Genomic DNA, 57671 nt, shown 5'->3' on the forward strand with positions numbered 1-57671 from the left:
GCTCAACGGTTTATTGAAGATGTCGAAGTGGGTCTTGTACATGTCAATTCGGAAACGGCAGGAACCGAACCGCAAATGCCATTTGGCGGATGTAAAAGTTCAAGTGCAGGCAGCCGTGAACAAGGAAAGAGTGCTGTTGAATTCTATACAGAGATCAAGACAGTCTATATGGATCGGATATAACTGGAAATTGAAAAAAGTAAGTATCCAAGCGGTTTTTTGAACTTTAAAAAATTAGCTAAAATCTGGAGGGATTTTCGATATGACTACGAAAAAAGAAAATGTACAGTTTAGCCAAACATTACCTTATTCACGGTATGTTGATCCAGAAGTATTTAATGAAGAAAGAAAAAAGATTTTTAGGAAAAATTGGATATTGGTGGGGCATGCCAGTCAAGTTGAAAAAGTAGGAGACTTCTTGACTTTAGATGTCGCCGGAGAGCCAATTATCGTTACTCACGGTACTGATGGAGAACTGCGTGCTTTCTATAATATTTGTCCTCATCGTGGAATGAAAGTGGAAAACTCTGATAAAGGAAATAAAAAAGTTTTACAATGTGGATACCATGGATGGACATTCAAATTAGATGGAAATGTAAATAGAGCTCCTAATTTTAAAACGAATCAATTGGGAGTACACAGCTGTATGAAATCCATTCGTTTAGAAGTACAGAATGCTATGATTTTTGTCAATCTAGACAAAAATGCACCTTCCTTGGCAGAAGCATATCAGGAATTTCTAGAGGAAATGAAAGAGTATCACTTCTTTCATTCTCTAAAACTAGTTAGGGAAACCCGGCGTGTAGTTAAGGCTAATTGGAAAGCTGTTGTTGACAACTACCTTGAATGTGACCATTGTTCCATTGCTCATCCAGGCTTTGCAAAATCTTTTGATCTAGCGAACTTTTGCACAACGACACACGACAAATTCACCTATCAATATATGACAGCAAGTAAGAATTCTGAAGGTGACCAAGCGCGCTTTTATTGGATTTGGCCAAATATGATGATTAACGTTTATCCAGGAGACGGAAATGTGAATACCATTCAAGTAATTCCTGTTGATGCAGAGACGTCTCTAGGTATTTATCGTGATTATTCCCTTAATGAAAAAACAACAATGGAAAAAGAAGAATATTTTAATTTCGTTGATCAAGTACGGCAGGAAGATTTTGAACTTGTGGAAAAGTTGCAAAAAGGATTAAGTTCCCAGGCGTTTACAAATGGTATCTTTTCTCCAACTGAACATGCTGCAGTCTATTTTCATGAACTTATTGATAAGAACCTCCATGACTAATTATTGTGCTGCCCAATTGAAATAAACGGCATTAAAGAAACGTTAATACAGAGAATTTGCAAGATATTTTATTCACCCTTTTTTGGCAAGGATCTATCGTAAAGTGGTCTTGCCCGACTAAGTAGAAGTTTAAAAAGCGAAGCAACCAACCAGTGTGAATCGGAAGTCTACCCGAGCATACTGGTTGAGTTGTTTTTTTAATGCGCTAATCGTTTGTTGACTCATTTCAACGACCGATAAAGTTATAAAAATTCACGAACTTTTTTTTGTATTTACTCATTGTGTGAGGATTTGTTCTTCCTTTGTTGTTCCTCGGCAAGAAACTCAATAAAAACATTCATGGCAGATAGCGGATGCTCATTTACCCTTTTAAAGTAATTACTTTTTCTGGCATCTGTTAAATAGTTGCTTTTTTTGATTCTCTCCAACATATATTTTTGACTCATTTTTACTATTTCTTTTTGGTTGTGCTTGTTTTCTTTTAATAGGGCAAATCCTACAGCTCCCACCAATGCATAGATTCCAAGTGCGGTTTTCGAGATGGGTAAGGATTCGCTCTTAAATAAAAGGAAAAAAAGGTTAATGATGGAAAAGCCTATCATCACCGTCGAAAAAAATCCGTATTTCAAATTTTTCTTCAACAATGGGGATAATGATGATTGAAGTTGTTCGATTTCGGCTTGCATGAAACCCGGTATTTTATTTATTTTAATATTCATTGTTTCCTCCTTATTACCTCCAAAAAGTATATGCGATTAAAAATCTCAATCTAATGAAACAGGAAAAGGAACCTAATAGTATAATCTTATCTTTTGGAAATGCATTTGTCATTTAATATATATCTTGTAATCCTTTAAGGGAAAAGTAAAAGAGAAGGTGAAGCAATAGGGGCCATGACTAATAGGGGTGCTGCAGTTATTTTCATGAGCTAAACTTATACTTAGCTTTTTCTCATTATTTGAATCCAGTTGAATGTTGGAGCACTTATCTAAGGACAGCCGGCATCATCCATTCCATTGTCCGGGCTCTATTTGGAACTGGCAGTATGTTAAGGGACAAACAAAGATCCTTTGCCATAATATCTTAACAAAGGTATAAATAATGAACGAAATATGGTAAAATAGTCCTCAAATGGAAGCGTTGTATTTCGTTTTTTTATTATAATATTTATGGATGGCCATCTCGCGCCTTTTTTTGTCATAAATACGTGACTATTGTGGTATTTAGTTCATTTAAATCGAGTTTTGGTACAATTCAATATATAATTAGAAAGCGAGATAATAGTTTCAAAGATTAAGGAGGGACATAGAATGATGGAATGGGCTCTAGTCATTTTGTTTGGTGCAGCAGTTTTACTGTTCATTTTATCGTTTATTAAAAAGGATTCTGTAAAAGTGGACAGTCAATTGGAGCAGATTGCTAGCACTTTTGGAGATGAAATGAATGTATTACAGGAAAAAATCAGGAACATCGAGATAGATGCTGAAATTACGGTGCAAGAGGCAGGCATTCTTGCAATGTCTTCCGAAAAGCGGAGCTTGTTGCGTGAAGTACTCGACCTACATAAGCGAGGCTATTCATTCGAAAGCATCGCACTGAAAACAAAACAGACAGAAAATGAGATAGAACACTTGCTTACTCCTTACATTAAAACGAAGAATGAAAGGAGTAAAGTGGCCAATGACATCTAAATCAATGCGCAGCTTTGCCGGAGGCCTTATTGTTGCAGCAGGTGTGTGCGGTGCCGTGTACTTCTTTGTTCCAGGTGATGCGACCGGTACATCAGAGAAACTATCGGAAGATGATATGAAGGAGTCCCTGGCTTCTGAAGGGTATGTCATACATTCCGAAAAAGAATGGGAAGATCAGATTGCTGAAGCAGAGGCAATTAAAGATAAAGCGGAAGCGGAAAAAGAAACTGTAAAAGAACCAACAGAAAAAATCATATACCGTACAGTTCTGACAGTGTCTAAAGGCTCGACAAGCATCGATGTTGGTAAAACCCTTCAAAAAGCAAAAGTCATTAAGAATGCCTATGAGTTTTCTGATGAGGTTGAAAAGAAAGGCAAGGCCAACGGATTACGTCCTGGAACATACGTGGTGGATAGTGAGATGACGACGGAAAAGATCATATCCATCATATTTAAATGACAAAAAAAAGGCCATCCATGTGATGGTCTTTTTTTATATGCAGTCAACTTTTTAACGTTAACGATAAGATAAAAGATCTGATTAAACCAAGTTGATTTTCAAGTTTTCTTTACCTTAACCTTTGTCCGAACTCCGGCACAGACTGCAATGATAAGACCTCCAACAGTATCCGCGATCAAATCTATCATTGTATCTTTATTTCCCCCGCCTTGTAATGTCATTCCGAATAATTGATCAGAACCAAATTCGTAGATCTCCCATATAACACCACCAAGTGCTGAGAAAGAGAGGGTAAACAAAAAGACAAACCAAGGAGATATCTCTTTACCTGCATTTCTGTATATTAAACGTTCATATAAAGCAATACCTGTAAAAGCAAGAAGGGATCCGCTTAGTAAATGTAAGAATGTGTCCCACCACCCCAGACCATACCAGCCTAAAATAGATCCTAAATATTGTGAACCGAACAAGAAGACTAAATAGGAAATGATAATTGGCAGATTGAATTGAAGCTTGGTAAATAGGGCCAATAGAAGGGGAATTGCTCCACATGCCACTCCTCCTATCGAAACCAGGGATTTGAATGTTTCATCGGTTGTATAGTAAAAGATAGATAAAGCTGCCATGAAAAGGACATACACTAAACTTAATAAAATAACTAACTTACGATTCATATGATTACCTCAACAAATCATTATAATTTTGATTTTTTTATACTGGAATAACTGGAGATAAGCAGACCGCCGATAAGACCGCAAATTATATCGTACATGGTATCTTTATTACCGCCTCGCTGCATGGTATGAGTAAAAGTTAGATCCCCTACATACTCATAGACTTCCCAAAGGACAGTGGCAAGGACTGCAAGTGAGAGTACAAAAAGAAAGGTGACCCACCTTGATATATCTTTTCTCGACTTTTGAGGGATGAATTGTTTATAAAGAGCAATTCCAACAAGACCCACGAAAATACCCTTGTAGAAGTGAAGGGTAGAGTCCCACCATTTTAAATCTACATAAAAATTTGCGATTGACCCTAAAAATGTCGTACATAAAACAAAAACATAATAACCGATTATGATTGGAATGTTAAAAGGATTATTTTTTACAAATAGTAATGAAATGGGCAACGCACTTACCAATATTCCCCCTAAAGCTACCATCCATCGGGAAGAATCATCTTTTATGAGGTAAAAGATGAGTAAAACAGTCATGAATACTATAAAAACCAGACTAAGTATAATGATTATTTTATGTTTCAATATATCACCTCATTCGTAATTTCATTACGATCATATCCAATTTATCCTTAATGCAACCTTCAATATCTGATAAAGATCATTATACGCAGCTAACTTTCATTGTTTATTTGGCTGGAGAGATGCTTTCTGATAATAGTCTCGATTTCAATCTCGGGGTAATTAGTTATTAAAAGAGATCAGGATATAAATTTCCCACTCTGATGAAGAGCCATACAAAAATTAATACAACTCCTGTGCCAAGTAATGCAGCAAGAAACGCATCCTGCTTTGCAAAACCAGCTAAAGGAGAAGGAGTATGTAAAATAACCGTTCCAACCGAATACAAAAGGATTAAAATCATCAATTGATGTGATGAAATTTTGAAACTACCAGGTATTCTGATTCACCTTTTTGTTTGTTCCTTCCTTTTTAATACTCCTTAGTTTTGGCTTTTCATGTTCAAGTTATTCAAATAACCAATTAATTTGAAACAATTAATGATCATTACAATAATTTTATTTGAATGGATATAATTGCATCCAAGGTGAAAACATATTTTTAACATCTTTTGATTAGAGGGGGCTAGCATTGAGATCTCGAGTTCCTATCCCATTGAGGAAGTTAACTATCCTAACCTATCCTTCTTATAAACTGGGGATGAGGATTCGCATTGGTAATTTTTTTGAAAGGGTCGAGGTCATTGCGGCCTTCATTTGGATTTTTACAGAATATTTTAAGTTGACCATATGTTTTTATGGACTCGCCTTAGGACTAGCTCAATTGCTAGGTCTGCAAAATTACAAGATTCTTCTTTTCCCATTAGCTTTTCTAATTCTCACTTTTACAATCTTTTCGCATCCCGATATAGTGCATTATCAAAACTTTATGTCTATAGCCTGGACACCTTTTTCCTTAACCATTTGTTTTTTTATGCCGTTATTATTATTAATGGTTGGAAAAATAAGAAAAAAATTAGAGTAGCCCTAATGTAAAGAAAGGTAGTTTTGACGGTTTCCAGTAGCTTAAGGTGTATCATTGGATGTCCCAGTGGATGCTGATGTTAGATATACCCGAAGCTCAAACAGTAAACGAATCGAAACAGGTCAACAAATTTAACTTGCCATGTAAATTTTTGATAAGAAAAGGCACTACGATGAATTAACTGTGATGTTATAGTAGTACAAATTATCAATTCGACTATTACAAGCCAATATCAGCAACAATTCGTGATACACATGTCGCGGATTTTTTTACGTTGGAAAATTGGGCTTCTTTCATAAAAAGAGGATGTAATCACGATCTGAACAAGGGAGCGTAGCACCCATCTAATAGTTACTTGTCCATTTCAATATTCTTCCTGCTTCATAGAATAAAACCAGTACCTAAGAATAGGGGGAGGGAAATTGAGTAAAAGCAGAAGGATAAAAAATGTCTGACATTCTCTTTTTTTGCTGCTTTTCATCGCTTAGGATTGAATGAAAATTCGGCTGGAAGGGCATTGCGAATTTTTTCAATGGCGAACCATTTCAACTATTATGTCCTGAATCATAAAAAAAGCCATATTACGACATCAAATTCCAACATATTTCTACTTTTCCAAATTGTATAATGAGACAGAAGAATACTTTAAGGGAGTGATCGTTGTAATATGAAAAACAGAAAAATTGTTTCAACACTAGGAGTTTTCGTTTTATCGGCGAGTATTGCGGCACCGACATTGGCAGCAAAAGAAACATCCCCAGGAACACCTAGTCAACAAACTTATTCCGTTTCAGGTTTTACAGACCATGCTGAACTAGGGAAAAAGCTAGAACAAATTGCAAGTGATAGCCAAGGTAAAGTGAAAGTGGATGTAGCTGGATATTCCAATAGGAATAGAGAAATCTATAAAGCATCCGTAGGGACAGGTGAAAAAGTAGTTTTAATTCAAAGTGAGATCCATGGAAATGAGAAGACTGGTACGGAAGCCATCTTGAATATCTTGAAGTTTTTGGGGACCAATTCTCCTGAAGCGGAGAAAATTCGCAAAGAAATTACCCTTGTCGCTTTGCCTAAAATAAATCCGGATGCTGCTGAATTAAACCGTCGGGGTAATGATATGACCTGGGCTGAGGTCGTGGAACAATTTCCACAACTGGCTGGAGCCAAACCATCTTGGAACTATTATACATATAAAGATGAATCATTTGATTACGAGTCCAAACCTGGATTCGATGTCAATCGCGACTTTAATCCTGATTTGAATTATAACCCTCAAGCTAAAGACTTCCCTGGAAAATCATCCACCCCCGGTTGGTTCATAACACCTGAATCACAAGCATCACGTGATGTTTACAAGTCTCTAATTAAGCAATATGGGAAGGTGGAGATTTTTGTGGACTTGCACCACCAAGCTCCCTATTATGAAATCGATGGGACCGATGATTTAGTCACATACTCGATTTCCGGTCAATTTGTTCCGGATCCAAGAACACCTTCAGGACAAGCGTATGCCAAATATGCAAAAAACTATAATTATGATTTTTCCAGACAATTAAATGTAGCGGTATACAATGCTATGAAACAACAAGGTAATTCTCCATTTGGAAATATATCCTTATATCCGCAAAACCAAAACCTTCCTGGAACGGCACTAGGAGCCTTTGCTTTAAACGGAAGTGGGACAGTACTTTTTGAAGTAAGGGGCCAAACACAATCCTTTGGCCAAAAGAAAAAAGGCATGCTTACTAAAGCAGTGGAAAGCGGGTTATATGGGATAATTGACGGTGTTACTGATGGATCTGTATATAAAATAAATCCGGAACAATACGAGTCAATTCCCCTGACGGAGGGCAGGCAATAAAAAAATAAAATTGAGTGGGAAAGATATTCATATTAACTTCCAGTATAGGATTGAAGTAACCAGACGGATACCCGCCTGGTTTTTCTTCATGATCGATTTTGATGAATTTTTCACTTAACCCTTTCAGGAACAACACAGGCAGAACATTTTTTTGAGAGAATCGCCTTTGTAAATGAAGTCCTTTCAACGGTTATTGTTTAATAAATGAAATTAGTTGGAAACATAGTTATTTTTGACTATTAACACAAAGTGCTAAAAATGTCAGAATATTAATAAGGTTATATTAATTGTTAAATTAATAAGGAGGGGTTTTATGAGTTTTAAGAAGAGAGTTCTAACAGTTTCATTATCTAGTTTAATGACTTTAAGCGCAGTAACAGCTGTTGCGCTACCAGTCGGAGCGGTTGGAAATGGCCCAAGTGCTGGAAATGGTCAAGTTACAACTTCAAATCTACATACATATGAAAGCTTGGTAAGTTATCTTGAAACCCAGGATGCTAAACAAGAAAGGTTGGCACTGGAAGTAATCGGGGAAACGGTAAAAGGGAGAGATATTTACCTAGCTAAGTATATTTCAAATCCTAAAAACCCAACTATCCTATTTTTAACTCAACAGCATGGAAATGAACAACTGACTACTGAGGGTGCACTCGAATTCATTAAACATCTAGGCACGAATAAGACTAAAGGTTTATTGGACAATGTTAATATTCTGATTATCCCTATGTTAAACGCAGATGGGGCAATGGGAGATGTTAATTTCCCTCTTGATGACTATTTAGCAAAAGGTGATCGACATCTAACCAGGGCAAATGCAAACGGGATTGACTTGAACCGTGAGCATGATAAAAAAACTGATCAAATGCAAGTCGAGGTAAAAGCTTTACACGAAAATGTATTTGCGAAATATGATATAGATTACATGATAGATTTACATCATCAAGGGACGTTAAGCGAAACGGATGGTGAACTTGTTTCAGGTTCCATTCTTTATCCTACAAACGCTAACGTAAAGCCAGAAGTGTTAGAAGCTTCAAAAAAACTGGGTGCTGTTGTATATAACTCAATTGAACCTGCTGGTTGGGGCCATATTGGTAAATATGATGGCGGTTCAGGAGAAAATATAGGTCGTAACGGTGCAGCTGTTCGTTATGATATTGCCACTCTGTTATTTGAGATGCGAGGTATGTCTGACCACAATGTCGAGTCAGTGGCACTTGGACAAAAAAGTAATGGTTATCTAATAAAGCAAACGGTAACCACTTTGGATGCAGCTGTCAGAGCTCTTGCCGATGATTCTATTGAAACTATTGATGCAGGCTTTTGGGACACCCTGCCAACACAATACAATCGTCCTGGGGCAGAATCAGACGAATAAACTAACGGCATGTCAGACTGTAGACAAACTTGAAGAAAAGCGAGTTTGCCTGCAGTTTTTTTATTTGAAATACGTTCCAGTTGTTTTCAGAAATCCGTTTCCTTTCCGCCAAGCCTCCTCGCCGCAAGCATCTTTGGTGTCACGGCAGCCACCTATTAGGCAGGAGTGTCGCAAATTTCTTCAATCTAGTAAGGTTTCATCCCATTTAAAACAGTAAAAAATCATGGAGTATAACCAAGTCATGCATTAAAACCATATCATTCCCTCGGTAAAATCTCTGAAAGGGATTGAGAGCATTCGAACCTCATTGTAGTTGATATGACATTAGTTACAGTGAATATAGCAGGATTATATAAAAAGATGACATTGAAAAAAAGCATCCGCTTTCACCCAAGCAGATGCTTTTTGAATTTCAGGAATTTTTTATTTTGTACTTAGCTCGGTAAATGGGTAACGGTAACAGTTCGACCTGGATGGCCATTCTTTAAAAGTTGGAGTTTTCATCCTATAGACTATTTTGGGTTAAATTCTCCTTTTTTTGTTCTTCTTTTAATTGTAAGGCTACTAAACTGGCAAAGTCATGAATGATGGTGGCTGCCAATAGTGATGTGATTTGTGTTGGATCATATGGTGGGAGGACTTCCACCAGGTCGAATCCAATAAAATTGAATCCTTGCAGAGAACGTATCATCTGTAGGGTTTCAAAGCTATTTAGACCGCCAACCTCCAAAGTGCCAGTACCAGGAGCACAGGATGGATCGACAAAATCAATATCAAAGCTCAAGAAACATGGTGTATCCCCAATGGTTTTCTTGACTTCCTTCACGACATCTTCGATTCCTCTTTCCTTCAGCTGGGGCGTAGTTATCACATTGTAGCCTAGATCGGTACTGGAATCTATATCTCCTGGATGATTGAGCGTACCTCTGATCCCAATCTGGAAAACTTTATCCGTTTGGAGCAAACCTTCCTCATATGCACGGATAAACGGGGAACCATGCCAATATTTCTCATCATAATAAGTATCCCAGGTATCTGTATGTGAATCAAAATGGAGAAGTGCAACTGGCCCGTGTATTTTTGCGGCAGCTCTTAGATTAGCCAATGTTACTGAATGATCTCCTCCGATGCCTATTGGAATGATCCCATTTTTCATTAAGTCTGCCATAGCCTTTTCAATTAACTCATAGCTTCGGTGTATATTATGGGGGATCACTGAAACATCCCCAATATCAATAGCATTACATTCGTCAAAAGGGAACACCTTTTGAATGGGATGATAAGGAAACAAGGTCATGGATGCCTGGCGGACTGCCTGTGGTGCAAACCGGGCTCCTACCCTGAAGGAAGCAGCTGTATCAAAAGGCAAACCTACCACTGCCAATCTGGCATTTTCTCTTGAAGAAGGTAAGCGCATAAATGATCCTGTCGTACAGAACTCTGGTTTAACATCAGGGGATAAAGGATATTTCATTTTTGTATTCCTCCATTTTCTTATAACTTTAATAGTTTTTAAACTCATATATGTATTTATGCAATTACCATGCCAAGTCACAGGCAGTGATTTCTTCCGGTTGCTAACCAGGTATCATGTGCTTGGAATATGCAAGGGCGAATAATTTATGGGAATTTGAATCGCCAATTTAAAAATGCTGAACAACTTAATTCCTATGAATCAATCCAATGCAGTCAAGAATACGGGAAATTTAGTGCATTTCTCGCGTATTTCATTTATCGAAGTAAACCGTTATCATTTGGCACAAAACTTGCATTAAGGTATACAGTTGAAATTTTTTTAAGAGGGAGGTATTGAAGTTTTTCTATTTAAGAATATTGATCCTACTATTTGAAAGCGGTTGCAAGGAGGAATGATAGGTGGAAAATGAGGTTACATTGAAAAGAACGCTGAAATTATGGCAAATTGTTATGATGGGGTTAGCTTATATGACACCCATGGTCGTATTTGATACATTTGGCATTGTTTCTGGGATCACGGACGGCCATGTGCCGACTGCTTATATCGTTGCATTGGTGGGGATGCTTTTTACAGCCGCAAGCTATGGAAAACTGGTAAAGGTTTTTCCTGCTGCAGGTTCTGCCTACACTTATACGCAAAAGGCCATTAACCGGCATTTAGGATTCCTGGTAGGATGGTCTTCGTTGTTAGACTATCTATTTTTACCTATGGTAAATGCATTGTTGACCAAAATTTATCTCACAGCATTATTTCCAGGAGTCCCAACATGGGTATGGGTAGTATCTTTCGTAGCAATCGTCACCATTCTCAATCTCCGGAGCGTCAATGTACTTGCTAACTTTAATGCTCTATTTGTTTTAATTCAGATTGCCATCATGGCAGTGTTCATCATTCTTGTTGTCAAAGGTTTGCACAATGGGGAAGGTACGGGTGAAGTGTTTACAATAAAGCCTTTCGTAGATGGGGGAATGGACTATTCGGCAATAATAACCGGAGCCACGATTCTTTGTTTTTCCTTTTTGGGTTTTGATGCGGTGACGACACTATCCGAGGAAACGCCAGATCCGAAAAAAACGATTCCAAAAGCGATATTTTTAACTGCACTTTGGGGTGGAATCATCTTCATTACCTCTTCTTTCTTCATTCAGCTCTTTTTTCCGGATATATCCCGTTTTAAGGAACCGGATGCTGCGTTACCGGAAATCGCCCTTTATGTAGGCGGAAAGCTATTTCAATCCATTTTTCTGTGTACGACTCTCGTCAATACGCTAGCATCGGGACTGGCATCGCATGCCAGTGTATCCCGTCTTTTGTATGTTATGGGCCGTGATAAAGTGTTTCCGGAAAAATGGTTTGGATTCATTCACCCTAAGTGGAAAACGCCAGCCATTAATGTACTCATAGTTGGGGTCATTTCATTGTCCGCGTTATTCTTTGATTTAGTGACAGCCACATCACTGATCAACTTTGGTGCATTAATGGCCTTTACCTTTGTAAATCTGTCAGTGATCAGCCATTTTATCATTCGTGAAAAGAAGCATCGAACTATGAAGGGATGTATCCAATACTTAATTATGCCGTTAATCGGAGCTATAGCTATTGGCATTCTCTGGATCAATCTAGAGACAAATTCACTAATAATGGGAACCGGCTGGTTTATTATTGGGTTTTGTTATCTATTATATATCACAAAGGCATTCCGAAAGGCTCCTCCCCAATATCAAGTTGAAGAAATTCAGCTATAAGACTTTGCAAGGAAAAACGCATTCTAAAAAGGATGCGTTTTTTTATCATCATTTTTTATATATGCAATCCTGAAATGCTTATGAATTATTACATATGTCTGGAAGAGTGTAACTGATATAGCAAAAGTGTTCAAAGTTGAAACCAATATTAATAGGGTGATAGAAAAGAATAATGTGCACGACTAATTATTTTTGATTACATGACTATATAAAATTAGCATGCAAGTATGATGAGTTTGTTTAGGATGGTTTACGTCTCTTAACGAAATGTAGTAAAACACATCCTTAAACAGGCTATCTTCTTAGACGTAGAATTTCTTCACGTGCTTTTTGATAATTATCTATGGTTTGTTTATCGATTCGATGAAAAACACTTAAATAAAGAGCATCAACCATGTTAAGTTGCATGATTCTAGATGCTATACTACCGATTCGGTGATCATGTTCGATGTCAGGAAAACAAAGTTGTATACTTGCTATTTTCAATAAAGGAGACTTTGTATAAGCGGTTATTGCTAATACTGGTACGTTTATCTTTTTTGCATATGAAGCCATCTCCAATACATCTTTTGTTTTGCCAGATGTGGAAAAAAGAACTAATGCATCTTCTGATGTGAAATTGGAAATATAGGAAATTACTGTATGAAAGTCAGTGTTCATTCCTGTAGTAACGCCAAGTTTAGCGAATTTATTACTGGCATCCAACGCAGCAGTAGAGGAGCCCCCGACACCAAAAAATGCAATTTTCTTTGCTTGGCTTAAGCATTCTACTGCTTTTTCAAACTCTTTCTTGTTCAGAGTTTGTCCTAAAGAGTCTAAAGCCAATTTATTGCTCATAGTTACTTTTTGGAAAAGTTGATAGGGAGTATCATTTTCACGTAGTAAAGAAAGATCATTAAAGAAGTTTCAATATATATTTTGAGTATTTTTCTTTTAGGTTTAACAGTCGGTTCCTTGGACTGACTGCCGTTGATTAGACTTATACCATCATCTGGCATCTGCTACAGATCAACGCTTTCTTTTTCAGGATAAACAAAAAAAGAGCACTCAATGAATGTTTTTACATTTATCGGGTGCTCTTTTTTGTATTTAATCATCATTTTTACGTATGCAATCCTGAATTGCCTATGAATTAATACATATGTGTCTGGATGATTGCTGGTGCCGATGATGATTGCAAATGGCGGTATATGACTAACGACACTATGTTTTCAAAGCTGGCATGAAAGTTGCTTAATACTTTATAAGAATAAAAGAGAGGTGCTAAAATGACAGGGAAAATTAAGGTGATTGAAAAACGGCAATTGGATAACCCACTGCAAGAATTCCAGGATATCTTAAAAGAAGCCATTCATGTTTTGGGCTATCCAGATCTGGTTTTTGACTTTTTAAAAACGCCAATGCGTTTTTTGGAAGTCTGTATTCCTATTCAAATGGATAATGGGGAGACAAGGATGTTTCAAGGGTATCGGGCTCAACATAATGATGCAGCCGGTCCAACGAAAGGGGGAATTCGTTTTCACCCGGATGTCACTCCAGAAGAAGTTAAGGCTTTGGCGGGTTGGATGAGTTTGAAATGCGGAATAACCGATCTTCCATATGGAGGGGCAAAGGGCGGCATTGTATGTGATCCAAGACAGATGAGTTCGTCTGAGCTAGAACGATTAAGCAGAGGATATGTAAGGGCAGTCAGCCAAATAGTGGGACCTACAAAGGATATTCCGGCACCAGATATGTATACGAATTCTCAAATCATGGCCTGGATGCTAGATGAATACGATCACATAAGGGAATTCGATTCACCCGGCTTTATTACAGGAAAGCCACTGAGATTAGGGGGATCGAAAGGCAGGGAAAAGGCTACTTCTAAAGGAGTATTATATACACTTCAAATGATAAGTGATTTAAAGGGGATTCCAATTGAAGGCATGCGGGTAATCATCCAGGGATTCGGGAATGTCGGCAGTCATTTAGCCATGTATTTACATGAAATGGGGGCAAAGATTGTCGGAATAGCGGATGAACTTGGAGGATTATATGATCCGAATGGCTTAGACATTCCTTACCTTTTGGAGAACAGGGACTCTTTTGGTGTCGTATCGAATTTATACAAAGATTCATTATCCAATCAAGAATTATTGGAAAAAGAGTGTGATGTGCTGATTCCTGCAGCTATTAGCGGAGTGGTAAATAAAGATAATGCAAAACGATTAAAATGTGAAATCCTGATCGAAGCAGCAAATGGGCCGACAACAAAAGAAGCGATCAAGATTCTCGATGAAAAAGGTATAGTGGTAGTCCCGGATATTTTGGCGAATTCAGGAGGGGTGATAGTCTCGTATTTTGAATGGTGCCAGAATAACCAAGGTTATTACTGGACGGAAGAGCTTGTGGATGAACGATTGAAGGAAAAAATAACAGCCAGCTTTTTGAATGTCTACCATACTTCCCAAAAATATTCCGTGAACATGAAAGTAGCTGCTTATATTGAAGGGATTCACAAAATAGCAGAAGCATCCCGGCTTCGAGGTTGGGTCAGGTTCTGAACGAATTAGGGCTTACAAGAAAGGGGGCAATCCGTTGAATTTTGATATTCTTTCGGAAAATAAAGAAAACCAGGCTATTCATCATTATTGCTTATTGTCACAAGATTATAGATATGATGTGACCATTGTTTATTCGGCCCAGTTTTTCGGTAAAGCAATGGTGACTTCCATTCAAAGCGGAAGAATGATTCTGCTGTGTGCCAATGATATTAATTTAGATCAGTACTGGGCTCCGACCCTTGGCATTGAACAAGAAGATATACCTGAGTTTCAAAACTTTCTCGATTTAGTCTTACAATCACCATTTCATTTTGAAGAATACTGAAGGAAGGAATGATGTAAATGTACGTTGATGTGATTCTTAGTCCATGTGATGGCAGGGTTGAAAAAATTTCAATATCCAAAAATTCCAGATTTTACGAATGGGAACAGTTATTTCAGATTAAGAAGGAAGATGGACGCGTGGAAATCATTGATATTGGTGTCAGCGGGGAGATAGAGTCATTGGAGGTATTGGAGGGGGAACCAGTGGTGGCCGGGGAGGTCCTCGCCTATTTTAAAGAAGATTTATTCGTGACAGGCAGCGATTAATATAAAACGAAAAGAAGATGAAATGATTCATCTTCTTTTCGTTTTATCCGATAATCCGCCCTGCTCCTTTATTCATTGACCCCTATACCCCAATTTTGACGAAACCCGATTGCCGGTTTCCATCACATTCTTAATGAGGAAATCAAGTCTTTCTTCTGTCAGGTTAAAGCTGACAAAACCAATGCTCACTGCCCCGTGCACTTCCCCAAAATGGTTAAGTATCGGAACGGCTACAGAACATGTTCCTTCTGTCCTTTCGCTGTGACTGATTCCATGTCCCTTCATTTTAGTCTCTTGCAATATATCCCAAAATGCTGCTCTTTCTTTAATGGGCAAAAGAACATCTACGATTTTTTTCGTTTGATTATATGGCATATAGGCGAGCATCACTTTATTGGCAGCTCCAATATGCATAGGGACGCGTGAACCAAGCTGATCATAAACCCGGATTTGGCTTTTTTCACTGTCGATTCGTTCAATAACGAGTGACTCCATACCTATTGGCTGGCTAAGATAGACGCTTTCCTCCACTTTGTTCATCAGCCTTTCCAGTTCAGGCCTAATTTGACTGATGTAATCCATTTTGTCATACATACGCAAACCATATTCGAGCCAAATATTCCCTAAACCATATTGTTTAGATTGTCCGTCCTGTTGAATTAATCCATGCTTGGACATTGCTTTTAACAAACGATGCATGGAACTGACAGGAAGATCACATTCTTGAGAAAGTTCCGTAATCGACAGCCAGTTTTCCGATGAATTGGAAACTAGCACCTTTATGACGTTCATGGCACGGTCAATAGATTGCATAACAAACCACCTATCTTTCATCACAAGTTGAATAACATGAGAATTTATTTGAATATTTAAAACATATTGACATTATAGCAAAAATAATTTTATAATTAAAGAAAAATTCCTATTAGCGGAAATGTTTTCCATTATGCGGAAAAAGGAGGGAGAGCCAGTGACATATTGTTCGTCTATGTACAAACCATTGGAACGTGTCATTGTAAAACATCCGAGCGATGCTTTTATCAGTCAAGAGCATTTAAGCCAAGCATGGCGGAACTTTAACTTTGCGTCAGAGCCAGATTTCAAAGAAGCCCTAAAAGAGTATGGTGACTTTATTTCCATTTTGGAGAAATATGTTCCAAACATCGATTATTTGCCAGCATCTTCGGTAGTAGGGATTGACTCCTTATATGCCCATGACCCGGTAAAATTCACAAGCGAAGGAGCCATTATTTTAAAGTCCGGGAAAGAATTGAGGCAGCCTGAGGCTAATGTATACAAGGATTTTTGTAAGGAAAAAAACATCCCGATCATTGGGTATTTAACGGGTGATGCGGTCGCGGATGGCGGTGATATCGTTTGGCTTGATGATAAGACCCTTGTTGTCGGACATGGTTATCGTACAAACGCTGAAGCCATTCGGCAATTAAAAGAAATGACCGCTCATCTAGTGGATGAATTCATCGTAGTTCAGCTTCCGCATGATCAAGGCGAGGCAGAGTGTCTCCATCTTATGTCTTTCATCAGTATGGTCGACCATGATTTAGCGGTAGTTCATTCTCGCCTAATGCCAGTATTTTTCAGAAAATTACTTATTGAACGGGGCATTCAGCTTATCGAAGTGCCGGATGATGAGTACTTGAACTTAGGCTGCAATGTGCTCGCCATTGCTCCGCGGGTTTGCGTAATGTCTTATGGTAACGCTTACACAAAGCGAAAACTTCTTGATGCAGGGGCAACTGTTTATGAATACAAAGGAACTGAAATCAGTTACAAAGGCACTGGCGGTCCAACCTGTTTAACTTGCCCTGTGGTGCGTACAATATAAATGATGGGGGATTTAATTTTGTATAAACATGTAATTGTAAAAACACCAGGAAAAAGCTATGTAAATGGATTAACAACATCCGACCTTGGCACGCCAAATTATGAAAAAGTATTGCAACAGCATGCTTCTTACGTGGAAGCTTTGAAAAAATGTGGGGTGTCAGTTACACACTTGCCGGCGAGTGAGGAGTTTCCAGATTCAACATTCGTTGAAGATACGGCCGTTCTGACTCAGGAATTTGCAGTCATTACTAATCCAGGTGATGTTTCCAGAAACAGTGAAATAAAAGAAATTGAGTCGGTTCTGAAGGGTTTTTATGCTAATTTTCACTATATAAACGCTCCAGGCACATTAGATGGGGGAGATGTCCTTCAAGTCGATGATCAATTTTTTATCGGTATTTCGAATCGTACAAACGAGGAAGGTGCACGCCAGTTAAAGGAAGTTTTAAAATCAGAAGGGTATAAAGGGACGATTGTTCCATTAAAGGAGTTCTTCCATCTGAAAACAGGAATAGCCTACCTAGGAAATGACTTGATAGTTGCAGCAGGTGAATTCCTCGACCATCCCAATTTTGCCCAATACAAGAAAATCACGGTTTCAGCAGAAGACGAATACTCAGCAAACTGCATCCTCGTAAATGACTATGTGATTATTCCGAAGGGATATGAAGAGACGACCCGTCGATTGAATGAGGTTGGTTTTAAAACGATTGAGCTGGACATGTCGGAGTTTCAAAAGCAGGATGGTGGATTGAGCTGTTTGTCACTGCGGTTTTAAACATCGGAGAATTTCGATAAAAGTGTTTCTTCCCACTAATTCTCTAATATTAGATGAAAATCGGAAAGGGGATTTCAATGAGTCAATTACTATGGGGTACTCCGGAAACGCTTCGTGCTTTGTTATGTGAACTTGTTAGCTGGGAAAGCCGTACACTTACAATGGGGGAAAGCACGTTTCCTTATAAGTTACAAGAGAAATTAAGAGAGCTTGATTATTTTAAAAGGAATCCGACGTACTTATCGCTTCACGAAGCTGATTTAGGGAGAAATTTTGTCAATGCCTTTTATAAACATCCTGAAGCAAAGGAGACAGTTGTATTAATTAGCCATTTTGATACAGTTCATACTGAAGAATACGGTGATCTTGAGTCTCTCGCTTTTCAACCAGAGGAGCTCACGAAAAAACTTCATGATCGGAAAGATGATCTCCCGGAAGAAGCGCGCATTGATCTTGAATCGGGAAAGTACTTGTTTGGCAGGGGAACGATGGATATGAAAATGGGGCTTGCCCTTCACATGGCTATCATCGAAAAGGCAAGCATTGAACAATGGCCGATCAATCTCCTGCTGTTAACGGTTCCTGATGAGGAAGTGAATTCTGCGGGAATGAGGGCTGCAGTTAAAGAACTTGTGACCTTACGTGATAAATATGACATTTCCTATAAAATGTTTTTAAATAGTGAACCATCCTTTTCACAGAAACCGGGCGATGATAGTCATTATATTTATTCTGGAACGTTGGGAAAAATCATGCCAGCTGCTCTTTTTTATGGGAAGGAAACTCACGTGGGTGAACCATTAAAGGGAATAACTGCCAACTATATAGCCTCGTTTCTTACGCAGCTCATGGAGTGGAACACTCTTTTTCAGGAAAGTGATCTTGGCGAGGAAACACCTTTACCCGTATCGCTTCAGCAAAAAGATTTGAAACTGCAATATTCAACACAGACACCTTATCTTGCAGCCGCGCTTTATAATGTTTTCATCATGAAAAGAAGCGCTGCAGAAATTATGGATTTATTCGAGCAGGTTGCAAAGGAAGCAGCGATGAAATGCAATGAATCATATAAAGCTCTTTGCAATCGTGAACAAATTGAAGGTGTAGGAGAAGTAAAAGTATTGCGCTACGAAAAGTTACTTTCTTATGCCGAGGTGAAATTTGGCGGCAATTTTGTTGAACAAATTAAAAGTGAAGTAAAAGGGAACATGGATTTGGATGAGCGGGAAAAATCACTGCGAATCGCTGAAAAACTGATGATACAATGTCAGGAGCTTGCACCCGCCATTGTATTGCTGTTTGCACCGCCATATTACCCAGCCGTCAATACGTCAGATGATCCGCTTATCATAAATTCTGTGAAATTAATTAAGGAAACTGCCAGTTTACTTGATGAAGAAGTCAGCCAAATTCATTATTTCAATGGTATTTGCGATTTAAGCTATGTTCATTATCGTGAGGGGTCTGATGGCTGGACGGCTTTTGAAAAGAATACGCCAGTCTGGGGCGATACTTACAGCATTCCTTTTGCTGATATGCAAAGACTTCAGGCACCAGTGCTCAATGTGGGTCCGTTCGGCAAGGATGCACACCAGCGTACTGAGCGCCTTCACATTGATAGTGCCTTCGTCCATACGCCCGTTATGCTGGAGAAGTTAATAAAGAGTATGTTTAAGTGCTTGGTTGAGAAGTGATGAGGGATCCTATCCCTTCGACAGGAAAACTGGATTAAAAGTATTAAACTTTAACTGGGGGTATTTATATGAATGACCTGCCTATTGGTCAAATCACTTCCGAGCCGCTTAATCAGAAAAATAAGCCACTTAACCAGCTAACGGAGTTACCGGAAAAAGGGATAAATCCTTTTGTATTGATGTTTATCGTAATTGTAATAGTGACAGTATTGACCTATATCCTACCTGCAGGCCAATATGAAAGAATCGAAAAAGATGGCCGAAGTGTAGTCGATCCCACTTCTTTTGAATTTGTCGAATCAACACCAGTGGGGTTATTGGAAATGTTCAGCAGCATTCATGCGGGGATGATTGAAGGGGCGTCAATAATCTTGTTCGTCTTTTTGTTTGGCGGGGCTCTCGGAATCATGCAGGCAACAGGAGCCCTTGATTCATTCATTAAATTTGTGGCTGTCCGATTCGGAACAAAAGAGAAATTGCTTATTCCGTTGATGGTATTAATCTTCGCATCATTAGGGACACTGATCGGCTCTGCTGAAGATGCGTTAGTCTATATCGCAATCATTGTTCCGATGACGATTGCATTAGGTTTTGATGCACTTACAGGTTTTGCGATCGTTATCCTTGGTACATTGGCGACTGGATTCATTTCGGGGATTACAAATCCTTTTAATGTAGGGGTTGCCCAAAGCATTGCAGAACTGCCCATGTATTCGGGAATGGGATTGCGCATCGCTCTTCTTGCAGTGTTTTATGTCATTACAGTATTGTACATCTATTTCCATGCAATGAAGGTGAAAAGAAACCCCGAACTGGGGGAGTATGGGAAATTCAGGCGTGAAGATCATGCATATATTGATAAAAACTTTAGGATAAGTAAGAGACATAGCGCTGCTTTAATTATTTTATTGGTGAATTTCATCCTATTAGTCTATGGAGTCATTAAATTAGGATGGTATATAAGTGAAATTGGAGGCTTGTTTTTATTAAGCGGGATCATCATGGGCATAATTGGAGGCTTGACCCCATCCAAGATGGCCAATGGTTTTATTTCAGGAGCAGGCGATATGGTTTCTGGCGCATTGATAATTGGAGTTGCGCAAACAATCTTGGTCATCATTACAAGTGGCGGATTGCTGGATACTATTTTATATTATGCTGCAGGATTGGTTGAGCAGCTTCCTCCCGCCATAAATGCAATCGGAATGTTCATTGTCCAATTATTTCTTAACTTCATTGTTCCATCTGGAAGTGGACAAGCGGCATTGACGATGCCGATTATGGCTCCATTAGCGGATTTAATGGGTGTGACAAGACAAACGGCAGTGTTAGCTTTCCAATTAGGGGATGGGATCTCGAATATGATATTTCCGACTTCTGGAGTGCTGTTGGCTGGACTGGCAGTGGCAGGCATATCATTTACGAAATGGGTAAAATGGGTGTTTCCATTTCTTTTGATTCAGGTTGCGGTAGCGATTATCTTTTTGATCATTGCTCAAAGCATACAGTATGGCCCTTTTTAAAGATTTGAAAAGTCTGAATATTTGCACTAAATGATCAAGGAGGCATTCATGATGAAGACAATACAGGAGACAGTTGTGGCTGAAGTGATTTCATGGAGACGTCATTTTCACGAAAATCCGGAGCTTTCATATCAGGAGCACCAGACTTCTGAATTCATCTATAGGAAATTAAAAACCTTTACAGGACTAGAGGTGACGAGACCTACCGAAACGAGCGTATTGGCGGTTCTCAAAGGTGCTAAAAAATCTGCACGAAAATCTAATACCATCACTTTTCGTGCAGATATTGATGCACTCCCGATAGAAGAAGAAGCAGAAGTTGAATATAAATCAAAAAATCCTGGGGTTATGCATGCATGCGGACATGATGCACATGCTGCAATGTTATTAGGTGCTGCTAAAGTCCTCTCTGGGAAAAAAGAAGCGATTAATGGAGAAATCAGGTTTATTTTCCAACACGCTGAGGAGGTTCTGCCAGGGGGAGCTCAGGAATTGGTGAAAAAAGGGGTCATGGAAGGAGTGGATTATGCATTTGCATTGCATGTTACTCCTTATGAAAATACTGGAACAATATGTTTAAGGGAAGGGGTATTCTGTGCAGCAGCTGATGATTTTGAAATTAAAATAATTGGTCAGGGCGGGCATGCGTCGACTCCGGAATTAACGGTGGACCCGTTAATCATTGGTGCCGAAATTACGACGAATATTCAACATATCGTTTCCAGAAAAATTTCAGCTCTAAGGACACCGGTCATTTCAGTCACTCAGTTCCATTCCGGAAGTGCGCTCAATGTCATACCTGAATATGCAGAAATCGGCGGTACCATTCGTTCCTTGGACTCTGATAGCCGCGTGAAAGCAAGGGAGCATCTAGAGCACATCGTTAAGGGGATTTCAGAAGCGCATGGGGCAAAATGTGAAATTACTTGGTATTTAGGATATCCCGCCGTAGTGAATGATAAAGCTGCCGTTGATATTTCGAGAACGGTCATGGAAGGGATTTTTGAAGAAGATCATATCATCCATGTTGATGATCCAATGTTCGGGACCGAAGATTTTTCAGCTTTTTCTGAAATCGTTCCCTCTTCCATGCAGTTCATAGGCGTCCATAATAATGAGTTTGGAAAAGCTTATCCTTTGCACCATCCTAAATTTAAAATCGATGAGAAAGCTTTAGAGTATGGAGTGCGATATTTTGTAGGGATAGCGGATAAATTATGCAGTCAATAATTGAAGGAAGAGTTTAGTATTCTGCTTTGGAATAGTTAAGCGATTGCTAAAGATAAGGGATAAAAGTCAAATTAAATTTCAAGTACGGGAGGTTTATTAACCTCCCAAATTTTAAGAAGATAAGCTACCTATTTAGGAGGAATATATATGTTTAAACATGCGATTGTACGAAAGATTGGAAAAAGTTTTGTAAATGGATTAACAACATCGGATTTAGGAAACCCGGATTATGAAAAAGCGCTTGTACAACACGAGGCTTATGTAGAAGCATTAAAACGCTGCGGTGTGAAAGTGACCGTTCTGGATTCTGATGAAACATACCCTGATTCTACGTTTGTAGAAGATACCGCTGTGTTGACGCCAAAATGTGCCCTTGTAACGAATCCTGGTGCAGAAAGCCGAAATGGTGAGGTTATTGAAATGAAAGAAGTTTTAAAGGGATTTTATGACACAATCGAGTATATTCAATCCCCAGGCATGTTAGATGGCGGAGATGTAATGCAGGTTGAAGATCACTTCTATGTTGGCCTTTCATCGAGAACTAATGAAGCAGGAGCTCTGCAGTTCAAGGATATCATGGGTAAGTATGGTTATGATACGACCATCATTCCCCTTAAGAAATTCTTTCATTTAAAAACGGGTGTCAATTACCTGGGGGACAATAATTTATTAGTGGCCGGAGAATTCATCAATCACGAGGTTTTTTCAAGCTTTAATCAAATAACTGTAAAACAAGAAGAAGAATATTCGGGTAACTGCGTCCGAATGAACGACCATGTTATTGTCCCGAAAGGATTTGAGGGAACAAAGAAAAAAATAGAAGATTTAGGATACACGGTGATTGAAGTGGAAATGTCGGAATTTCAAAAACAAGATGGCGGCCTTAGTTGTCTCTCTTTGAGATTCTAAGATAGTTTGGGAGAAGAAATAGGTTAATAGATAAGATAAGGACGTGATTATATGGGGTATGGACTGGAGAATAATGATCAGCTGCAACGCTCAATGAAAAGACGTCATTTATTTATGCTTTCGCTTGGCGGCGTTATTGGTACAGGCCTATTTTTAAATGCAGGCTATACAATTAACCAAGCAGGGGCAGGAGGCGCCCTGTTGGGATATTTAGCCGGTGGTCTTATTTTGTATATGGTAATGGTCTGTCTGGGTGAGCTAGCCGTTCATATGCCGGTTACAGGTTCTTTCCAAAAATATGCTGCTGAATATATTGGGCCTTCGGCTGGTTTTTCGCTCGGATGGATGTATTTCGTCGGTTCAGCCGCAACTGCAGGAGTTGAATTTACAGCAGCAGGAATATTGATGAAACAATGGTTCCCCGATATTCCTACCTGGATTTGGTGTGCAGTGTTCATAGTGCTTTTATTTACCTTGAATGCATTGACGACAAGAGGTTTTGCAGAGGCGGAATATTGGTTCGCCGGTATAAAAATCGTTGCAGTTATTTTATTTATCTTGATTGGAATCGCGGGCATCTTTGGTTTTGTCTCTTTATCTGATCGTCCAACCCCATTCTTTGAAAACCTGGCTCCTTCCGGTCTTTTTCCAGCAGGGGGCATTACAATTATCTTTGTGACTATGATGAATGTAATATTTTCTTATCAAGGTTCAGAACTGATAGGAATAGCAGCAGGGGAAAGTGAAAAACCTGAAGAGAACATTCCAAAAGCCATTCGAAATGTCCTTTTTAGAATCATTGTTTTTTACATTGCGTCCATTATTATCCTTTCTGCCATATTCCCTTCTTCAGAATTAGGCTTATTGGAAAGTCCTTTTGTAACTTTAATGAAGATAGCGGGGGTTCCTTATGCAGCAGGCATCATGAATTTCATAATTTTGACAGCCATCCTTTCTGTGGGGAATTCATGTCTTTATGCATCTACACGCTTGCTTTGGTCGATGGCCCATGATGGGATGGCACCTAAGCTGTTTGGTATTTTGTCAAATAGGAAAGTGCCGTTGAATGCCCTTCTTTTTACCATATCCTTTTCTCTTCTATCATTATTGACAAGCTTCATTGCTGCGGATACTGTGTTCGTGATACTTATGTCAATAGCAGGTATTTCCGTCACAATTTCATGGATGGGAATTGCTTTATCGCAATATATGTTTCGCAGGAAATTTATAAAAGCGGGAGGGAAAACGGAAGAGTTACAATATAAAGTACCTTTTTATCCATTTGTCCCATTGTTTTGTTTAGGCTTTTGCTTGCTGATTCTTGTATTCCTTGCTTTTGACCCTACCCAACGAGTAGGACTGTTTTATGGAATAGGATTTTTGGTAGCCTGTATTTTATTCTATAAATTTAAACTGGCTAAGAAAGTTGAGTCAAACACTAACTTTGAAAATGAAAAAATATTGTAATGGAGTTCTATATTGAAGTTCGTATTAAAAGGTCAGCCAGTCTTATACTGGTTGACCTTTTTTTAATCTTGAAGTTGCGGTCATTAGGATGATTATTTGCTTGAATGGAAGGAAAAGACTGACAATGTGACGAAATAGAAGGAATGATTTATTACAAAAATAGGAAGGAGGAATTAACATGTCTGAAAACAAAATAACTGACAACATCACAACCAACGTAGAGGGTCGGGATCTCATCATGGAGCGTATATTTGCCGCGCCGCGGGACCTTGTTTTTAACGCGTTTTCAAAACCTGAGCAGTTGGCCAGCTGGTGGGGACCGAAGGGATGGCAAACGAAAAATCGAGAGTTTAATTTTAAGCCTGACGGCGTTTGGCATTATTGCATGCGGTGCACAGATGAAAACCAAGGTGAATTTTATGGCCAAGAATCTTGGGGTAAAGCCGTCTATCAAGAAATTATTGTACCGGAGAAGATTGTCTTAACGGATATGTTTTCAGATGAAGAAGGCAACGCAGCCGAAAGTATGCCAGAAACACTGGTAACGATGACGTTTGTTGAACACGAGGGTAGGACAAAGCTCATCATGCATTCTCGATTCAATTCAGTCGAGGGTCTTCAGCAAGTAATGGAAATGGGGATAGTCGAGGGTTGTGCTTCACAATTTTCCCGCCTAGACGACCTTCTAAAAAAGCGCCAGCAGATAAGATAATAAGTCAGGAGCTGTATAAAACCTCCTGCTTATGAACTAACGAGTGCGATTCTTCTTGAGAAGGATCGCTTTTTCTTATCAAGCTAAGGGCAGGATGGCATGTGAAAAATTAACTATCTTAAAGAGAGAGTCAAGATAAAAAATAAATGTAATACAATTAAAGAATACCTAAAAAGGAAAGGGTGAAAGAATGAAAATCAATCATTTGAATTTAACTGTTAATGATGTTACAGCTTCACGTGAGTTTTTAGAAACATATTTTGGATTGACATGTGAAGGAAGTCGAGGAGATGGGTTCGCCGCAATGAAAGATGATGATGGTTCCATATTGACTCTAATGAAAGGAAGCAATGTACAATACCCCAAGACTTTTCATGTTGGATTCATACAAGAAAATGAAGAACAAGTTAACAGTATCAATCAACGATTGAAAGATGATGGATTCAAAGTAAAACCTCCACAACACTTACACAGGTATACATTCTACGTAGAAGCGCCTGGAGGATTTAACGTTGAAGTACTGTGTTAACGAGTTACCTGGAGATAGATAATAAACTAAAAGTAGCTTGCTTCGTTAAGGGAGGTTGCCGTTTCTGTAGCAGCTTACTTACGGAATAAACGGGGCGGCAATAGTTTAACAAGGAATGTTAATAAAAACAAACCGGAGGGGGATATATTTATCTCTCTCCGGTTTGTTTATTAGTAGGATGTTTAATTTCTTACCTAGGAAGTTGTTTCTATTACCTATTAACTGAAAATAGAGCAGATGAAGGCGGTACTTCTTTTACTGGACTTATAGGTAAGGATATAGAATACATGTTATCAACTGAGTTCGAGAATGAGATGGTTTTTGAAGTTTTTGGTAATGAGGAATTTTGTAATTTTGTTAATACAGAATAAAGAAATATGAATGTAACGATTATTATTCAACTATCAGGTGCTTTACTTCAATCAGATAGTTGCTTCGGTTGCTCTTTTTCTAATGGAACAACTAGGGATGTTAGTGGAATTATATGTTATGATGGAAAAAAATAGATTTTCCTGGGGGGATTAAAATGGTTACATGCTATCTGAAATATGTTCTTGACCCTTATAAAATAAATGAGTTCGAAGAATACGGTAAGATGTGGATTCGATTAGTTAATAAATTAGGCGGTGCACATCAGGGGTATTTCATCCCGCATGAGGGTGCTAATAATATTGCTTATGCATTATTCACTTTCCCAAGTTTAGCAGCATATGAAGAGTACCGAGTAAAAATGGCATTGGATGCCGAATGTCAAGAAGCATATAAATTTGCAGAAGAGACTAAATGTATTTTAAGTTATGAGAGAAGCTTTATGCGTCCTATATTCGAATGAACATACATTAAATTTGAAAAATATTCTATCCAAACCTTGTTAAGCTAACAGGTGCTATACTTCAATACCCGGGGTTGCTGCTGCAACCTTTTTGTATGAAAACACAATAGTAAAAAAGCCATGCTAAAATAAACCCTCCAAATTCTCATTTTTTTTGATGGGCGTAAATGTGCTATGTCGTTATTTAACTGGTTATGCAGGTTGTTGTTCAGATGGAGCGATTGTATAGCCTTTCTTTTTTAGGTATTCGATCATTTTTAATTCTTTGTTATTTTGTTTTTCTTCAAGGTAATTTGAGCCTAGTTCATGATAAGGTTCTCCTGTTTTTAAGATGTTGTAAGTAATCGTTAATAGTAAATGGGCAGAAGCGATTCGTCCCTTCATTTTTCCTTGCCGTTTGGTAATCCTTTTTCGATGTGAAGCAATTCGATTATTTTGCCTTGATGTCGCTAATACACATTCTACGGCCATCGTTTTTAAAGCTTTATTTCCTTGTGTGGTTTTACTCGTTTTTTTTTACCTGCACTTTCGTAATTTCCAGGACTCACACCAGCCCAAGAGGCAAGATGTTTAGCTGACTTAAATACGGACATATCAACACCCATCTCCGCAATAAAAGTAGCTGCCGCAGCTTTGTTCACACCAGGTATACCATCCAATAATTCTACTTCCTTACGATAAGGGGACAGGAGTTGATCAATTTGTTTTTCTAATTCTTCTATGGTTTCTTCTAAATAACCCATATGCTCCCAATGGTAACGCAACATATCACGATGATGACGGCGAATACGACCATTAATTGCATTGGCAATGTCAGTAATACTTGCTTTTGTTCGCCAATCCACCATTTTTCGAAGACCATCGGTCTCTATTCTTTCACCATTTAGAATCGCTTCAAGGATACGGCGTCCCGATACACCAAAAATGTCTGATAGAACGGATGTTAGCTTGATATTAGCATCTTGAAGAATTTTGTGAATGCGATTCTGCTCTGAGGTGCGATGATGAATCAATTTTTTTCGATAACGAGTAAGATCTCGTAAATCACGAATATCCTCTGGTGGGACAAAATTGCTTTCAATAAGTCCGCATCTTAGAAGCTTGGCAAGCCATTCGGCATCTTTCACATCAGTTTTACGCCCTGGAACATTTTTGACATGCCTGGCATTGGCAAGAACAAGGTGAAAAGATCCTTCGAGTATATTCCATATTGGTTTCCAGTAGACTCCGGTACTTTCCATCACAACATCGGATACCTGAAGGGTAGCTAGCCAATCACTTAAAGCCAACAGTCCCGTTGTTGTAGTTGAAAAAGTTTCAATAGAGGTTTTTGGCTTTTTTTCTAATGGACCCAATAATACGCAGGCTACTACTGTTTCTTGGTGTACATCTAGGCCAGCACACCGTTCAATCATTGCTTCCATAGGAGAATCACCTCAATAAAAGATTAACAATACATATGACAGGAGATTTGTTGCAAAAATTTTTGTATACGTACTAGCAGTACACTAAATGGTTCTTCAATACTGTCACAACCAGTTTCTTATACAGGGTATCTTCCTTAAGATCCACCAAAAAAGGTTCAGCCTGGTTGTATTGTTATCACCATTATTGTCAACGGTTTAATGGGTTAGACTTTATTTTGGGGTAATTAGCAGGGTTTCGTGATAGATGGTGGCGGCGAGGATCGCCGCCATAGAAGTTTCTTATGCAACAAACGGCTCTTTACTTCAATAAGGAAGGTTGCTAGGCAGCCTTTTTTATGGAACGAACGTGGCAGTATAGGTGAATATATAAACTCCAACTATGAAAAGGTAATGATATATTCCATCTAGCTCCCTAAATCCTTCTATTAGTATCATAGCTTCGCATGTAATACGTGATCATTGTTCCGACCAACCTGATCATGTTTATACAAGTAGTGGGTGAACCGTTTACCTGCCTGGGTCCAATCCCCACGGGCAGGTACGTTCTAACCCGGCAATCGTTATCATATTTCGAGATGGAAATTGGTCAACCAGAAAAAAACTGGTTGACCTTATAATACGAAAGGGTGCAGGTTAGTTCCATTAGAAATATGGAATGAATTAGATGGAAATGTGTCAATAATAGGAGGAACGATAAATTAATAAAAAACCTCGATTCAAATTAACGTCATGAGTGAGCCACCAATAGCACCGGTTATCACTATTAACCAAGGCGGCAATTTCCAGTACACAAGCATACTGAATAAGATGGCAGCAAAAGCAAAATCTATAGGATCTAAGATGGAGGAAGTCCAAATGGGATTATAAAATGCCGCAATCAAGATGCCTACAACTGCTGCATTTACTCCCATTAATGCCCCTTTTACTTTAGAATTACGGCGTAATGTGTCCCAAAATGGCAATGTCCCTAAAATAAGAAGAAATGCAGGTAAGAAAATAGCGATCGTTGCTAATAAGCCACCTTGCCATCCATTCCTCACGGCACCTATGTACGCTGCAAACGTAAATAATGGTCCTGGTACAGCTTGTGTTGCACCATATCCAGCAAGAAATGCCTCTTCATCTACCCAGCCAGTAGGGACAAATTCACGTTCAAGCAATGGCATGACTACGTGTCCTCCACCAAACACTAAAGAACCAGACCGATAAAAGCTATCAAACAGAGCAATCCAATCTGATGAAGTAACTTCCCGTAAAATTGGAAGTAGAAACAGTAATCCGAAAAATAAAGCTAAACTAACTAATCCGACACCACGCGAAATCGGAAAATGAACGTTAGATTCATAACTTTCGTCGTGTTGTTTATAAATTAGAAAACCAATCAATGCAGCCAGTATAATAATACCAACCTGCACATATGCAGTCTGCCAAATCAAAGTCCCAACCAAGGCTATTAATGCAATTGTCTTTCTCTTTATATCTGGAGTTAAATTTTTGGACATCCCCAAAATGGCCTGTGCAACTATGGCTACGGCTACTATTTTTAATCCATGGATCCAGCCTTTATTTGAAACATCCATTCCTTGGAGAAATAATGCTAATATTACTAACGCTATCACCGAAGGCAGTGTAAAACCAAGGAAGGCTAAAATTCCACCGATGAAACCTCCCCGCATAACTCCGATTCCAATTCCAACCTGACTGCTAGCTGGGCCAGGTAAGAATTGACACAAAGCAACTAAATCAGCATAACTTTTTTCATCCATCCATTTTCTTCGTCTAACATACTCATTATGAAAGTAACCTAAATGTGCTATTGGCCCACCAAACGATGTTAAACCAAGCCTTGTCGAAACTAATAGTATTTCAAATAGTGACTTAAAACTTCTGTTTGCTTTATTTTGATCCACTAAAGTATTCCTCCTATAAAATTACTTTAAAAGGTTCATAAGCTTTCTTTCTAGCTACCATAAAACTGTATTTCCTTTTTCAGATGTCGATTATTACTTTCTTATTTTCCAATCGGCTTTTCGTTGCTCTTTTATTAAAGGTCCATCAGATTCCATTGTGTGAAAAAAGTTATATAAAGTACCTGAACTGATGATAAATCCGTGTTCTTTAGTACTTCGAGCATCCTAAGACCGAAGATAGGGGATTTAATATGTATATCTGTATTAATCCAAGAAAAAGTTTGTAAATCTCCTTTTATTACCATGATTTAACCTTCGGACTATCCAATACCAATACCGATTATCTATCTAGAAGTATATATTTAGAATTCCTTTAGTTCTTAATTCCAACAATTAATTTACATACTCTTAATAATTTGCTCATCTAAAAAATCTTGTTGAACTAAAAGTTGCTTTTTTTATGCAACAAACGAGTAAGGTTAGTCCGACAAAGAAAACTATCGGGGCAGGTTAGTGGAAGTACAGATCTAATATCACCTATATAAGCGTGGTCATATGGAAAAACCAGTTGGATCCGGATAATGGCGGGCGTTGATGCCATTTTAATTCCTTCATAACGTTCATAATGTAAATGGAAAGAAAATAACGAAAAAGCTGAATGCAAAAGCCCGCTCAAGACGGCCCCTGTAATCAGCTTTTTTATATTCACTATAGCATCCAGCCGGTTTGAAATAATTCCGGCATGACTGCATCCTGAATTTCAAACATGTATATTGAGTTGCTTACGTAGACGCTGCATTTCAGAATTGAAATAGGCTTTACTGTAGTCGCATCCGACAATGGCAACGATATTGCCGTCATCATCAATTATTGGCGCAAAGCTCGTTTTCCACTCACCGTACCTGTCTTCGTAAATGGGAGTAACACCCGCTTTACCATTAAACGCTTGGTAAGCGACATTTACCATTTCCGGGGGACCGATATATTCTTCCCCCGGTTCAATTACAAAGCCTTTGTCTGCAACGAGGTGAATCAGACGTCCATCCTCCGTCATGATAAATATGAAGACCCATTCAATTACGCCTTCTTTTTCTTGAATCAGGGTAAGCTTTTGTTTCAATTTTTGGGAATGGGAAGTTTGCAGGTTCATCTTTTTTTGTAGACTGATAACCTCATCAGCTGGAATGATAGCTGCAGTTACAACGGCAACGGAACGAAGCCGTTGATTTATTTGTTCTTCTAAAATGGCCCGTTTATTCACTGGTGAAAAGCTTGCCTCTTCAATTTTATTACGTAATTTTTTATATTTCCTGCTCATGGTCGGCTGGCTGACCTCCAATACCTTTGCCGCTAGTTTTAATGATTTGTATTGTTCCATTGCCATGTTGATCAGTTGTTCCTCTACAAGGTCGACTGCTTCTTGCAACGGCATTAGAAAATCGATGACAGGTATTGAAGTGGGTTTGGGCCCTTTAAAAGGAAGGACCTCTTTAACCAAAACAACATCGACTTCCGGTATTCCGCTTGTAATCACAAGCCTTTCAACTGTATTTTCAAGTTCACGCACGTTACCGGGCCATTGATAGATACATAGCAAGTCGATTGCATCCGGGGTGAAGGCTACCTTTCGTTTGTATAGCGTATTGTACTTTTGTAAAAAAAATTGAACCAGATGGGGGATTTCATCTACACGATTCCTAAGCGGCGGAAGATGGATGGGTACGACATGAAGACGATAATATAAGTCTTCTCGAAATTCACCTTTTTTCACCATTTTTTCGAGCGATTTATTTGTTGCGGCAATCACTTGAATATCAACAGGGTGTGAGGTCGTACTGCCAATTGGGGTGACAACGCGTTCCTGAAGGACACGAAGCAGTTTTTCCTGTACGTTAGGCGGTAACTCGCCCACTTCATCCAAGAATAAGATACCCTTATGTGCAAGTGTGAATTTCCCCTTGGCCCCGTCTTTCCTTGCGCTGGTAAAAGCCCCTTCTACGTAGCCAAACAGTTCGCTTTCAATCAAGTTTTCCGGGATGGCGCCGCAATTGACTGGTATAAACGGTCCGTCGCTCCTGTTACCCATATTATGTATGGCCCTGGCAGCTATTTCCTTTCCGACACCGGATTCCCCTAATAAAAGGACTGTTGCGCTGACATCACAGACCATTTGCATTTTATGAAGAACGTCTAGCATGGGTTTACTGCGGATCACAAATGGAAAAGATGGCTTCTTCGATTCCAATAATGGCCCCGATTGCCCCACTGATGTATCTGGGTAAGAGTCTTTAATTTCTTTGTAGGCCCAGACCCATGCCCCTGATTCAATCGGGTATGCCGTCACCAGCACCTCTGGACCCTGCCATGAGGACTGCATGAAACTTTTTTTTTCATTTTTGCCCATTACCTCTTCTGCCAAGCTCGTAGAAAATAAATCTTGTTCAACATCTTTGATAGAACCACCGACATTAGCAGATTTGATTGTATGGAATAAGGAGTTTCCTGTTCCGGTCGACTTCAGTATGGTGCCATTTTTATCTGTCACAATAAGCTGATCGTAAATAGACAAGAGTGCAGAGGTGAAGTGATCCATTTATGTCTACCTGCCTTTCATTTAACTTCCTAGATTCAATATTACAGAAATTTCACAATTGTTCAATAGTTTCAGAAATGAATATTCTTCCTATTGAAAACCTTGTAAGCATAGTGTTTCTGATTGGCACGGTTATTGCAATAAAGTAAAGAGAAGGGACTAAAAAGCACGATTGCAAAGGAGGGAGAAGCTATTTTGAATAAAGAGAATCAGTTTCAACAGAATATCAATTCAGAGGATCCCTTTATTAAGAGTCTATATTCAGATTTGAATGAGCGGATCATTGCGTATGAACAGGAAGATGCCGTGAAAATCGACAAAATGAAATGGAAGGCGACAGGCTCTATTTTTTTCATGATTTTAATCATTGTCTACCTGGTCTATTCACTTGTTTAAAGTAGTTTTGTTAAGATCCCCCAGAACAATAACAGCCTTATTTCCAAGCAATGCAATCATTATTTTATAGTTGGGAGAGAAGCGTGTGAGTAAAGAGAATTCCTCCATTTCAAAGGATGTGGCCTTTGGCTTTTTACCGGCAAGTAAAAGTGACCGGATTTTTAACCTTCGGGATTTAATTTTAGTTCAGGTTGTTATTGGCCTCTCATCTTTTGGGCTGTTAACTGGTGGATACACAGGTACAATGCTTGATGCGAAGCAGTCACTTGCAGCGATTTTATTCGGTAACGCCTTCCCTATGCTGTTGATTGTTCCCATTACCCTGTATTTTGCGCGTTATGGCATAGACACTTTTGTAGGGTTTCGAAGTTCACTAGGGTATATAGGATCCAATATCTTTTTCTTTGTTTTCCTTATTTTGACTCTCGGCTACATTTCCATTGCGCTTTTCATGTCTGGCCAGGCGTTAGCAGAGGCTGCTAATTGGATGGGGATGCCGGCCCTTTTCTCAAGTCAAGCAACGGGAGCGCCGTTTTTCTCAATTTTACTCTTTTTCTGTGCATTTCTTGTAACGGTGAAGGGACCGGTAGCGATTCAAAAATATACCGCAGTTGCCGTTCCGGTTTTTATGGTTCTCATGTTTGGCCTTCTCGCAATAGTCTTGTTTGGACAGGGATTCACGAAAGTTGCCAATATACTTCCTTCTGAGCCGTTTGAAACGACTTCCCGTTCATTCGCGACTGCCCTGGAATTAAACATCGGTCTCGGCTTCTCATGGCTTCCATATCTTGGCCAATACAGCCGTTTATCTAAAACGGAAGGAGGAGCATTTAAAGCAGGATTCTACAGCTATGGAATCATCGTCAGTATCGCTGCTTTAGTTGGGGCCCTTGCTGCATTAGTCGCAGGTTCACTTAATCCTTCTGACTGGATGTTTTCAATCGCAGGAAGTTGGGGCGGTTTCATTGGCTTGATTTTACTTTCGGTAGGGAATGTCGGTGCAGCCATTTTCCTTATGTACTCACAAGCTGTCAGCTTTAAAACTGTATTCCCGAAAAAGTCATGGATGATAGCGATGGGTACAACCGTACCAACTATATTCTTACTTTTAAGCTCAACGTTCTACGATGCATTTGGTTCATTCATTGCTGTCATTTCTTTTATTATGGCTGTTCTTGGCGGCATTGTCGTTGCAGATTACTTTTTTGTAAAGCGCCAACGCATTTCAATAAGGGATTTGTATGATACGCAAGGCTCTTATACCTATTGGAAAGGCATTAACCCGTCTGCAGTTCTCACAGTGGTTATTGGAACGATCGTATACTGGGCACTCTATAATCCATTGACTTTTGAAGCAAGTGACTTTTTCCTTTATTCGGCTGCCGGAATTCCCACATACTTTGTTGCTTTAGTCACCTACTATGCATCTTCTAAATACCTTTTCCGTTTTGAAGTTGACATGGAGCGTCCTTCCGTTGAATTAAAGGAAGCTAAATAGAAAAAAACGCACTTTAAAAAATCTAGGGAACGAGAGGAGATTGTTCAATGTTTACACAAAGCTTAGATTTCAAAACAACTGATTTAGATACATTCCCATTTCCATTCACTTCAGGTAACTATCGTTATTCAAACGACTTGAAACGACTCTCAAACATTAACTGTATCGAAGTCACACCAGAATACAAACTCCAAGTAGAAACGAAGCGTCGTCTCCTTCAAGAACAGCCGCATATAAGGTTTCAATCTTTTTCACACACATTAGAAATGCAATGGGAGGTACTGGAAATGCTTGTCGACATGGCAACCGATCGCTATCCGGAGCATTTCGAGGTCATTAAAGATGGAGACAACTGGACTTTCAAAAACCACATCTTCGGGGAATCCGATTCATTCGTATATGGCGATGCCAGCACGCTTCCAAATGAGCCGCTTGATTATATAGGCCGCCATTTCCACAATGATTTTGTGTTAATGGTTCATCGCGATAGTAATTTCTATTTGGAAGTGGGGCAAGTTTCATACGCCGCGCTCTTCTCAGCTAACTGGAATAAAGGCATGTCCTTTGATGAAATCCATGCACCAGTTCCATTTGTATCGCGGAAAGGCGACGAACTGGCAGATCGCGTTCGTAAGTTTTTATTATCCATTGAGCCAGGAAAGCCATGGACACGCATCAACTGGAACCTGATGGCGGACCGTTGGGATGTCAACTATGAAACGATGGATGTATGGGGACCGCAGCGTTCTGGGATAACACCAGAAAATGCAGGTAAACTTGTTCGTTTGCGTGTTGAAGAACAAAAGTTTTATCGCATGCCACGAAGCAACGCCATTCTATTCGTATTGAATACGCAGTTCCTGCCACTAGAGGATTTGGCATTGCGCCAGGAGTGGTTTGATCTGACATATAGCGTACTGCAGGATATTCCGGAACCTATGGCTGAATACAAAGGGATTGCCCCGTTTCTTCCACAATCGGTTGAATATTTGAGGCGCATTGATGATGAAAAACAAAAAGCGAAGATAAACAAAAAGTAGGGGGATAGGGCCTTGTACAATAGTCCAGTATTGTTTGATAAATCCATTACGATCGTAAATCAATTTACTCCTCGGAATGAACGAAGGAAGTTTGTCATCATTTCTGATCAAGCCGGATATGAAAAGGCGAAAAGTTTCACTTCTGAAATTGCAGGTACAGTACCTTTTGAAGGTCTTTCCATTAACGGAATGGAAGATAAAGAGGAGATTAAGAGAGTCATTTTGTCACAAAAGATGGGCACCCAATTTTATATTGCGGCTGCATGGAAAAATGCCGTTATGGTCTTCTCGCTGGGGGTAGAAGCTGGTCTATCTGAGGATGAGATCCAGACGGTGATTATCGGGCCTAAACGAAGGTACGTATATTGCATGAAATGTTTCGAAGTGTCGGAAGTCGCAGAAGAAGCAGAGATTGCAGAATGTGACCAGTGCAGAGCCAGTCTTGAAATAGGTCCTTTTTATTCAATCGTACGGGAAGGTTATATAGGTTACCCATTCATCCCAATCGGAAAAGAAGAAGAAGTAGGGAGCTGATCATCATGCGGGTAGTAGGAAATATTCAAATGAAAGTAAACAAGATCATTCAAGAAACTCCATTCGTGAAACAGTTCGAGTTGATACCAGTTGATAGAAAACCGTTGCCTGCATTTACAGGCGGTTCGCATTTGACCACTTTCATGCCAGCCGGAGATACGATATTCGAGAGAGAATACTCCATCATCAGCAATCCAAGAGACCGCAAAAAATATGCAATTTCCATTCGTCGTGACGAGGCGTCTCGCGGAGGTTCCGCTTTCTGGCATGATCATGTAAAGAAAGATTCCAGGTTGGAAGTCAGTTTCCCTAAAAACAACTTTCCTCTAAGCTTTCGAGCTAAGCATCATGCTTTTTATGCAGCTGGAATCGACATCACCCCATTTTTGGCAATGATGGAAGACATGGCTGCCGAAGGGCAAACCTTCGAACTCCATTATGCAGCACGCACACCGGAGTTATGTGCTTTTTATGATCTGTTGAAAGCCAAATATCCTGATCAATGTACATTTTATTTTTCGCAGGCAGAAGACAAATGCAGAATGTTGCCTGAGACGATGATGGATCATCGCATTGGCACACATGTATATTTTTGCGGACCACTAGAGATGGTACAAGAGTATCGAAAAGCTGCAAGTTCATATGGGTATCCGGAACATGCGATCCACTTCGAATTATTTGCGACAAAAAATGATGGACCGCAAGATCCTTTCATTGTCGACCTTACAGACAGCGATCGGTCCATCAACGTTAATGAGGGTGAAACATTGCTTGAAGCCCTTTTAAGGGAAGGAATAGATGCACCTTATTCTTGTAAAGTGGGCGGTTGCGGAAGTTGTGAAGTAGATGTCGCAGAAGGGGAAGTAGACCACCGGGATAACTTCCTTAGCGAAGAAAACCGTCAAACACGCAACTCAATACTGACATGCTGCTCACGTGCGAAGGACGACAGACTTGTTTTAAAACTTTAATCATTCTGTACAGGTAAAAAAAATAATGAAAACCGGAGGCATAAAACATGACAATTTTAGAAACGGCAGTTTTAGAGCTAAAAAATTACATCGACGGTAAGTGGCAGTCCTCATCTTCAAATGAAGTAATCCCGGTAATTAATCCTGCAACACAGGAAGTCATTGCAAGGGCACCGCGTGCCACCAAAGAAGATACAGAAATGGCAATCTCAGTTGCGAAAGCAGCTTTTGAAAGTGGAGTATGGTCAGGCTTAACAGCGCAGGAGCGTGCTTCCTACCTATATAAAATCGCAGATAAAATTGAAGAACGTGCGGAAGAGTTAACGATTCTTGAAACAATGGACAACGGGAAACTTAAAGCAGAGGCAGGTTTCGATATTGCCGATGCAGCCGCGTGTTTCCGTTACTATGCGGGCTTAATCCTTCATCCTGAAGGGGAAACTTACCAAGTTCCCGCTCCTGTTCAAGCGATGGTTGTTCGCGAGCCAGTAGGAGTAGCCGGTTTGATTGTACCTTGGAATTTCCCTCTTCTAATGAGTGTTTGGAAAATCGCACCGGCCCTTGCGGCAGGTAACACCATTGTGTATAAACCGGCTGAATTGACTCCTGTCACAGCTATGAAATTATTTGAAATCCTAGAGGAAGTGGGCATCCCTAAAGGTGTGGCCAATATGGTGATGGGCCGCGGGACTGTTGTCGGTCAAACAATTGCAGAAAGCAAGGATGTAGACATTGTTTCGTTTACAGGAAGTACAGATGTTGGCCGCACAATCATGAAAGCGGCCGCGGGCAACTTAAAGAAAATTTCCCTAGAGCTTGGCGGTAAATCACCTAACATCGTTTTTGCAGATGCAGATTTAGAGACGGCCGTCGATTACGGATTGTTTGGCATCTTCTTCGGTGCCGGCCAAGTTTGTTCATCAGGTAGCCGCATTCTTGTTGAAGAAAGTATTTATGATGAATATGTAAAACGCTATGTGGAACGCGCAAATAAAATCAAAGTAGGACCTGGCCTTGCGGAAGACAGCCACATGGGGGCAATTGTTAGCGAAGCACAAATGAATAGCATTTTGAACTATATTGAAATCGGCAAACAGGAAGGTGCGACACTTGCAGCAGGCGGTTACCGTCTTGTTGATGACGGTCTTGACAAAGGATTCTTCATTGCACCGACTGTCTTCACTGATGTAACGCCTGACATGCGCATCGTCCAAGAGGAAATCTTTGGTCCAGTTGTTGTCATCCAAAAGTTTAAAGATGAAGAAGAAGCTATTAAACTTGCAAATGATACAGACTATGGCCTTGCAGGCGGCGTCTTCTCTAACGACGGGGCAAAAGGACTGCGAGTGATCAAGAAGGTACGGGCAGGCATCACCTGGGTAAATGATTATCATCCAACCTATGTCGAGGCGCCATGGGGCGGTTACAAACAGAGCGGTATTGGACGCAGTTTAGGAAAATACGGCTTGGATGAATACCAGGAAATTAAACAAATCAACATTAATCTCGATGTAAAACCGGTTGGCTGGTTTCCAAATTAATCATAGAATTAGAGAGAAAGCAATTAACTTTCCATAATCAAATCAAAGAACCTAATCCAAATATGGATTAGGTTTCAGTTTGTAACAAAAGGGGTGCGGAATTAAAAAATTCCGAACCCCTTTTGAGAATTTCCTTTGAAATTTTGGCCCAAGGTTAATCAATGGCAGTCTCAATTTTTACAAAATGGTTCGCTGACATCGGTTGGTCTAAAGTAATCATTTCAAGTTGAACTCGCTGAATAGAATCATGTTCAAAAAGTATCCTCATCAACTCAAGTTTTAATCCTTCTATTTTAAAAGGACTGTAGGCAAAAGGAGTTCAATCTAAATGTTAAAACAAAGTTGATTGTAGAGGAGGCTCCAGGACCGACCGCGGATAGCGAGTACCTGGAACGGAAGTCACGTCCCAATTGTACAAGCCATAGAAAACTTTAGGCAAACTTTTTTTGGTATGATAACAGTGTCATACCAATGCATATTTATCGCTTTTTATCAGAAAAAGCATATGGGGATTGAATATGTTCTTACCGCTGAAGCACTTATTCTGGGTGTCTTTGGTTGTCGTACATAGTATCATACAAAAGGAAAGGACATTACATAATGTTCACAATATAAGTTAATGAGACCGATGTTTATGCCTTCTTTAATTTGAAAGGCGAGGAATTCGCCTGGACTATCAAAGAGTACTCCAATTAAGGAGGAAGCGTTCTATCAAATGTTAAAGACCAGTCAGGGATCAGGTTAGGAGTGGATATTGATGACTAAGTTTTATTCGGATATGACAGTGGAGGAAGCGATTTCAAGTTTTCCCGTCGGAAGCAATGAAGTGGAAGTAATGGACGATTCAGAGGAATTTATCGGATTTCTGACGATTGAAGCGTTATCTGCGGCAGTGCAGCAGAGTGATTTGACGAAGCCTATTTCTCATTTCATTACAGTGAATGCACCGCTACAAAATATAAGGAATTACTCTATACCATATGAACAATTTCAAGCATTTTTTGAGAGTGATCTATGCAGGGTTGTATTTAATGCCCTGTATGATGGCGTGTATATCACCGATGGGGAAGGAACGACATTATTTATCAATCAAGCTTATCAGCGCATTACCGGAATAAGAGAAGAGGAAATTATCGGAAAACCAATGAGTTATTTAATTGAGCAGGGTATGATATCCGTTTCTGCTTCGTTGGACTCTATTCGAACGAAGAATCAAGTCACTTTGACACAAAGAATCCGAAATGGGAGAAAGATTATCGTATCTGCCACACCTATTCTTTCGCCACAGAATCAAGTCATTTTCGTCATAAATAGTGTTAGGGATATTACTGAATTAATCCGGATGAAGTACACAATCGACAGTCAAAAGTTATCTTTCCAACCTATTTCTCAATTATTGCCTGGCTCGGAACAGGTGAATTTGCAGGAAATAATCATTGGGCCTACTACAACTCCTTTATTCAAACTGGCCGATAAAGTAGCTAAAACGGATGCGAAGATCTTGTTACAGGGGGAAACGGGTGTAGGGAAGAGCTTAATCGCTAAGTACATTCATGCGAAAAGTTCCAGGAAGGATAAAATTTTCCTTGAATTAAATTGCGGAGCCATCCCAGCGAACTTGGTGGAATCCGAACTTTTTGGATACGAACCGGGAGCATTTACCGGATCCCTTAAGAATGGGAAAATGGGGATTTTTGAGAAAGTGAATGGTGGTACGTTATTTTTAGACGAAATAGGGGATTTACCTTTAGAGTTACAGGTCAAACTTTTGAAAGTGGTAGAAGAAAACAAGTTTATGAGAGTAGGTTCCACCGAAATGAAAGAAGTGGATGTCAGGTTAATTACTGCCACTCATCGGGATCTGGCCTCACTCGTTCAAGAAGGATCTTTCCGCGAAGATCTATATTACCGGCTTAATATTGTATCCTTTGAAGTTCCGCCACTGCGCCAGCGAAAGGAAGAAACGATCCCGCTTTTAGAAATGTATTTGAAAAAATTCAATGAAAAATATAATGAACAGAAAAGGATGACACCGGAATGCTATGAATGGCTGACGAACTATTCATGGCCTGGTAATATACGTGAGCTTGCGAGTCTTGCAGAGCGACTGGTTGTCACGACTTACGATGATACGATCGATTTGGCTAATTTACCATCTATCATACAGCCGGTCTTATCAAAAAAAACTACATCTCATTCCTTGAAGGAAGCCGTTTCCGATCTGGAGCGGACCTTGATACTGGATGCGATGAAAAAATACGGGACAACAAGGGCGGCTGCCATATCTTTGGATATCAGTCAAAGCGCTTTAGTGCAAAAAATGAAAAAATTTCACATACGAGTAGAAAACGAATCGAATTAGTTTTTTTGATTTGATTTCTACTCATTTTTATATGGTTACCCATGAAAGAATAAGTAATTTCCCTTTAAATTAAGCGTTTTCACTTTGGCATGATTCATGCATAAGTAATTAACTGAAAGGGGAGATAACCATGAATATTTCTATTTTTTCAATGGCTAACAAATTGGTGACAGGAGCAGATTCTTTACAACAGCTGACTGAAGAGGTTACTCGATTAGGGATGAAGAATCCATTGATCGTTACAGATAAAGTTCTACTGGATGCTGGGGTTGTGCAAAAGGTTGAGGATTTACTTTCATCAGCATACGGTATTTTTTCGGATGTGAATCCTGAACCGGAAATTGAAATCGTTGAGCAATGTGTACGGTCCATCAGGGATGGAAATCATGATGGGCTGATTGCGGTAGGAGGGGGAAGTGCGATGGATATTGCCAAAGCCTCTTCCGTCATGGCTACGAATTCAGGAAGCATCGAGACCTATTTTGGCACGAACCTAATTGAAGTTCCAGGAATTCCTTTAATAGCCATACCGACGACGGCTGGCACGGGGTCTGAAGTGACGAATATTTCGATTCTATCCGACAAAAAAGAACAGGTTAAGAAGGGAATTGTTAGTTCGTATCTTTTACCGGATGTATCGATCGTATCTCCCGTCATGACGCTGACTTGCCCGCCAAGTGTGACGGCAGCGAGTGGAGTGGATGCACTGGTTCATGCAGTGGAGGCTTATATTTCCAAATTCGCCTCACCCTTGACTGATGCCTTGGCAATTGGAGCAATGAAGTTGATAGCGAAAAATTTACCAAAGGCTTACGCTGCGCCAGATCATCTAGAAGCAAGGGAAGCCATGATTACAGGAAGCCTAATGGCCGGGTTAGCTTTTGGAAATGCTGGTGTTGGAGCTGTTCATGCCTTAGCTTATCCGCTTGGAGGCCGCTTCCATTTATCACATGGAGTCAGCAATTCATTATTACTGCCATATGTCATGCAATGGAATAAAATTGCATGTTTGGAAAGGTTCCGTGACATTGCAGAAGCACTGGGAGAGAAAGTCAATCATTTAAATGATGATGAGGCAGCAGATAAAGCTATAGAAGCGATGACGAGAATATGTCGTTACGTGGATATACCTGAATCACTTCGTCAATTTGACATTCCTGAATCTGCCTTAAGTGAAATGGCTGCCGAAGCCATCAAACAAGTACGATTGCTGCGGAATAATCCCCGTGCATTAAACGTTCGGGATATCGAAAAAATTTACCGTTCAGCTTATGGCATTTAAGTGGAGGAAACATTATGAAATGGAAAAACCGTCGCTACGGAGAAGAGACATCATATATACCTGCGGGACCCTTTAAAATTAGATTGCCATTTGTCCATTATCGGTTTGAATGGCCGGACTATGTTCAAGGACTATTGATGTGTGCAGTTGACCTTGGAGCGATTACACTACTTGCAGACCATCTAGGAATGCCTTTTGATGTGGCTCTAGCCGTCGTTGTCTTAAATGGATTATTATATTTAGCACATCATTTACTCGGAGACCCAGTTATTCCAGGTTGGATTACACCGGCGGTTCCATTGCTTGTATTGTTTGTCGGGCAATTTCCGGAAGGACCTGATCGGGTCTATGCACTCGTTGCGTTTCAATTGACATTGGGTATCTTATCGATATTACTAGGAATGACCGGACTTGCGAGTAAGGTCGTTCGATTAGTGCCGAATGCAATCAAATCAGGAATTATTTTAGGTGCTGGTATCGGTGCTGTCGTTTCCATTTTCGAAGTGGGTGGAAAGTTTGATTTATTTCCTTATACAATAAGCATTTGTATCGGTTTTGCCTTTTATCTACTTTTTTCAAAAAGTTTTGGAAAATTAAAAATGCGAAATAAAGCTTGGGTATTTTTAGGGAATTTAGGGATATTGCCTGCTATCTTGCTCGCGGTCTTTGTAGCCCCGATTTTTGGAGAAGCAAAATGGCCTAATATTCAATGGGGATTCAGCAGTCCGGATTTTGCTACGCTTTGGTCAGACTATACTGTTTTTGGTTTAGGATTTCCTGCCATGACCTTCTTTTTAAGTGCGATTCCAGCTGTTTTTGCTACTTATTTAGTCGTATTCGGGGATGTACTGAAAACGAAAGCGTTGCTTTCTGAATCCGATGAGGTCAGGGAAGATGAAAAAGTGGACTATAATCCAAACAGAGCTCATTTAATTTTTGGTGGCCGAAATGTGATCATGAGTTTTATCGGACCTGATATTACAATGTGTGGTCCGTTGTGGGCAGCCATGCAGGTCGTAGTTGTGGAACGGTTCAAGAATGGCAAGAAAGCAATGAATTCTTTCTTTGGCGGTGCTGGCTCATTCCGTTGGGGTACTAATACAGGATTATTCTTATTGCCGGTCGTCAGCTTAGTGGAACCAATTCTAGGTGTTGCATTGGCCTTAACACTTTTGGTTCAGGGATATGTTAGCGTACGCGTCGGTGTAATGCAGGCGAAGAGCCAACGCGATCTGGGAATTGCAGGGGTAGTTGCTGCCATCCTAGTTATAAAAGGTGCTGGAATGGCGTTTGCTGCAGGAATCCTATTATGTGCCCTTTTATATGGAAAGGACTTTTTCAAAGGAGAAAATGATAATACTTTTACAGATAATGAAGAAGAAGAAGAGGAGATTAAAGCGGGATGAAAAAAGTAGTGGAAAAATGGCCAATTTATATTAACGGCGAACGCATTCATACAGAACACCATTTTGTAGTAGAAAATCCAGCAACACTGGAGCCTGTGGGCTATGTTCCGGACGCTAATGAAAAAGAGGCAAAGGCTGCTGTGGATGCAGCTCAAGCTGCCTTTCTGCCTTGGTCGAAAACAAGTGCTTATCATAGGGCGGAATTACTTGAGAAGTGGTACACAATCATTGAGAACAGGCTGGATGAAATCGCGACAATCATGACACTGGAACAAGGAAAGCCATTGGCCGAGGCAAAAGGTGAAATGAAATATGCTTCAAGTTTCGTGAAATGGTTTGCTGAAGAAGCAAAGCGTAACTACGGGGAAATCATACCAGCCTCCGTTGCTTCAAAGCGTATTTTAGTGCAAAAGCAGGCGGTGGGTGTCGTTGCTGCCATTACCCCATGGAATTTTCCGGCTGCCATGATCACGAGGAAAGTTGCGCCAGCCCTTGCTGCGGGATGTACCGTCGTCATCAAACCCGCAGAACAAACGCCTTTGACCGCTTTGCTGTTAGTTGAAAGTGCCCATGAAGCAGGCATTCCAGACGGCGTAATAAATATTGTAACAACCCAAAAACCGGGAGATGTGTCTGACGTGTGGATGAATGATTCACGTGTAAAAAAGATTACATTCACTGGCTCCACTCCTGTAGGGAAACATCTAATGAAAAAGGCGGCGGAAACTGTTAAAAAAGTCTCGCTTGAACTCGGTGGATTGGCTCCGTTCATCATTGCTGAAGATGCGAATATCGAAGAAGCCGTAAAAGGTTTGATTCAATCGAAATTCAGGAATGCCGGACAAACATGTATTTGTGCGAACCGAATTTTCGTCCATGAGACGATCGAGCAGCCGTTTTTACAAGCTTTTGAAGAAGCTGTTTTAACTTTGAAGGTTGGAAATGGAATGGATGGAACCGATCTTGGTCCACTGATAGATGGAGCCGCCGTAAAAAAAGTCCAGCTTCAATTGGAGGATGCTAAAAGTAAAGGAGCTTTCATCCATAAAACCTCCAAATTCGAAGAAAAACAAGGCTATTTCATCGCACCAGCAATTCTTTCCAAAGTAACGGATGATATGCTGTGCATGCAGGAAGAAACGTTTGGGCCAATTGCCCCTGTCAGTACATTTAAAACCGATCAAGAAGCAATAGATCGAGCCAATAACACAAACTTTGGCTTGGCAGCTTATGTGTATACGGAGTCATTAAATAAAGCAGTTACCTATTCGGATGGTCTTGAATATGGAATTGTCGGTATTAATGACAGTGCCCCATCCACTGCCCAAGCACCATTTGGCGGCATGAAGGAAAGTGGCTTAGGTAGAGAAGGGGGACACTTCGGCATGGATGAATATTTAGAAGTGAAGTATGTATCTCTGCTGCTTGGCAATTAAATAAATAGAAGAGTTCGCCTGATTCTTCAGGCATTCAAAAAAAAGAGTAGAAGGAACATCAAATATCGATGTGCCTTTTACTCTTTTTCAATAGTTAATAAGTTTTTTACCTTTTACAATTGTGAAAAAGTAATATAAATTTGAGTTGCAATCCATTTAGGATAACGTTGTTTTTCTTCATATATCTGCTTCCCAATATAATATTACACTATGTTTACTTCTTAATTCGATGTGTTGAAGGAGGGAAGGTCATGTTTCCAAGGATGACATCGATGTTAGCGCCGGTAGCCTTGGGAACGTTACTTGCATGACCATGAAAAGTCTCATTTGCCAGTAGCGCAAAGGCCACCGCTTCTTTTGCTTCAGAAGAGTATCCCAACTCTTCTTGAGTCAAGACTTGAATGGAATTTCCAAGTAATGATTGGATCATATTTAATAACGTTTTATTGTAGCTGCCACCGCCGCCAATAATCACTTCTTCTATATTGGTTTTAGGAAAGATGAACTTTCGATAATTCTCCACAATAGACTTTGCTGTGAACATCGTTACTGTTGCTAAAATATCTTGGCTTGGAAGTGATTCAAACATCTTTAATAGTTTTACGACATATTGCTTGCCAAACAATTCTCTACCGGTTGATTTTGGTGGAGGGCTCATAATATAAGGATGACTGATGCAATAAGATAAAAGTTCGTCATTAATTTGTCCTTGTTTAGCTATTTTACCACCTTCATCATATTTTACATGGAACAATTGTCGGCATACTTCATCAATGATCATATTCCCAGGCCCTGTATCAAAAGCATACATGTCATCCAGAGATGCTTGCTTGGGTAAGACGGTTACATTTCCAATGCCCCCTATGTTTTGAAGTAATCTTCCCTTCGTTTCGCTTCTATAAAGAATATACTCGGTAAAAGGAACAAGCGGAGCTCCTTGTCCTCCTGCAGCCATGTCCATCGTACGGAAGTTAGATATGACAGGAATGTTTGTATCATGAGCTATCACTGCAGCTTCCCCAATTTGCAACGTGGAGGGAATCCAATTTTGTTCTTGTAAGGGCTGGTGGTATATGGTTTGTCCATGGGATCCAACAAGATCCAGTTTATTAATGGGAAATCCGGCTTTAAGACAAACTTCCTTTACTGCATTGGCAAATAATTTTCCTAATTTAAAATTCAAACTGCAAATTAACTGCACATTGGATGTGTCTACCGATAAAGACTGCATAATTTCTTTTTCAACATCTTTTGGAAAAGGGTATGTTATGAACTCAATCATTTCCATTTCAGTCTCTAGTCCAATATTATCCACCCGAACAAGTGCGGCATCAATTCCATCCAGTGATGTTCCGGACATTAACCCTACTATGTACATAGTCTTCCACCTACTTTAATTGACTTTTATAATCCTGATTTGCGATTTTTTGCAACAGTAAATGATACTAAAGATAAGACCATTCCTGCCTGTTGTTCACTTACATGCTCCACTTTAACGGTTAGGCCATAACTTGATGATTATTTTACTTTTATTTTAATCTGTATAGTTTGTTTGCTTTCATTGTGTGTACGGTCCAAGGCAGTCACAACATATGTGTAAGTCTTTCCTTTTACTACAGTCCCATCATTAAATAATTGACGGTTTTTCTCTTTATGCACTGTAGCCAGTAAATTCGTTGAGTCTTCTATGCTTCCTTTTTTCTTCCCATCAAAACGATAAATGGCATAATAGGATGCATCCGATTGCTTGTGATCGTTAATTTCAAATTGTATTCCATCTCCTGCTTGTGTTGCCTTGCTTACCTTTGGAGCTTTTGGGGCATGATCATCAATCCAAGGCATGGCTGGAACCAATGCGGGATGTTTATAAATATCCTCGCTTAAGCGATCTGCTATCCCAAGGGGATTTTTCCGTAAATCTTTGGCACTGAAATGCATGCTTCCATCAAATTCCTCATATGTTCGATTCAGTTTTAACTGATTGGGCATTTCTTCAGGATTGAACCAGTTTTGTACACCATTGGACTCTGTATTAATTTTATAGTCTCCTTGTCCAATATAGAGTTGAACATTTTTACCTTCTACTTCTTTTGTCCACCAATCAAGAAGTTTGGCGTAGTCAGCTACTGGCAATCCTATATTCCAATATAATTGGGGGGCAATATAATCAATGTATCCATTATTGATCCACGTTCTGGTATCCGCATATAAATCATCGTAATTCGTTTGCCCGGCAGCAGTGTCAGACCCTGTGGGATCAACTGCTTTGTTGCGCCAAACTCCAAATGGACTAATACCAAACTTCACATATGACTTTTCTGCCTTGATTTCTTCATTTATATGCTTAACAAGGTTATTTACATTATCCCTGCGCCAATCTTCTATATTTGTAAATCTGTCTGCTCCATATTTTTGATAGGAATGTTCATCCGGGAAAGGTACTCCTGCAATCTTGTAAGGATAGAAATAATCGTCCATATGAACTGCATCGATATCATAATTCTTAACAACTTCCATTATTCCATCGATAACAAACCGCTGTACGCCAGGAATGCCTGGGTTAAAGTACAATTGTTGTCCATATGGTATGACCCAATCCGGGTGCTTTCTAGCAGGATGGGATTCTGGAAGATTATCAATATCCGACATTTCGGCTGTTTTACCTAAAGGCATAGTTATGCGGTATGGATTAAACCACGCATGAAATTCCATATTACGATCATGTGCTGCTTCAACCATGAATGCAAGAGGGTCGTACCCAGGATCTTTTCCTTGAACTCCTGTTAAATATTTTGACCAGAGACCGTATTCAGAAGGATAAAAAGCATCTGCAGTGGGTTTGATTTGCATAACGACAGCATTCATGCCCATTGCTTTTTGTTCATCCAAGTATTTTATGAATTCTTCTTTCTGTGCTGATACGGATAAACCAGGTTTGGATGGCCAGTCAATATTTAACACACTTGCAATCCAAGTTGCGCGCAGTTCCTGTTTTATATAAGTTGTTTGCTGAGGGATAGTCCCTGATTCTGCAGTTGCAATCAAGTCAGATGGAAGGAGAAGCGATCCTCCCACCAAAGCGGCTAGCGCCAATGAACCTAATTTTCTTTTTGTAATTCTTTCATTCATCAATAGTACAACCTCATTTCATTACTAATATTTATATTTAATTATTTGTAAGCGTTAACAAATAAAGAATATATCAAATTGTCACCTATCTAAATGGAGATTATGTCTAATCAATAAAAGAATCATAGGATTCATGTAATAGCCAGTCTTTTACATTTTTAGTAGAAAGTTATAAATCATTTATGTATCTACGTTTATTTTAAAATTAATTTTTAAAAATGTATACACAATATTGAAATAAAATTTTAATAGTGATATATTCACTATAGCAAAAAAAGTTTCACCACTTTCACCACTGAATAAAAAAAGGATGATTTGTATGCTAGGGCATTTAACGACAGAGCGTCGTAATGAAAAGACCATGAGTTTAGATGAAATGAATACACTTGAATTGTTAGAGGTGATGAACGAGGAAGACATAAAAGTTGCCCATTGTGTAAAAAAAGAACTTCCGCAAATTTCCAAAGCAGTGGAGATGATCGTTGCAGCTATGAATAAAAATGGCAGATTAATTTACATGGGTGCAGGTACAAGTGGGCGCATCGGTTTATTGGATGCAGTGGAATGTCCCCCAACATTCAATACCGATCCAAGTGAAGTAGTGGGTCTTATAGCTGGCGGGGAAAAGGCTTTCATTAAAGCGGTTGAAGGTGCAGAAGACAGTTTTGAATTAGGTCCTGAAGATTTAAAGAAAATCGAATTGACGAATAAGGACGTTGTAGTAGGCATTGCGGCCAGTGGACGCACTCCATATGTTATTGCGGGCTTGGAATATGCCAATCAAGTTGGTGCAGGAACAGTGTCTATAAGCTGTAACAAAGGTTCAGAGATAGGTAAAATTGCAAAAGTTGCGATTGAAGTAGTAAACGGGCCTGAAGTCCTGACGGGTTCGACACGTTTAAAAGCTGGAACATCTCAAAAGTTAGTATGCAACATGCTTTCAACAGCTTCAATGGTTGGAGTGGGAAAGGTTTATGGGAATTTAATGGTGGATTTACAGTTAACAAATGAAAAGCTGGTTGAACGTGCAAAACGTATTATCATGGACGCTACTGACTGTAGTTATGAAGTTGCAGATGAATTTTTAGAAAAGGCATATGATCAGCCTAAAGTTGCAATTGTCATGATTTTAACGAATGTTTCATATGAAGAAGCATCAAATCGTTTAGAAAAGGCAAATGGTTTCATAAGGAAAACGATTTAACGCTTTTTATAAAAAATAAAAAATTGGAGGAACAAATAATGAAGGTATTATTCGTATGTTCAGGTGGAATGTCAAGTGCTATCGTTGTAAGCGCTTTAAAAAAAGAAGGGGAAAAACAGGGGGTAAATATCGAAGTATTGGCGGTCGGAACTCAAGAATTTGATGCAGAGGTACGTAACGGTTGGGATGTGGCAATGGTAGCTCCACAAGTCAAACATCGTTTCGATGGCTTTAAGGCATCTGCCGATGAAGCAGGTGTCCCATGTGAAGCCATTCCAGCTCAAGCCTACAGTCCTCTTGGTGGACCTAAGTTACTAAAACTTGTAACAGAACTAGCAAAATAATAATCTAACTCTATTTCTTTTCAATCAAACGTAAAAGGGGAAAACGACGAATGGACAAGTTTGTAGCTTTTTTAGAAAATAATCTTTCAACACCCATGGCAAAATTGTCTGAGCAAAAACATTTACGCGCAATTCGCGATGGTGTGGTTTCTGCGTTACCGTTCATTATCTTTGGGAGTTTATTTTTGATCATTGCATTCCCGCCCGTTGCAGCAGATAGTGCCGTAGGTGAATGGGCTGCAAAACACATAGCTGAAATTTTAATACCATATCGATTAACGATGTTTATCATGACTCTATATATTACTTTTGGTATAGGCTACAGTTTATCTCAAAGCTATAAACTTGATCCCCTATCTGGAGGTTTACTATCATTGGCAGCCTTCTTGTTCACAATAGGAGTAAAAATGATGGATGGTGTGGGGTTTGTTTTGCCAATGACAAATCTCGGAGGCCATGGCCTTTTTGTAGGAATGCTCGTATCCATTTTTGCAGTCGAAATTTTACGTCTATGTAAGACCAAAAATATCACAATTAAAATGCCGGATTCTGTTCCAACTTCAGTAGCCCGGTCATTTGAAGCATTAATACCAGTTACAATTGTACTGCTTGTCATGACCTTGATTACAGTCGTTTTTGCTGTTGATTTACATTCACTTGTTGATAAAGCGGTTGCACCACTCATCAGTGCAGGCGATACCTTGCCAGGTGTATTAATTCCAGTGTTTTTGATTACATTCTTCTGGTCATTTGGTATTCATGGCGTATCAGTGGTAGGTGCCGTTGCTCGTCCAGTTTGGGAAGTGTACTTAGCGAATAACTCAGCAGCAGTTGCAGCTGGGAAGACAATTCCCCACATAGCTCCTGAAACATTCTTCCAATGGTTTATTTGGATTGGTGGCTCTGGTGCAACATTGGGTTTAGTAATTGCTATGCTCTTGACGGCAAAGTCTACCTATAGTAAAGCGATGGGGAAAGCAACAATTGTTCCAAGCATTTTTAACATCAATGAACCTGTTATCTTTGGGATGCCTATTGTATTGAACCCAATATTGATCATTCCATTTATCATAACACCGCTAATTGGTGCGACACTTGCATATGTAGCAACGTCCGTTGGGCTGGTGAACCCTACTTATGTAATGGTTCCCTGGACATTGCCTGCTCCAATAGGTGCCTACCTTTCAACAGGCGGTGATTGGAGGGCCATTGTTCTCGTGATGGTTAATTTAACAATTTCCGTCATTATTTATCTGCCATTCTTCAAAATGTACGATAAAAAGCTTTTGGCGCAGGAAAACATGGTAGAAACAACAGATAATAAAAATATCGCTTTATAAGGAATTTTTAAAAGGGGGAGTTTGGGACTTAAAGCTCCAAACTCCCTTTAAAATAATTGAGAGAGGGAGGAAAGGGCATGAATTCAACATCCAGAATTCACTTTTTTAGTTACAAAAGTGCCTTTCTATTTTTTAGCTTTATTCTTGTTTTTAATTTTATCTTTAACACATTAATGAATGCTTTGGAGATAGATAAACAATTATCACTGTACCTAGGAAATACCTTTGCCATAAGCGCAGGATTGACTATGGTTGTTTGTTTTGTTGAAGGTAAGTTTAAAAACAAGAAACAAGCATCACTATTGTTCTTGTCTTTATTAGCGGTAAGCGCACTGGTCTGTTATGCAATTATCTATAAATAAATGATAATGGCCGATATGAAATAAATGCTAACGCATGAGGTGTTAGGAGAATGGAAATGAACAAAGGGGTAAAAATTGTCACAATTGGTGGAGGGTCCAGTTATACACCAGAATTAATCGAAGGTTTTATTAAACGATTTGATGAGTTGCCTATTAGGGAACTGTGGCTAGTGGATATTGAAGCAGGAAAAGAAAAACTTGAGATTGTAGGAACCTTGGCAAGGCGAATGGTTGAAAAAGCAGGGATTCCAATGGAAATACATTTAACATTAGACCGCCGTCAAGCCTTGCAAAATGCTGATTTTGTCACAACGCAAATGAGAGTGGGATTACTTGATGCACGAATCAAGGACGAGCGTATCCCATTGGAACTTGGATTGATTGGTCAAGAAACGAATGGCGCAGGTGGATTGTCCAAAGCATTACGAACTATACCTATTCTTCTGGAAATTGCAGAAGAAATGCAAGAGCTATGCCCTGGTGCATGGTTAATTAATTTCACGAACCCAGCGGGGATGGTAACCGAAGCCCTTCTTCGCTACAGCGAGCATAAAAAAGTCATTGGGGTATGCAATGTACCTTTTAATATGCATATGTCCATTTCTAACATGCTGGGTGTTGAAATGAAGAGAGTTCACATAGATTTCGCTGGGTTAAACCACTTGGTATACGGGATGCATGTGTTCGTTGATGATCAAGAAGTAACAGATAAAGTGCTTGAAATGCTGGGTAATCCAGAAATTCAGATGACGATGAAGAATATTGCTCCTCTGGCTTGGAATAGAAGATTTTTGAAATCTTTAGGTGTGGTGCCTTGCCCGTACCATCGCTATTATTACAAAACAAAAACGATTTTAGAAGAAGAGCTGGAAGCATTCAAAGCAGGGAAAACTCGAGCTGAAATCGTGAAAAAATTAGAAGAAGGTTTGTTTGACCTATACAAAGATGAAACCCTTGACATCAAGCCTCCACAATTAGAGCAACGTGGTGGAGCTTACTATAGCGATGCAGCGTGCAACGTCATTTCTTCTATTTATAATGATAAAAAAGACATTCAAGTGTTAAATGTCCAAAACAAAGGATCGCTTACTGATATTGATTATGATTCAGCAGTCGAAGTGAGCTGTATCGTCACCAAAAATGGACCAATTCCTTTGACAATGGGTAAATTACCCGTACAAGTGCAAGGTTTAATACAACAGATCAAATCATTTGAAAGGATAGGTGCTGAGGCAGCTGTTACAGGTTCGTATGATAAAGCGTTATTAGCTTTAACGATCAACCCACTTATTCCAAGTGATGATCTAGCTGAATTGGTTTTACAAAAACTTTTAAAGGCGCATGAAGAATACTTGCCGCGATTCTTCAATGAAAGTACAGTTTCTTACATCCAGTGAAGAGTTTTCAAACATTGAATATGGAATACGGAATCTAATAATCTAACATAAATAGGAGTGTAATGATATGTCAACTGAAATGAACAATAACGAAATGGAAATTTTTGAAATAATATCACATAGCGGAAATGCTAGAGGATTAGCATTCGAAGCATTGAAAGAAGCGGAAGAATTTAATTTTGAAAAAGCAGAGGAACTAATTAAACAGGGTCAGGAAGAATTGAACTTGGCCCATAAGACACAAACCAAGCTAATTCAAGCAGAATTGAATGGAGTTCCAAGTGAAAAAACTTTATTGATGATTCATGCTCAGGACCACTTGATGACGGCAATGAGTGAACAAAAACTAATTGAACATATGATCCGCATTGTAAAAAAGCTAGCCCCACAACAGTAAAGAAGAGGTGATTAAACAATGGGCAAACTCGGTATATCCATCTATCCAGAACATTCAACCGTAGAGAAAGACATCGAATACATTGCACTTGCACACAAATATGGATTCAAAAAGATCTTTACTTGCTTGCTTTCTGTTGAAGGTGACAAAGAGAAGATTTTAAAAGAATTTAAAGAAACGATTGTATATGCCAATCAATTGAATATGGAAGTGATGGTCGATATTGCACCCCGGGTATTTGGGGCGCTAGGCATTTCTTATAATGACTTATCGTTTTTTGCAGAATTAGGTGCGTATGGAATCAGGCTGGACATGGGTTTTACAGGTAACGAAGAGTCGATTATGACACATAATCCCTATGATCTGAAAATTGAAATAAACATGAGCAACGCAACGAAATATTTAGAAAATATTATGGATTACAAACCTAATAAAGAAAATTTAGTTGGATCACATAACTTCTATCCGCATCGCTATGCGGGATTGAGCTATCCTCATTTTATAAAATGCTGTGAGTCATTCAAAAAGCATAATATCCGCACGGCAGCTTTCATTAGCTCACATGCAGCAACTTACGGACCTTGGCCGATTACGGAAGGATTATGTACATTAGAAATGCACCGGGAATTGCCCATTACAACACAAGCGAAACACTTGTATGCGACAGGATTAATCGATGATGTAATTATTGCAAATGCCTACGCCTCCGAAGATGAATTGAAACAGCTTAGCCTGTTGAACAGCGGTCTGTTAACATTTAATGTTAACCTTCATGAAACCATGACAGATTTAGAGAAAAAAATAGTATTGGAAGAATTTCATTTTTACCGTGGAGATGTATCCGATTATCTTATTCGGTCGACTCAATCACGCGTAAAATATAAGAGCGAAGATTTTAAACCAACATTTACGCCTGATATTAGACGCGGTGATATATTAATTGAAAATGAGCTCTACGGACAATATAAAGGGGAATTGCAGATTGCATTGAAAGAAATGAAGAACTCAGGGAAAACAAATGTAGTCGGAAGAATAGCAGAAGAGGAAATTTTTCTGTTAGATTATTTGGAGCCATGGGGGAAATTCCAATTCAATATTAATTGAGAATCTTCAGGGAAGGAACATTGATATTCCTTCCTTTTTTTTGAATAGGAGAATGATATGGATTATATTATCGGTGTTGACGGTGGTGGCACAAAAACTGAAGCAGTGGCTTACGATTTAGCGGGTAATAAAATAAGTGAAGGCAAAGCGGGGTATGGAAACCTGCTTATAAATGAAAAACAAGCCATCGCTAACATTATTCAGGCAATTGAAAAATGCGTAGCTGCTATTAATAATGGAAGTTGCCGTTACATTTGCTTAGGATTGGCTGGGTTTGGAGGAGTGGAGAATCAACAGGGTATAAAAAGTGCAATAAGCAGCGCATTTAATACTCCCTTTACCATTGTAAATGATGGAATTATCGCTCATGCTGCTTTACTAAAAGGAAAAGATGGCATTTTGACCATATCCGGAACGGGATCTGTAAGTATCGGCATCCATAATGGTATTGAGAAATCGGCTGGCGGCTGGGGACACATTCTTGGGGATGAAGGAAGTGGCTATTGGATCGCGATGCAAGCTTTTATAAAAATGACGAAAGAAGAGGATGAAGGATATAATTATAGCCATTTAACCGAGTCAATACTTAAAAAACTGGGCTACCACAGTGTTATGGAACTGAAGAAATTCATTTATTCCGCGACGAAAGCCGAGATTGCTGCGTTTGTCCCCCTGATTGTCCAACAGGCGGATGCAGGCGATGATTTCTCGCAAAATATCCTTAGTCAGGCAGGATACCACCTTTCCAAAAAGACGCTTGAGGTTATCAATAAGTTAAAGTTAAGCGAGAATGTTACAATTGCAATTAAAGGTAGCATATTAACAAATATACCATTGGTTCAAAGCTCTTACATTAACCATATTAAACTTGAGAACCCAAAAGTGAAATTTGTTTTAGAAGACGTATCTGCTACCTTAGGTTGTTACTACATAGCAATGGAGCAGTTAAAGTAAGTAAAAATCAAGGAGATTACATCATATGCAAGTCGAAAATATTATCCTAAGAATTGAAAGTTTATTGAACCAATTGCCAAAATCAGAAAGGAAAATTGCACAATATATCTTAGAAAATCCAAATGATATTATCAGAATGACGATACATGAATTAGCTGATCATGCCAATGCCAGCAGTTCAGCTGTAACGAGATTTTGTCATTCCATAAAAGTAAACAGTTTTTCTGAACTAAAGGTTTCTTTATCATCCCTCATTTCCCAACCGGAGAAAAAAGGATTCCATGACATTGAGCCTAATGAACCAATAGCGTCCATTAAAAATAAAATAGTGTCCAACTCCGTACAAGCCATACAAGAAACTGCACATTATTTGGATGAGGTCGTTCTTGACAATATTATCGAAACCATGAGGAGTGCAGATGTAATTTATGTCTATGGACTAGGAGCATCATGGCTCGTTGCTGAAGATATTACACAGAAATGGTTACGGTTAGGAAAGATTGTAAGTGCCAATCAAGACCCGCATATTACGGCCACTGCGCTTGCTGCTTCATCAAAGAATACCGTTTTTTTCTGTATATCCAATAGTGGCGAAACTGAAGAGATTCTGGAACTCGTTGATATAGCGAAAGCATATGGAATTAAAACAATTGGTTTATCACGATTGGGGGACAATGGATTAACTGAAAAAGTTGATATGTCCCTCCAGCATGTACGTGCACCAGAGGCTAAATTCCGAAGTGCAGCAACAAGTTCGCTTTTTGCACAATTTCTAACGGTCAGCATTATTTTCTATGCTTATGTTTCAAAATTCTATAATGAAAATAAAAATGAAATTGAACGTTCAAGGGAATCTGTATTGAAATTCACAAAAAGGAATTTGGATACTTAGAAACATGAATCTAATCTACAGGAATTTTTATCGTGTTAAAAAGCATGGATCGAACAAGATTATTACTAACGGTATTTTAGCTTGAGATGTTTCCGATCAGGATGCCTTGTAAAATTACATCACTATGGAAGGAAGATTTACGCTAAATGATCCAAAAGAATTCTCTGAGTCCCCTTTATTATCAACTTGAAGAGGAGATTAAAGAAGCGATTCAAAAACTTGAATTGGCGCCAGGAGAGATGATTCCTTCAGAAAAAGAATACACCGAAAAATATGAAATAAGCAGGATGACAGTGAGACAGGCCATTTCGAACCTTGTGAATGATGGTTATTTATATAGGCAGCGCGGAAAAGGAACATTCGTTACCCAACAAAAATTGGAGCAACCCTTGCAAGGATTAACAAACTTTTCAGAGGATATGATTTCAAGAGGATTTGAACCCAGTACACGAGTTATCAGTTTTAACGAGGTCAAAGCCGATGATGATCTTGCTGCGAAGCTTGAGGTTGAAGCAGGAAATCCTATTTTCGAACTGATACGTGTTAGGCTTGCGGATCAGTTGCCGATGGCATATGAAAGACTATACATACCAAAAGACCTTGCCCCGGATTTAACGGAAGAAATAGCCTTAACCTCCATTCAAGACTATGTTCAAAAAACGTTTGGCTTTAAAATTCAGCATAGCAGACAGGTGATTGAAGCCTCCATCGCTCAAAAAAACGAGGCGGAAATACTTGAAGTAATTGAAGGTTCCCCGGTATTGCTGATTGAACGAAGAAGCACCCTGGATTCCAATATACCACTTGGGGTAGTCAAATCGGTCTACCGGGCTGATCGATATAAATTCAGAATTAATTTGGAGCGACTATCTTAAGCGATAAAAGACAGTAGTAAGAATGCCACTATTAAAGGGATAATATAAAAGCTAAAAAGCCTATCTCCTAGATCTAAAGTGAGATAGGCTTTTCTTTTTTTCTTTTTCTAATTAGAGTCCCATTGATGAAAAGAGCGATTGGGTAAGGAGTTCTCCCTTTTTAAAGAAATAAGGAATATCCGATATATTTTAAATTTAATTAAAGAAAATAAGATCCCTTGCCTAATATGGACAAGGGATCTTTGTTCAAGGAGAAAAGTATACTATTATTTTTCAAGTTTAAGAGTTTTCCAGCTCAAAAAGAAAGCTACTTTGAAAAAAATCATATTCGGAACAATCTGCCGCGTGCTTTTCAAATTATTCCGCTAAGCTTGCTGCCAATCGGTCTTCTTTCCAAATGACTGTAATACCTAGGCCAATGACGATAATGACAGCAGCGAAAAGATAAGGATAGTGGATGTTTACGTCAAATAGTATTCCTCCCATTG

Annotated in this window: 55 protein-coding genes (2 of these 55 only partly in view); 41 read left to right on the plus strand and 14 right to left on the minus strand. The window is 39.3% G+C overall.

All coding sequences use genetic code 11. From position 1 onward, the window contains the following. Both QUF94_RS11130 and QUF94_RS11135 read left to right on the plus strand, forming a co-directional pair. A protein-coding gene (locus tag QUF94_RS11130; protein WP_289315908.1) for an aldehyde dehydrogenase family protein crosses the window boundary here: on the plus strand, nt 1–183 show its final stretch. The gene continues 1260 nt to the left of window position 1, outside the view; 183 of the gene's 1443 nt are visible here — the last part of the coding sequence; its start codon lies beyond the left edge, outside the window; its stop codon occupies nt 181–183. A gap of 79 nt (nt 184–262) precedes the next feature. Then, nucleotides 263–1297, plus strand: a complete 1035-nt coding sequence (locus tag QUF94_RS11135) for an aromatic ring-hydroxylating oxygenase subunit alpha (protein ID WP_289315909.1) — start codon at nt 263–265, stop codon at nt 1295–1297. Nucleotides 1298–1569: 272 nt separating this feature from the next. Here the strand turns inward: QUF94_RS11135 and QUF94_RS11140 are convergent, their stop codons facing one another. After that, nucleotides 1570–2016 carry a DUF5392 family protein gene (locus QUF94_RS11140; protein ID WP_289315910.1) on the minus strand — a complete coding sequence of 149 codons (447 nt, stop codon included), beginning with the start codon at nt 2014–2016 and terminating at the stop codon, nt 1570–1572. A 591-nt stretch (nt 2017–2607) separates the two neighbouring features. Here QUF94_RS11140 and QUF94_RS11145 point away from each other — a divergent pair. Together QUF94_RS11145 and QUF94_RS11150 are read left to right on the plus strand one after the other, a co-directional pair. Beyond that, nucleotides 2608–2988, plus strand: coding sequence for a hypothetical protein (locus QUF94_RS11145; RefSeq protein ID WP_289315911.1), 381 nt, complete (start codon nt 2608–2610; stop codon nt 2986–2988). After that, nucleotides 2978–3448 carry a hypothetical protein gene (locus QUF94_RS11150; protein WP_289315912.1) on the plus strand — a complete coding sequence of 157 codons (471 nt, stop codon included), beginning with the start codon at nt 2978–2980 and terminating at the stop codon, nt 3446–3448. The genes QUF94_RS11145 and QUF94_RS11150 overlap by 11 nt, the downstream gene beginning before the upstream one ends. A 98-nt stretch (nt 3449–3546) precedes the next feature. Here the strand turns inward: QUF94_RS11150 and QUF94_RS11155 are convergent, their stop codons facing one another. The 3 genes from QUF94_RS11155 to QUF94_RS11165 all read right to left on the minus strand — a co-directional run bounded on the left by QUF94_RS11155 (nt 3547) and on the right by QUF94_RS11165 (nt 5091). Further along, a complete protein-coding gene (locus QUF94_RS11155) occupies nt 3547–4122 on the minus strand; it encodes a DUF2238 domain-containing protein (RefSeq protein WP_289315913.1) in 576 nt (191 codons plus the stop codon). A 20-nt stretch (nt 4123–4142) separates the two neighbouring features. Further along, complete coding sequence (locus tag QUF94_RS11160; protein ID WP_289315914.1) at nt 4143–4709, minus strand: DUF2238 domain-containing protein; 567 nt, start codon at nt 4707–4709, stop codon at nt 4143–4145. Between the two features lie 166 nt (nt 4710–4875). Beyond that, entirely contained in the window at nt 4876–5091 is a 216-nt protein-coding gene (locus QUF94_RS11165) for a GerAB/ArcD/ProY family transporter (protein ID WP_353957694.1), read from the minus strand. Nucleotides 5092–5300: 209 nt separating this feature from the next. On the opposite strand from QUF94_RS11165, the gene QUF94_RS28770 reads away from it, so the two are divergent. The 3 genes from QUF94_RS28770 to QUF94_RS11175 all read left to right on the plus strand — a co-directional run bounded on the left by QUF94_RS28770 (nt 5301) and on the right by QUF94_RS11175 (nt 8908). After that, a complete protein-coding gene (locus QUF94_RS28770; RefSeq protein WP_353957807.1) occupies nt 5301–5669 on the plus strand; it encodes a GerAB/ArcD/ProY family transporter in 369 nt (122 codons plus the stop codon). 667 nt (nt 5670–6336) lie between these two features. After that, the gene (locus QUF94_RS11170) at nt 6337–7530 is read left to right on the plus strand and encodes a M14 family zinc carboxypeptidase (RefSeq protein ID WP_289315915.1); all 1194 of its coding nucleotides are present in this window, start codon (nt 6337–6339) and stop codon (nt 7528–7530) included. A gap of 313 nt (nt 7531–7843) precedes the next feature. Then, nucleotides 7844–8908 (plus strand): M14 family zinc carboxypeptidase, encoded by a 1065-nt coding sequence (locus QUF94_RS11175; protein WP_289315916.1) that lies wholly within the window; start codon nt 7844–7846, stop codon nt 8906–8908. 505 nt (nt 8909–9413) lie between these two features. On the opposite strand, the gene speB is transcribed toward QUF94_RS11175, so the two are convergent. Then, the gene (gene speB / locus QUF94_RS11180) at nt 9414–10382 is read right to left on the minus strand and encodes an agmatinase (protein ID WP_289315917.1); all 969 of its coding nucleotides are present in this window, start codon (nt 10380–10382) and stop codon (nt 9414–9416) included. Between the two features lie 401 nt (nt 10383–10783). Here speB and QUF94_RS11185 point away from each other — a divergent pair, with 401 nt between their 5' ends. Further along, nucleotides 10784–12130 carry an APC family permease gene (locus tag QUF94_RS11185; protein WP_289315918.1) on the plus strand — a complete coding sequence of 449 codons (1347 nt, stop codon included), beginning with the start codon at nt 10784–10786 and terminating at the stop codon, nt 12128–12130. Between the two features lie 294 nt (nt 12131–12424). Here the strand turns inward: QUF94_RS11185 and QUF94_RS11190 are convergent, their stop codons facing one another. Then, nucleotides 12425–12967, minus strand: coding sequence for a MurR/RpiR family transcriptional regulator (locus tag QUF94_RS11190; RefSeq protein ID WP_289315919.1), 543 nt, complete (start codon nt 12965–12967; stop codon nt 12425–12427). A 431-nt stretch (nt 12968–13398) separates the two neighbouring features. On the opposite strand from QUF94_RS11190, the gene QUF94_RS11195 reads away from it, so the two are divergent. The 3 genes from QUF94_RS11195 to QUF94_RS11205 are packed head-to-tail and all read left to right on the plus strand — an operon-like array spanning nt 13399 to nt 15267. After that, nucleotides 13399–14676 (plus strand): Glu/Leu/Phe/Val family dehydrogenase, encoded by a 1278-nt coding sequence (locus tag QUF94_RS11195; protein WP_289315920.1) that lies wholly within the window; start codon nt 13399–13401, stop codon nt 14674–14676. Between the two features lie 34 nt (nt 14677–14710). Further along, nucleotides 14711–15001, plus strand: coding sequence for an SAV0927 family protein (locus QUF94_RS11200; RefSeq protein WP_289315921.1), 291 nt, complete (start codon nt 14711–14713; stop codon nt 14999–15001). Nucleotides 15002–15018: 17 nt separating this feature from the next. Next, nucleotides 15019–15267 (plus strand): biotin/lipoyl attachment domain-containing protein, encoded by a 249-nt coding sequence (locus tag QUF94_RS11205; RefSeq protein WP_289315922.1) that lies wholly within the window; start codon nt 15019–15021, stop codon nt 15265–15267. Between the two features lie 72 nt (nt 15268–15339). Here the strand turns inward: QUF94_RS11205 and QUF94_RS11210 are convergent, their stop codons facing one another. Continuing rightward, complete coding sequence (locus tag QUF94_RS11210; RefSeq protein WP_289315923.1) at nt 15340–16080, minus strand: IclR family transcriptional regulator; 741 nt, start codon at nt 16078–16080, stop codon at nt 15340–15342. A gap of 175 nt (nt 16081–16255) precedes the next feature. Here QUF94_RS11210 and QUF94_RS11215 point away from each other — a divergent pair, with 175 nt between their 5' ends. The 10 genes from QUF94_RS11215 (at nt 16256) to QUF94_RS11260 (ending at nt 26789) form a co-directional block, all read left to right on the plus strand. Beyond that, nucleotides 16256–17113 carry a dimethylarginine dimethylaminohydrolase family protein gene (locus QUF94_RS11215; protein ID WP_289318348.1) on the plus strand — a complete coding sequence of 286 codons (858 nt, stop codon included), beginning with the start codon at nt 16256–16258 and terminating at the stop codon, nt 17111–17113. 15 nt (nt 17114–17128) lie between these two features. After that, nucleotides 17129–17893, plus strand: coding sequence for a dimethylarginine dimethylaminohydrolase family protein (locus QUF94_RS11220; protein ID WP_483313684.1), 765 nt, complete (start codon nt 17129–17131; stop codon nt 17891–17893). Between the two features lie 77 nt (nt 17894–17970). Beyond that, a complete protein-coding gene (locus tag QUF94_RS11225; RefSeq protein ID WP_289315925.1) occupies nt 17971–19587 on the plus strand; it encodes a M20/M25/M40 family metallo-hydrolase in 1617 nt (538 codons plus the stop codon). A gap of 179 nt (nt 19588–19766) precedes the next feature. Further along, nucleotides 19767–21110, plus strand: a complete 1344-nt coding sequence (locus tag QUF94_RS11230) for a YfcC family protein (protein WP_289318349.1) — start codon at nt 19767–19769, stop codon at nt 21108–21110. Between the two features lie 51 nt (nt 21111–21161). Continuing rightward, nucleotides 21162–22340 (plus strand): amidohydrolase, encoded by a 1179-nt coding sequence (locus QUF94_RS11235; protein ID WP_353957750.1) that lies wholly within the window; start codon nt 21162–21164, stop codon nt 22338–22340. Between the two features lie 147 nt (nt 22341–22487). Further along, a complete protein-coding gene (locus QUF94_RS11240; protein WP_289315927.1) occupies nt 22488–23249 on the plus strand; it encodes a dimethylarginine dimethylaminohydrolase family protein in 762 nt (253 codons plus the stop codon). Between the two features lie 51 nt (nt 23250–23300). Next, entirely contained in the window at nt 23301–24716 is a 1416-nt protein-coding gene (locus QUF94_RS11245) for an amino acid permease (protein WP_289315928.1), read from the plus strand. A gap of 178 nt (nt 24717–24894) precedes the next feature. After that, a complete protein-coding gene (locus QUF94_RS11250; protein ID WP_289315929.1) occupies nt 24895–25428 on the plus strand; it encodes an SRPBCC family protein in 534 nt (177 codons plus the stop codon). A 190-nt stretch (nt 25429–25618) separates the two neighbouring features. Beyond that, the gene (locus tag QUF94_RS11255; RefSeq protein ID WP_289315930.1) at nt 25619–25957 is read left to right on the plus strand and encodes a VOC family protein; all 339 of its coding nucleotides are present in this window, start codon (nt 25619–25621) and stop codon (nt 25955–25957) included. Between the two features lie 526 nt (nt 25958–26483). Beyond that, nucleotides 26484–26789 (plus strand): NIPSNAP family protein, encoded by a 306-nt coding sequence (locus tag QUF94_RS11260; protein ID WP_289315931.1) that lies wholly within the window; start codon nt 26484–26486, stop codon nt 26787–26789. Nucleotides 26790–26981: 192 nt separating this feature from the next. Here the strand turns inward: QUF94_RS11260 and QUF94_RS11265 are convergent, their stop codons facing one another. From QUF94_RS11265 to QUF94_RS11285, 4 genes are all read right to left on the minus strand, one after another. Then, nucleotides 26982–27260 (minus strand): hypothetical protein, encoded by a 279-nt coding sequence (locus tag QUF94_RS11265; protein ID WP_289314828.1) that lies wholly within the window; start codon nt 27258–27260, stop codon nt 26982–26984. 5 nt (nt 27261–27265) lie between these two features. After that, nucleotides 27266–28213: an IS110 family RNA-guided transposase gene (locus QUF94_RS11270; protein ID WP_289314829.1), complete on the minus strand. Its 948-nt coding sequence runs from the start codon at nt 28211–28213 to the stop codon at nt 27266–27268. Between the two features lie 719 nt (nt 28214–28932). Further along, nucleotides 28933–30126 carry a chromate transporter gene (locus QUF94_RS11275; protein WP_289315932.1) on the minus strand — a complete coding sequence of 398 codons (1194 nt, stop codon included), beginning with the start codon at nt 30124–30126 and terminating at the stop codon, nt 28933–28935. A 760-nt stretch (nt 30127–30886) separates the two neighbouring features. Continuing rightward, a complete protein-coding gene (locus QUF94_RS11285; RefSeq protein ID WP_289315933.1) occupies nt 30887–32695 on the minus strand; it encodes a sigma 54-interacting transcriptional regulator in 1809 nt (602 codons plus the stop codon). A gap of 219 nt (nt 32696–32914) precedes the next feature. Between QUF94_RS11285 and QUF94_RS11290 the strand changes: the two genes are divergently transcribed. The 10 genes from QUF94_RS11290 (at nt 32915) to QUF94_RS11335 (ending at nt 45185) form a co-directional block, all read left to right on the plus strand. Continuing rightward, nucleotides 32915–33115: a hypothetical protein gene (locus tag QUF94_RS11290; protein ID WP_289315934.1), complete on the plus strand. Its 201-nt coding sequence runs from the start codon at nt 32915–32917 to the stop codon at nt 33113–33115. 85 nt (nt 33116–33200) lie between these two features. Next, entirely contained in the window at nt 33201–34613 is a 1413-nt protein-coding gene (locus tag QUF94_RS11295) for a purine-cytosine permease family protein (protein WP_289315935.1), read from the plus strand. Between the two features lie 47 nt (nt 34614–34660). Further along, nucleotides 34661–35653: a heme-dependent oxidative N-demethylase family protein gene (locus QUF94_RS11300; RefSeq protein ID WP_289315936.1), complete on the plus strand. Its 993-nt coding sequence runs from the start codon at nt 34661–34663 to the stop codon at nt 35651–35653. 12 nt (nt 35654–35665) lie between these two features. Continuing rightward, nucleotides 35666–36187, plus strand: coding sequence for a hypothetical protein (locus tag QUF94_RS11305; protein WP_289315937.1), 522 nt, complete (start codon nt 35666–35668; stop codon nt 36185–36187). Between the two features lie 5 nt (nt 36188–36192). After that, complete coding sequence (locus QUF94_RS11310; protein ID WP_289315938.1) at nt 36193–37158, plus strand: PDR/VanB family oxidoreductase; 966 nt, start codon at nt 36193–36195, stop codon at nt 37156–37158. Nucleotides 37159–37205: 47 nt separating this feature from the next. Beyond that, a complete protein-coding gene (locus QUF94_RS11315) occupies nt 37206–38699 on the plus strand; it encodes an aldehyde dehydrogenase family protein (protein WP_289315939.1) in 1494 nt (497 codons plus the stop codon). 757 nt (nt 38700–39456) lie between these two features. Continuing rightward, entirely contained in the window at nt 39457–41061 is a 1605-nt protein-coding gene (locus tag QUF94_RS11320; RefSeq protein ID WP_289315940.1) for a sigma-54 interaction domain-containing protein, read from the plus strand. Between the two features lie 130 nt (nt 41062–41191). After that, entirely contained in the window at nt 41192–42343 is a 1152-nt protein-coding gene (locus QUF94_RS11325; RefSeq protein ID WP_289315941.1) for an iron-containing alcohol dehydrogenase, read from the plus strand. Between the two features lie 14 nt (nt 42344–42357). Continuing rightward, nucleotides 42358–43749: a solute carrier family 23 protein gene (locus tag QUF94_RS11330; RefSeq protein ID WP_289315942.1), complete on the plus strand. Its 1392-nt coding sequence runs from the start codon at nt 42358–42360 to the stop codon at nt 43747–43749. Next, complete coding sequence (locus QUF94_RS11335) at nt 43746–45185, plus strand: NAD-dependent succinate-semialdehyde dehydrogenase (protein ID WP_289315943.1); 1440 nt, start codon at nt 43746–43748, stop codon at nt 45183–45185. The genes QUF94_RS11330 and QUF94_RS11335 overlap by 4 nt, the downstream gene beginning before the upstream one ends. A 214-nt stretch (nt 45186–45399) precedes the next feature. On the opposite strand, the gene anmK is transcribed toward QUF94_RS11335, so the two are convergent. Together anmK and QUF94_RS11345 are read right to left on the minus strand one after the other, a co-directional pair. After that, the gene (gene anmK / locus QUF94_RS11340; RefSeq protein WP_289315944.1) at nt 45400–46563 is read right to left on the minus strand and encodes an anhydro-N-acetylmuramic acid kinase AnmK; all 1164 of its coding nucleotides are present in this window, start codon (nt 46561–46563) and stop codon (nt 45400–45402) included. Nucleotides 46564–46703: 140 nt separating this feature from the next. Beyond that, on the minus strand, nt 46704–48314 hold the full coding sequence (locus QUF94_RS11345) for a glycoside hydrolase family 10-like protein (RefSeq protein WP_289315945.1): 1611 nt from the start codon (nt 48312–48314) through the stop codon (nt 46704–46706). A gap of 310 nt (nt 48315–48624) precedes the next feature. Between QUF94_RS11345 and murQ the strand changes: the two genes are divergently transcribed. From murQ to QUF94_RS11395, 10 genes are all read left to right on the plus strand, one after another. Continuing rightward, nucleotides 48625–49518, plus strand: coding sequence for an N-acetylmuramic acid 6-phosphate etherase (murQ, locus tag QUF94_RS11350; protein ID WP_289315946.1), 894 nt, complete (start codon nt 48625–48627; stop codon nt 49516–49518). 38 nt (nt 49519–49556) lie between these two features. Beyond that, complete coding sequence (locus QUF94_RS11355) at nt 49557–49862, plus strand: PTS sugar transporter subunit IIB (protein ID WP_289315947.1); 306 nt, start codon at nt 49557–49559, stop codon at nt 49860–49862. Nucleotides 49863–49912: 50 nt separating this feature from the next. Next, nucleotides 49913–51202, plus strand: coding sequence for a PTS sugar transporter subunit IIC (locus QUF94_RS11360; protein ID WP_289315948.1), 1290 nt, complete (start codon nt 49913–49915; stop codon nt 51200–51202). 77 nt (nt 51203–51279) lie between these two features. Next, the gene (locus tag QUF94_RS11365) at nt 51280–51564 is read left to right on the plus strand and encodes a hypothetical protein (protein ID WP_289315949.1); all 285 of its coding nucleotides are present in this window, start codon (nt 51280–51282) and stop codon (nt 51562–51564) included. 56 nt (nt 51565–51620) lie between these two features. Further along, nucleotides 51621–52961: a 6-phospho-beta-glucosidase gene (locus tag QUF94_RS11370; protein ID WP_289318350.1), complete on the plus strand. Its 1341-nt coding sequence runs from the start codon at nt 51621–51623 to the stop codon at nt 52959–52961. A gap of 67 nt (nt 52962–53028) precedes the next feature. Next, nucleotides 53029–53358: a PTS lactose/cellobiose transporter subunit IIA gene (locus QUF94_RS11375; protein WP_289315950.1), complete on the plus strand. Its 330-nt coding sequence runs from the start codon at nt 53029–53031 to the stop codon at nt 53356–53358. Nucleotides 53359–53376: 18 nt separating this feature from the next. Then, nucleotides 53377–54462 (plus strand): DUF871 domain-containing protein, encoded by a 1086-nt coding sequence (locus QUF94_RS11380; protein WP_289315951.1) that lies wholly within the window; start codon nt 53377–53379, stop codon nt 54460–54462. Between the two features lie 57 nt (nt 54463–54519). Beyond that, nucleotides 54520–55416: an N-acetylglucosamine kinase gene (locus QUF94_RS11385; RefSeq protein ID WP_289315952.1), complete on the plus strand. Its 897-nt coding sequence runs from the start codon at nt 54520–54522 to the stop codon at nt 55414–55416. Nucleotides 55417–55441: 25 nt separating this feature from the next. After that, entirely contained in the window at nt 55442–56308 is an 867-nt protein-coding gene (locus QUF94_RS11390; protein WP_289315953.1) for a MurR/RpiR family transcriptional regulator, read from the plus strand. A 146-nt stretch (nt 56309–56454) separates the two neighbouring features. Beyond that, the gene (locus tag QUF94_RS11395; RefSeq protein ID WP_289315954.1) at nt 56455–57183 is read left to right on the plus strand and encodes a GntR family transcriptional regulator; all 729 of its coding nucleotides are present in this window, start codon (nt 56455–56457) and stop codon (nt 57181–57183) included. 357 nt (nt 57184–57540) lie between these two features. Here the strand turns inward: QUF94_RS11395 and QUF94_RS11400 are convergent, their stop codons facing one another. Beyond that, on the minus strand, nt 57541–57671 hold the final stretch of the coding sequence (locus QUF94_RS11400) for an MFS transporter (RefSeq protein ID WP_289315955.1). 1072 nt of this gene lie beyond the right edge of the window; the window shows 131 of its 1203 coding nt (coding positions 1073–1203); its start codon lies off the right edge, out of view — the gene reads right to left on this strand; the stop codon is at nt 57541–57543.

Source organism: Peribacillus sp. NJ4 (assembly GCF_030348345.1).
GTDB lineage: Bacteria > Bacillota > Bacilli > Bacillales > DSM-1321 > Peribacillus.

Bases quoted from the DNA above. Each gene is read 5' to 3' on its own strand.
- anmK (WP_289315944.1), bottom strand. From the start codon at position 46,563: ATGTACATAGTAGGGTTAATGTCCGGAACATCACTGGATGGAATTGAT.
- QUF94_RS11240 (WP_289315927.1), top strand. From the start codon at position 22,488: ATGTTTAAACATGCGATTGTACGAAAGATTGGAAAAAGTTTTGTAAAT.
- murQ (WP_289315946.1), top strand. From the start codon at position 48,625: ATGATTTGTATGCTAGGGCATTTAACGACAGAGCGTCGTAATGAAAAG.
- QUF94_RS11390 (WP_289315953.1), top strand. From the start codon at position 55,442: ATGCAAGTCGAAAATATTATCCTAAGAATTGAAAGTTTATTGAACCAA.
- speB (WP_289315917.1), bottom strand. From the start codon at position 10,382: ATGAAATATCCTTTATCCCCTGATGTTAAACCAGAGTTCTGTACGACA.
- QUF94_RS11325 (WP_289315941.1), top strand. From the start codon at position 41,192: ATGAATATTTCTATTTTTTCAATGGCTAACAAATTGGTGACAGGAGCA.
- QUF94_RS11360 (WP_289315948.1), top strand. From the start codon at position 49,913: ATGGACAAGTTTGTAGCTTTTTTAGAAAATAATCTTTCAACACCCATG.
- QUF94_RS11255 (WP_289315930.1), top strand. From the start codon at position 25,619: ATGAAAATCAATCATTTGAATTTAACTGTTAATGATGTTACAGCTTCA.
- QUF94_RS11355 (WP_289315947.1), top strand. From the start codon at position 49,557: ATGAAGGTATTATTCGTATGTTCAGGTGGAATGTCAAGTGCTATCGTT.
- QUF94_RS11215 (WP_289318348.1), top strand. From the start codon at position 16,256: ATGTACAAACCATTGGAACGTGTCATTGTAAAACATCCGAGCGATGCT.
- QUF94_RS11310 (WP_289315938.1), top strand. From the start codon at position 36,193: ATGCGGGTAGTAGGAAATATTCAAATGAAAGTAAACAAGATCATTCAA.
- QUF94_RS11370 (WP_289318350.1), top strand. From the start codon at position 51,621: ATGAACAAAGGGGTAAAAATTGTCACAATTGGTGGAGGGTCCAGTTAT.
- QUF94_RS11135 (WP_289315909.1), top strand. From the start codon at position 263: ATGACTACGAAAAAAGAAAATGTACAGTTTAGCCAAACATTACCTTAT.
- QUF94_RS11395 (WP_289315954.1), top strand. From the start codon at position 56,455: ATGATCCAAAAGAATTCTCTGAGTCCCCTTTATTATCAACTTGAAGAG.
- QUF94_RS11365 (WP_289315949.1), top strand. From the start codon at position 51,280: ATGAATTCAACATCCAGAATTCACTTTTTTAGTTACAAAAGTGCCTTT.
- QUF94_RS11190 (WP_289315919.1), bottom strand. From the start codon at position 12,967: ATGAGCAATAAATTGGCTTTAGACTCTTTAGGACAAACTCTGAACAAG.
- QUF94_RS11145 (WP_289315911.1), top strand. From the start codon at position 2,608: ATGATGGAATGGGCTCTAGTCATTTTGTTTGGTGCAGCAGTTTTACTG.
- QUF94_RS11260 (WP_289315931.1), top strand. From the start codon at position 26,484: ATGGTTACATGCTATCTGAAATATGTTCTTGACCCTTATAAAATAAAT.
- QUF94_RS11335 (WP_289315943.1), top strand. From the start codon at position 43,746: ATGAAAAAAGTAGTGGAAAAATGGCCAATTTATATTAACGGCGAACGC.
- QUF94_RS11210 (WP_289315923.1), bottom strand. From the start codon at position 16,080: ATGCAATCTATTGACCGTGCCATGAACGTCATAAAGGTGCTAGTTTCC.
- QUF94_RS11270 (WP_289314829.1), bottom strand. From the start codon at position 28,213: ATGGAAGCAATGATTGAACGGTGTGCTGGCCTAGATGTACACCAAGAA.
- QUF94_RS11380 (WP_289315951.1), top strand. From the start codon at position 53,377: ATGGGCAAACTCGGTATATCCATCTATCCAGAACATTCAACCGTAGAG.
- QUF94_RS11300 (WP_289315936.1), top strand. From the start codon at position 34,661: ATGTTTACACAAAGCTTAGATTTCAAAACAACTGATTTAGATACATTC.
- QUF94_RS11235 (WP_353957750.1), top strand. From the start codon at position 21,162: ATGAAGACAATACAGGAGACAGTTGTGGCTGAAGTGATTTCATGGAGA.
- QUF94_RS11330 (WP_289315942.1), top strand. From the start codon at position 42,358: ATGAAATGGAAAAACCGTCGCTACGGAGAAGAGACATCATATATACCT.
- QUF94_RS11140 (WP_289315910.1), bottom strand. From the start codon at position 2,016: ATGAATATTAAAATAAATAAAATACCGGGTTTCATGCAAGCCGAAATC.
- QUF94_RS11385 (WP_289315952.1), top strand. From the start codon at position 54,520: ATGGATTATATTATCGGTGTTGACGGTGGTGGCACAAAAACTGAAGCA.
- QUF94_RS11175 (WP_289315916.1), top strand. From the start codon at position 7,844: ATGAGTTTTAAGAAGAGAGTTCTAACAGTTTCATTATCTAGTTTAATG.
- QUF94_RS11150 (WP_289315912.1), top strand. From the start codon at position 2,978: ATGACATCTAAATCAATGCGCAGCTTTGCCGGAGGCCTTATTGTTGCA.
- QUF94_RS11345 (WP_289315945.1), bottom strand. From the start codon at position 48,314: ATGAATGAAAGAATTACAAAAAGAAAATTAGGTTCATTGGCGCTAGCC.
- QUF94_RS11170 (WP_289315915.1), top strand. From the start codon at position 6,337: ATGAAAAACAGAAAAATTGTTTCAACACTAGGAGTTTTCGTTTTATCG.
- QUF94_RS11265 (WP_289314828.1), bottom strand. From the start codon at position 27,260: ATGGCCGTAGAATGTGTATTAGCGACATCAAGGCAAAATAATCGAATT.
- QUF94_RS11205 (WP_289315922.1), top strand. From the start codon at position 15,019: ATGTACGTTGATGTGATTCTTAGTCCATGTGATGGCAGGGTTGAAAAA.
- QUF94_RS11195 (WP_289315920.1), top strand. From the start codon at position 13,399: ATGACAGGGAAAATTAAGGTGATTGAAAAACGGCAATTGGATAACCCA.
- QUF94_RS11230 (WP_289318349.1), top strand. From the start codon at position 19,767: ATGTTTATCGTAATTGTAATAGTGACAGTATTGACCTATATCCTACCT.
- QUF94_RS11375 (WP_289315950.1), top strand. From the start codon at position 53,029: ATGTCAACTGAAATGAACAATAACGAAATGGAAATTTTTGAAATAATA.
- QUF94_RS11225 (WP_289315925.1), top strand. From the start codon at position 17,971: ATGAGTCAATTACTATGGGGTACTCCGGAAACGCTTCGTGCTTTGTTA.
- QUF94_RS11315 (WP_289315939.1), top strand. From the start codon at position 37,206: ATGACAATTTTAGAAACGGCAGTTTTAGAGCTAAAAAATTACATCGAC.
- QUF94_RS11245 (WP_289315928.1), top strand. From the start codon at position 23,301: ATGGGGTATGGACTGGAGAATAATGATCAGCTGCAACGCTCAATGAAA.
- QUF94_RS11250 (WP_289315929.1), top strand. From the start codon at position 24,895: ATGTCTGAAAACAAAATAACTGACAACATCACAACCAACGTAGAGGGT.
- QUF94_RS11155 (WP_289315913.1), bottom strand. From the start codon at position 4,122: ATGAATCGTAAGTTAGTTATTTTATTAAGTTTAGTGTATGTCCTTTTC.
- QUF94_RS11320 (WP_289315940.1), top strand. From the start codon at position 39,457: ATGACTAAGTTTTATTCGGATATGACAGTGGAGGAAGCGATTTCAAGT.